Annotated in this window: 52 protein-coding genes and 6 pseudogenes (2 of these 58 running past the window's edge); 30 read left to right on the top strand and 28 right to left on the bottom strand. The window is 69.3% G+C overall.

What is annotated here, in order from left to right; all coding sequences use genetic code 11:
- The 4 genes from ACPPVO_RS24570 to ACPPVO_RS24555 form a co-directional block, all read left to right on the top strand.
- Positions 1-619, top strand: partial view of a hypothetical protein gene (locus ACPPVO_RS24570; RefSeq protein ID WP_426513499.1) — the 3' portion only. Its footprint begins 425 nt before the window's first position; 619 of the gene's 1,044 nt are visible here — the last part of the coding sequence; its start codon lies beyond the left edge, outside the window; its stop codon occupies positions 617-619.
- Between the two features lie 229 nt (positions 620-848).
- Entirely contained in the window at positions 849-2,948 is a 2,100-nt protein-coding gene (locus tag ACPPVO_RS24565; RefSeq protein WP_426513498.1) for an Hsp70 family protein, read from the top strand.
- 1,516 nt (positions 2,949-4,464) lie between these two features.
- Positions 4,465-5,397: a hypothetical protein gene (locus tag ACPPVO_RS24560; RefSeq protein ID WP_426513497.1), complete on the top strand. Its 933-nt coding sequence runs from the start codon at positions 4,465-4,467 to the stop codon at positions 5,395-5,397.
- Between the two features lie 391 nt (positions 5,398-5,788).
- Complete coding sequence (locus tag ACPPVO_RS24555) at positions 5,789-6,097, top strand: MFS transporter (protein WP_426513496.1); 309 nt, start codon at positions 5,789-5,791, stop codon at positions 6,095-6,097.
- 605 nt (positions 6,098-6,702) lie between these two features.
- On the opposite strand, the gene ACPPVO_RS24550 is transcribed toward ACPPVO_RS24555, so the two are convergent.
- Positions 6,703-7,386 (bottom strand): helix-turn-helix domain-containing protein, encoded by a 684-nt coding sequence (locus tag ACPPVO_RS24550; protein ID WP_426513495.1) that lies wholly within the window; start codon positions 7,384-7,386, stop codon positions 6,703-6,705.
- Between the two features lie 894 nt (positions 7,387-8,280).
- Between ACPPVO_RS24550 and ACPPVO_RS24545 the strand changes: the two genes are divergently transcribed.
- Complete coding sequence (locus ACPPVO_RS24545; protein ID WP_426513494.1) at positions 8,281-9,903, top strand: cytochrome b; 1,623 nt, start codon at positions 8,281-8,283, stop codon at positions 9,901-9,903.
- A 33-nt stretch (positions 9,904-9,936) separates the two neighbouring features.
- Here ACPPVO_RS24545 and ACPPVO_RS24540 read toward each other — a convergent pair whose 3' ends face one another.
- The 3 genes and pseudogenes from ACPPVO_RS24540 to ACPPVO_RS24530 all read right to left on the bottom strand — a co-directional run.
- The gene (locus ACPPVO_RS24540; RefSeq protein WP_426513493.1) at positions 9,937-10,230 is read right to left on the bottom strand and encodes a sensor histidine kinase; all 294 of its coding nucleotides are present in this window, start codon (positions 10,228-10,230) and stop codon (positions 9,937-9,939) included.
- 74 nt (positions 10,231-10,304) lie between these two features.
- The gene (locus ACPPVO_RS24535; protein ID WP_426513492.1) at positions 10,305-10,445 is read right to left on the bottom strand and encodes a hypothetical protein; all 141 of its coding nucleotides are present in this window, start codon (positions 10,443-10,445) and stop codon (positions 10,305-10,307) included.
- A gap of 190 nt (positions 10,446-10,635) precedes the next feature.
- A pseudogene (locus ACPPVO_RS24530) lies at positions 10,636-11,022 on the bottom strand (GAF domain-containing protein); the annotation flags it as partial.
- A gap of 28 nt (positions 11,023-11,050) precedes the next feature.
- On the opposite strand from ACPPVO_RS24530, the gene ACPPVO_RS24525 reads away from it, so the two are divergent.
- Positions 11,051-11,293 (top strand): hypothetical protein, encoded by a 243-nt coding sequence (locus ACPPVO_RS24525; protein ID WP_426513491.1) that lies wholly within the window; start codon positions 11,051-11,053, stop codon positions 11,291-11,293.
- A 54-nt stretch (positions 11,294-11,347) separates the two neighbouring features.
- Here the strand turns inward: ACPPVO_RS24525 and ACPPVO_RS24520 are convergent, their stop codons facing one another.
- On the bottom strand, positions 11,348-12,412 hold the full coding sequence (locus tag ACPPVO_RS24520) for a LacI family DNA-binding transcriptional regulator (RefSeq protein WP_426513490.1): 1,065 nt from the start codon (positions 12,410-12,412) through the stop codon (positions 11,348-11,350).
- 394 nt (positions 12,413-12,806) lie between these two features.
- Here ACPPVO_RS24520 and ACPPVO_RS24515 point away from each other — a divergent pair, with 394 nt between their 5' ends.
- From ACPPVO_RS24515 to ACPPVO_RS24500, 4 genes are all read left to right on the top strand, one after another.
- Positions 12,807-13,874: a substrate-binding domain-containing protein gene (locus ACPPVO_RS24515; RefSeq protein ID WP_426513489.1), complete on the top strand. Its 1,068-nt coding sequence runs from the start codon at positions 12,807-12,809 to the stop codon at positions 13,872-13,874.
- 98 nt (positions 13,875-13,972) lie between these two features.
- A complete protein-coding gene (locus ACPPVO_RS24510) occupies positions 13,973-15,004 on the top strand; it encodes an ABC transporter permease (protein ID WP_426513488.1) in 1,032 nt (343 codons plus the stop codon).
- Positions 15,001-15,840 carry an ATP-binding cassette domain-containing protein gene (locus ACPPVO_RS24505; RefSeq protein ID WP_426513487.1) on the top strand — a complete coding sequence of 280 codons (840 nt, stop codon included), beginning with the start codon at positions 15,001-15,003 and terminating at the stop codon, positions 15,838-15,840. The genes ACPPVO_RS24510 and ACPPVO_RS24505 overlap by 4 nt, the downstream gene beginning before the upstream one ends.
- 90 nt (positions 15,841-15,930) lie before the next feature.
- Positions 15,931-16,827 carry a carbohydrate kinase family protein gene (locus ACPPVO_RS24500; protein ID WP_426513486.1) on the top strand — a complete coding sequence of 299 codons (897 nt, stop codon included), beginning with the start codon at positions 15,931-15,933 and terminating at the stop codon, positions 16,825-16,827.
- 302 nt (positions 16,828-17,129) lie between these two features.
- On the opposite strand, the gene ACPPVO_RS24495 is transcribed toward ACPPVO_RS24500, so the two are convergent.
- Genes ACPPVO_RS24495 through ACPPVO_RS24485 form a run of 3 tightly spaced genes read right to left on the bottom strand, consistent with a single transcriptional unit; the run spans position 17,130 to position 18,576 of the window.
- Entirely contained in the window at positions 17,130-17,591 is a 462-nt protein-coding gene (locus tag ACPPVO_RS24495; RefSeq protein ID WP_426513485.1) for a DUF6924 domain-containing protein, read from the bottom strand.
- The gene (locus ACPPVO_RS24490; RefSeq protein ID WP_426513484.1) at positions 17,588-17,935 is read right to left on the bottom strand and encodes a hypothetical protein; all 348 of its coding nucleotides are present in this window, start codon (positions 17,933-17,935) and stop codon (positions 17,588-17,590) included. Before ACPPVO_RS24490 ends, ACPPVO_RS24495 begins: the two co-directional genes overlap by 4 nt.
- Positions 17,936-17,949: 14 nt before the next feature.
- Positions 17,950-18,576, bottom strand: coding sequence for a tyrosine-type recombinase/integrase (locus ACPPVO_RS24485; RefSeq protein ID WP_426513483.1), 627 nt, complete (start codon positions 18,574-18,576; stop codon positions 17,950-17,952).
- Between the two features lie 20 nt (positions 18,577-18,596).
- On the opposite strand from ACPPVO_RS24485, the pseudogene ACPPVO_RS24480 reads away from it, so the two are divergent.
- From ACPPVO_RS24480 to ACPPVO_RS24470, 3 genes and pseudogenes are all read left to right on the top strand, one after another.
- Positions 18,597-18,930: pseudogene (locus ACPPVO_RS24480) on the top strand (IS6 family transposase); the annotation flags it as partial.
- Positions 18,824-20,581 carry a rhomboid-like protein gene (locus ACPPVO_RS24475; RefSeq protein ID WP_426513482.1) on the top strand — a complete coding sequence of 586 codons (1,758 nt, stop codon included), beginning with the start codon at positions 18,824-18,826 and terminating at the stop codon, positions 20,579-20,581. The pseudogene ACPPVO_RS24480 and the gene ACPPVO_RS24475, both read left to right, overlap by 107 nt.
- Positions 20,541-20,903, top strand: a pseudogene (locus tag ACPPVO_RS24470) (STAS domain-containing protein); the annotation flags it as partial. The gene ACPPVO_RS24475 and the pseudogene ACPPVO_RS24470, both read left to right, overlap by 41 nt.
- Positions 20,904-21,008: 105 nt before the next feature.
- On the opposite strand, the gene ACPPVO_RS24465 reads toward ACPPVO_RS24470, so the two are convergent.
- From ACPPVO_RS24465 to ACPPVO_RS24455, 3 genes are all read right to left on the bottom strand, one after another.
- Positions 21,009-22,667: an APC family permease gene (locus ACPPVO_RS24465; RefSeq protein ID WP_426513481.1), complete on the bottom strand. Its 1,659-nt coding sequence runs from the start codon at positions 22,665-22,667 to the stop codon at positions 21,009-21,011.
- A 119-nt stretch (positions 22,668-22,786) separates the two neighbouring features.
- The gene (locus tag ACPPVO_RS24460) at positions 22,787-25,087 is read right to left on the bottom strand and encodes a phosphatidylglycerol lysyltransferase domain-containing protein (RefSeq protein WP_426513480.1); all 2,301 of its coding nucleotides are present in this window, start codon (positions 25,085-25,087) and stop codon (positions 22,787-22,789) included.
- Entirely contained in the window at positions 25,084-26,136 is a 1,053-nt protein-coding gene (locus ACPPVO_RS24455; protein ID WP_426513479.1) for a lysylphosphatidylglycerol synthase transmembrane domain-containing protein, read from the bottom strand. Before ACPPVO_RS24455 ends, ACPPVO_RS24460 begins: the two co-directional genes overlap by 4 nt.
- A 697-nt stretch (positions 26,137-26,833) precedes the next feature.
- Between ACPPVO_RS24455 and ACPPVO_RS24450 the strand changes: the two genes are divergently transcribed.
- Positions 26,834-27,337 carry a hypothetical protein gene (locus ACPPVO_RS24450; protein ID WP_426513478.1) on the top strand — a complete coding sequence of 168 codons (504 nt, stop codon included), beginning with the start codon at positions 26,834-26,836 and terminating at the stop codon, positions 27,335-27,337.
- 31 nt (positions 27,338-27,368) lie between these two features.
- Here ACPPVO_RS24450 and ACPPVO_RS24445 read toward each other — a convergent pair whose 3' ends face one another.
- The 4 genes from ACPPVO_RS24445 to ACPPVO_RS24430 all read right to left on the bottom strand — a co-directional run bounded on the left by ACPPVO_RS24445 (position 27,369) and on the right by ACPPVO_RS24430 (position 29,666).
- Complete coding sequence (locus tag ACPPVO_RS24445; RefSeq protein ID WP_426513477.1) at positions 27,369-27,902, bottom strand: hypothetical protein; 534 nt, start codon at positions 27,900-27,902, stop codon at positions 27,369-27,371.
- 38 nt (positions 27,903-27,940) lie between these two features.
- A complete protein-coding gene (locus ACPPVO_RS24440; protein WP_426513476.1) occupies positions 27,941-28,381 on the bottom strand; it encodes a hypothetical protein in 441 nt (146 codons plus the stop codon).
- A 159-nt stretch (positions 28,382-28,540) separates the two neighbouring features.
- Positions 28,541-28,879 carry a hypothetical protein gene (locus ACPPVO_RS24435; RefSeq protein ID WP_426513475.1) on the bottom strand — a complete coding sequence of 113 codons (339 nt, stop codon included), beginning with the start codon at positions 28,877-28,879 and terminating at the stop codon, positions 28,541-28,543.
- 103 nt (positions 28,880-28,982) lie between these two features.
- On the bottom strand, positions 28,983-29,666 hold the full coding sequence (locus tag ACPPVO_RS24430; RefSeq protein WP_426513474.1) for a GNAT family N-acetyltransferase: 684 nt from the start codon (positions 29,664-29,666) through the stop codon (positions 28,983-28,985).
- Positions 29,667-30,062: 396 nt separating this feature from the next.
- Between ACPPVO_RS24430 and ACPPVO_RS24425 the strand changes: the two genes are divergently transcribed.
- Positions 30,063-30,821, top strand: coding sequence for a hypothetical protein (locus tag ACPPVO_RS24425; protein WP_426513473.1), 759 nt, complete (start codon positions 30,063-30,065; stop codon positions 30,819-30,821).
- Between the two features lie 281 nt (positions 30,822-31,102).
- Here the strand turns inward: ACPPVO_RS24425 and ACPPVO_RS24420 are convergent, their stop codons facing one another.
- On the bottom strand, positions 31,103-31,621 hold the full coding sequence (locus tag ACPPVO_RS24420) for a hypothetical protein (protein WP_426513472.1): 519 nt from the start codon (positions 31,619-31,621) through the stop codon (positions 31,103-31,105).
- Positions 31,622-32,185: 564 nt separating this feature from the next.
- Positions 32,186-32,812 (bottom strand): hypothetical protein, encoded by a 627-nt coding sequence (locus ACPPVO_RS24415; protein ID WP_426513471.1) that lies wholly within the window; start codon positions 32,810-32,812, stop codon positions 32,186-32,188.
- 293 nt (positions 32,813-33,105) lie between these two features.
- Between ACPPVO_RS24415 and ACPPVO_RS24410 the strand changes: the two genes are divergently transcribed.
- The 3 genes from ACPPVO_RS24410 (at position 33,106) to ACPPVO_RS24400 (ending at position 36,694) form a co-directional block, all read left to right on the top strand.
- Positions 33,106-34,002 (top strand): hypothetical protein, encoded by an 897-nt coding sequence (locus ACPPVO_RS24410; RefSeq protein ID WP_426513470.1) that lies wholly within the window; start codon positions 33,106-33,108, stop codon positions 34,000-34,002.
- A gap of 200 nt (positions 34,003-34,202) precedes the next feature.
- Entirely contained in the window at positions 34,203-36,053 is a 1,851-nt protein-coding gene (locus tag ACPPVO_RS24405) for a sensor histidine kinase (RefSeq protein WP_426514687.1), read from the top strand.
- Positions 36,050-36,694 carry a response regulator transcription factor gene (locus tag ACPPVO_RS24400; protein ID WP_426513469.1) on the top strand — a complete coding sequence of 215 codons (645 nt, stop codon included), beginning with the start codon at positions 36,050-36,052 and terminating at the stop codon, positions 36,692-36,694. The genes ACPPVO_RS24405 and ACPPVO_RS24400 overlap by 4 nt, the downstream gene beginning before the upstream one ends.
- Positions 36,695-36,870: 176 nt before the next feature.
- On the opposite strand, the gene ACPPVO_RS24395 is transcribed toward ACPPVO_RS24400, so the two are convergent.
- The 4 genes from ACPPVO_RS24395 to ACPPVO_RS24380 form a co-directional block, all read right to left on the bottom strand.
- Positions 36,871-37,209, bottom strand: coding sequence for a hypothetical protein (locus ACPPVO_RS24395; RefSeq protein ID WP_426513468.1), 339 nt, complete (start codon positions 37,207-37,209; stop codon positions 36,871-36,873).
- A gap of 27 nt (positions 37,210-37,236) precedes the next feature.
- Positions 37,237-37,572: a hypothetical protein gene (locus tag ACPPVO_RS24390; protein ID WP_426513467.1), complete on the bottom strand. Its 336-nt coding sequence runs from the start codon at positions 37,570-37,572 to the stop codon at positions 37,237-37,239.
- 76 nt (positions 37,573-37,648) lie between these two features.
- Positions 37,649-38,146 (bottom strand): hypothetical protein, encoded by a 498-nt coding sequence (locus tag ACPPVO_RS24385; protein WP_426513466.1) that lies wholly within the window; start codon positions 38,144-38,146, stop codon positions 37,649-37,651.
- Positions 38,147-38,466: 320 nt separating this feature from the next.
- Positions 38,467-40,098 carry an alkaline phosphatase PhoX gene (locus tag ACPPVO_RS24380; protein ID WP_426513465.1) on the bottom strand — a complete coding sequence of 544 codons (1,632 nt, stop codon included), beginning with the start codon at positions 40,096-40,098 and terminating at the stop codon, positions 38,467-38,469.
- Between the two features lie 666 nt (positions 40,099-40,764).
- On the opposite strand from ACPPVO_RS24380, the gene ACPPVO_RS24375 reads away from it, so the two are divergent.
- Both ACPPVO_RS24375 and ACPPVO_RS24370 read left to right on the top strand, forming a co-directional pair.
- Positions 40,765-41,103, top strand: a complete 339-nt coding sequence (locus ACPPVO_RS24375) for a reverse transcriptase domain-containing protein (RefSeq protein ID WP_426513464.1) — start codon at positions 40,765-40,767, stop codon at positions 41,101-41,103.
- An 831-nt stretch (positions 41,104-41,934) separates the two neighbouring features.
- Entirely contained in the window at positions 41,935-42,390 is a 456-nt protein-coding gene (locus tag ACPPVO_RS24370) for an IS110 family transposase (protein ID WP_426513463.1), read from the top strand.
- Here the strand turns inward: ACPPVO_RS24370 and ACPPVO_RS24365 are convergent.
- The gene (locus tag ACPPVO_RS24365; protein ID WP_426514686.1) at positions 42,312-42,917 is read right to left on the bottom strand and encodes a hypothetical protein; all 606 of its coding nucleotides are present in this window, start codon (positions 42,915-42,917) and stop codon (positions 42,312-42,314) included. The two genes, ACPPVO_RS24370 and ACPPVO_RS24365, sit on opposite strands and share 79 nt — an antisense overlap.
- 223 nt (positions 42,918-43,140) lie before the next feature.
- Between ACPPVO_RS24365 and ACPPVO_RS24360 the strand changes: the two genes are divergently transcribed.
- From ACPPVO_RS24360 to ACPPVO_RS24350, 3 genes and pseudogenes are all read left to right on the top strand, one after another.
- On the top strand, positions 43,141-43,689 hold the full coding sequence (locus ACPPVO_RS24360) for a hypothetical protein (protein ID WP_426513462.1): 549 nt from the start codon (positions 43,141-43,143) through the stop codon (positions 43,687-43,689).
- 397 nt (positions 43,690-44,086) lie between these two features.
- Positions 44,087-44,329 (top strand): annotated as a pseudogene (locus tag ACPPVO_RS24355) (serine hydrolase); the annotation flags it as partial.
- A 40-nt stretch (positions 44,330-44,369) separates the two neighbouring features.
- Positions 44,370-44,963, top strand: coding sequence for a serine hydrolase domain-containing protein (locus ACPPVO_RS24350; protein WP_426513461.1), 594 nt, complete (start codon positions 44,370-44,372; stop codon positions 44,961-44,963).
- A 272-nt stretch (positions 44,964-45,235) separates the two neighbouring features.
- On the opposite strand, the gene ACPPVO_RS24345 is transcribed toward ACPPVO_RS24350, so the two are convergent.
- Both ACPPVO_RS24345 and ACPPVO_RS24340 read right to left on the bottom strand, forming a co-directional pair.
- The gene (locus ACPPVO_RS24345) at positions 45,236-45,907 is read right to left on the bottom strand and encodes a DUF1254 domain-containing protein (RefSeq protein ID WP_426513460.1); all 672 of its coding nucleotides are present in this window, start codon (positions 45,905-45,907) and stop codon (positions 45,236-45,238) included.
- The gene (locus ACPPVO_RS24340) at positions 45,904-46,545 is read right to left on the bottom strand and encodes a DUF1214 domain-containing protein (RefSeq protein ID WP_426513459.1); all 642 of its coding nucleotides are present in this window, start codon (positions 46,543-46,545) and stop codon (positions 45,904-45,906) included. Before ACPPVO_RS24340 ends, ACPPVO_RS24345 begins: the two co-directional genes overlap by 4 nt.
- Positions 46,546-46,606: 61 nt before the next feature.
- Between ACPPVO_RS24340 and ACPPVO_RS24335 the strand changes: the two genes are divergently transcribed.
- The 4 genes and pseudogenes from ACPPVO_RS24335 (at position 46,607) to ACPPVO_RS24320 (ending at position 48,303) form a co-directional block, all read left to right on the top strand.
- Entirely contained in the window at positions 46,607-46,957 is a 351-nt protein-coding gene (locus ACPPVO_RS24335) for a GntR family transcriptional regulator (RefSeq protein ID WP_426513458.1), read from the top strand.
- Positions 46,954-47,937 (top strand): hypothetical protein, encoded by a 984-nt coding sequence (locus ACPPVO_RS24330; protein WP_426513457.1) that lies wholly within the window; start codon positions 46,954-46,956, stop codon positions 47,935-47,937. Before ACPPVO_RS24335 ends, ACPPVO_RS24330 begins: the two co-directional genes overlap by 4 nt.
- Before the next feature lie 30 nt (positions 47,938-47,967).
- Positions 47,968-48,093 (top strand): annotated as a pseudogene (locus ACPPVO_RS24325) (DUF4240 domain-containing protein); the annotation flags it as partial.
- A gap of 30 nt (positions 48,094-48,123) precedes the next feature.
- A complete protein-coding gene (locus ACPPVO_RS24320; RefSeq protein WP_426513456.1) occupies positions 48,124-48,303 on the top strand; it encodes a hypothetical protein in 180 nt (59 codons plus the stop codon).
- Positions 48,304-48,346: 43 nt separating this feature from the next.
- Here ACPPVO_RS24320 and ACPPVO_RS24315 read toward each other — a convergent pair.
- A pseudogene (locus ACPPVO_RS24315) lies at positions 48,347-48,784 on the bottom strand (transposase); the annotation flags it as partial.
- Between ACPPVO_RS24315 and ACPPVO_RS24310 the strand changes: the two are divergent.
- Positions 48,728-49,123 carry an AbfB domain-containing protein gene (locus ACPPVO_RS24310; RefSeq protein ID WP_426513455.1) on the top strand — a complete coding sequence of 132 codons (396 nt, stop codon included), beginning with the start codon at positions 48,728-48,730 and terminating at the stop codon, positions 49,121-49,123. The pseudogene ACPPVO_RS24315 and the gene ACPPVO_RS24310 overlap by 57 nt on opposite strands.
- Positions 49,124-49,196: 73 nt before the next feature.
- Here the strand turns inward: ACPPVO_RS24310 and ACPPVO_RS24305 are convergent, their stop codons facing one another.
- A complete protein-coding gene (locus ACPPVO_RS24305) occupies positions 49,197-49,481 on the bottom strand; it encodes a helix-turn-helix domain-containing protein (RefSeq protein WP_426513454.1) in 285 nt (94 codons plus the stop codon).
- A gap of 527 nt (positions 49,482-50,008) precedes the next feature.
- Here ACPPVO_RS24305 and ACPPVO_RS24300 point away from each other — a divergent pair.
- Positions 50,009-52,777: an ATP-binding protein gene (locus ACPPVO_RS24300; protein WP_426513453.1), complete on the top strand. Its 2,769-nt coding sequence runs from the start codon at positions 50,009-50,011 to the stop codon at positions 52,775-52,777.
- Between the two features lie 135 nt (positions 52,778-52,912).
- On the top strand, positions 52,913-54,490 hold the full coding sequence (locus tag ACPPVO_RS24295; RefSeq protein WP_426513452.1) for a hypothetical protein: 1,578 nt from the start codon (positions 52,913-52,915) through the stop codon (positions 54,488-54,490).
- A gap of 725 nt (positions 54,491-55,215) precedes the next feature.
- Here ACPPVO_RS24295 and ACPPVO_RS24290 read toward each other — a convergent pair.
- Positions 55,216-56,070: a hypothetical protein gene (locus ACPPVO_RS24290; protein ID WP_426513451.1), complete on the bottom strand. Its 855-nt coding sequence runs from the start codon at positions 56,068-56,070 to the stop codon at positions 55,216-55,218.
- A protein-coding gene (locus ACPPVO_RS24285; protein WP_426513450.1) for an RNA polymerase sigma factor crosses the window boundary here: on the bottom strand, positions 56,063-56,476 show its 3' portion. 111 nt of this gene lie beyond the right edge of the window; 414 of the gene's 525 nt are visible here — the last part of the coding sequence; its start codon lies off the right edge, out of view; it ends in the stop codon at positions 56,063-56,065. The genes ACPPVO_RS24290 and ACPPVO_RS24285 overlap by 8 nt, the downstream gene beginning before the upstream one ends.

Raw genomic sequence — 56,476 nt, 5'->3', positions numbered from 1 at the left:
CGGTATCGTCAACAACACCACCTCGGATTGGCAGCACGCCCGATTCCTGTCCGCGGGTGAAGACGTCACCGAGTTCCTGACATCGCCATGCGCGACGACCTCGACCGGCTCGGGCCCGACGCCGACAAGGCCCGCGACCTGCTCCTCCCCCTCGCGTACGCGCACGGCGCCGGCCTGCCCTGGGAAGACCTCTGGCCACCCTCGCCACCGCCCTGGCCGGCCGCCGGTATACCGACCTCGACCTCGAGTGGCTCATCGACACCGCTGGCTACTACATCACCGAATCCACCAGGCGCTCCGGCAACACCACGGGAACGTATTCGCGGTCCTCGACCGGATTAGCACGATCCTGCGCGGCTCCGGCCGCCCGTGCCGGCCGCTGCTGCCACCCGGTCACCGCCTGACGCTGCACGTCGCCGCACCACACCGCGGCAACATCGAACTCACCGTCGGGGCCGCCGACTGCCGTGTCACGATCCGCCCGCAGCTGGACACCGACGGCCGCCAGACGCTCGGCATCGCCGTCGACGCTCACGGCGACACCGACGTCCGAATCGCGGTCGACGGCATCCCCGCGACCGGCCGGATCGAGCCGCCAGACGGTGGTGAACGGCCATGACGCGCTCGCTGCGGCTGCCGCTGCCGCACCCGTACGGGCCGTTGACGGTCCTCGAGACGATCGACCCGGCGACCGGGGCGGTGCGCTACCTTGGGTCTGCCGGTGCTGCGCCGTAAACTCCCGTCGTAGGGCACCACCCAGGGACTGATCCAGGGTTCCGGCGCGGTAGTTTGGCGCGGTGGCGGTAGGCGGGGTACGGCTTGGCATCGACTTCGGTACATCGAACACGGTGGCGGTGTTGCTGGCGCCGGATGGCCGGACCCGGCCGTTGCTGTTCGACGGGTCGCCCTTGCTGGCGTCGGCGGTCTTCGCGGAGCCGGGCTCCGACCTGCTGGTGGGCGCGGACGCGGTCCGAGCCGCGGTCGGGTTCCCCGCCGGTTTCGAACCGAACCCGAAACGTCGCATCGACGACGGCACAGTGTGGCTCGGCGAGGCGGAGTACCCCGTTGTCGAACTGATCGCGGCGGTGCTGGGCCGGGTCCGTGCGGAGGCATCGCGCGTGACGGGCCGGGCGGTGGACGAGGTGGTCATGACCCATCCGGCATCCTGGGGCCGGGTCCGGCTCGGTGTGCTGGCTGATGCCGCCGGCCGCGCGGGGCTGGGTTCGGTCCGGTTGGTGGCCGAGCCGGTCGCGGCTGCCGTGTACTTCGCCACGGCGCTGGAGCAGCGAACCTCGGCGAACCGGGCCATTGTGGTGTATGACCTTGGCGGCGGCACGTTCGACGTCAGTGTGGTCCGCCCGTCGCCGGACGGGTTCGAGGTGGTTGCCGCCGACGGGCTCGGCGACGTCGGCGGTGTGGACTTCGACGCCGTCGTGGTCGATCACGTCCGCAGCCTGACGGCCGGCGCGACAGGAGCTTGGCAACGGCTGGACTGGCCGCAGACCTCGGCCGACCAGCAATCCCGGCAAACGCTGTGGCATGCCGCCCGGGCGGTGAAGGAGCGGCTGTCGCGGCACGCTGCGGGCAATCTGCAGGTTCCGCTGGTCGACCAGCAGGTGCAGCTGACCCGCGAGGAGTTCGAGAAGGCCGCCCGCCCCCGTCTGGAGGAGACGGCCAAGCTGACGCTGTCCGTGCTGCGTAGCTCGAATATCCCACCTGAGCACATCTCCGGCGTGTTCCTGGTCGGGGGCTCCTCGCGGATCCCACTGGTCGCCACGCTGCTGCACCGCACGCTAAGAATCGCCCCGACCGTGATCGACCAGCCCGAACTCGTCGTCGCTGAAGGCGCCGTCCACCATCGCGCCACCACCAGTGCAGCTGCGGGCGCCGGACCGGCCACGCCGACCCCGCCGGCCACGATCCCGAGGGCTGGCGAGCCATCACCGGTACTGCCGGTACGTCCGGACGCCCCGGCAGGACTTCACGAGACCCGAGCAGCAAGACCGGCGTCGCCCACGGCAAATCGATCGCCACACCAGGACATCCCGCAGCGTTGCGTGCGAATTCTCAACGGGCAAGGAGGTTCGACCGCCCCCAAGCCCGTCTCCTCGGTGGCGTTGAGCCCGGACGGGCTCCGGCTTGCCAGCGCCGGCGGCGACAAGTCACTGCGACTGTGGGACCTGGCCAGCGGACGATCCGTCGTCCAGTCCCTCACCGGCCACACCGACTGGGTGCGGTCGGTGGCGTTCAGCCCGGACGGGCACCGGCTCGCCAGCGCGGGCTACCGGGCGCGGTTGTGGAACCCGGGCAACGCACAACCCATCGGCCATCCCTTCGGCAGCCTGATCTCGAGGTCGGTGGCGTTCAGCCCCGACGGACGCCTGCTCGCCAGCGCCGGCAGCGACGACGCCATACGGCTGTGGAACCCGGTCGGTGGGCGACCGGTCGGCCGACCGCTCACCGGCCACACCGACCGGGTGTACTCGGTGGCGTTCAGCCCGGACGGGTACCTGCTCGCCAGCGCCGCCAGCGACAAATCGGTGCGGCTGTGGGATCCGGCCAGCGGGCGACCGGTCGGCGAACCGCTCACCGGCCACACCGGCTCGGTGTACTCGGTGGCGTTCAGCCCGGACGGGTACCTGCTCGCCAGCGCCGCCAGCGACAAATCGGTGCGGCTGTGGGATCCGGCCAGCGGGCGACCGGTCGGCGAACCGCTCACCGGCCACACCGACCGGGTGTACTCGGTGGCGTTCAGCCCGGACGGGCATCTCCTCGCCAGCGCTGGCGGCGACGGCACCATCCGGCTGTGGGACCCGGCCACCGGGCAACCCGTCGGCGAACCGCTCACCGGCCACACCGGGCCGGTGAATTCGGTGGCGTTCAGTCCCGACGGGCACCTCCTCGCCAGCGCCGGCAGCGACGGCACCATCCGACTCTGGGGTTCGTAATACGCGATCGGTCTGCGCTACGCGAGCAGCGTTGTGTCAGCGGTCAACGTGTCGCAACCGCGCGTTCGGTTCCGGCTTGGAGCAAGTCGTCAGGGACGAGACTGCCAGATCCGCATGAATGTGGGGCGATGAATTGCCAGCCGTACGACTCCAGGACTTCGACCCACTCTGTCAGCGCCGGGTTCGGCGGGCGAGGCAGGCGCGTACCTGGAGACGGAGTTCACTAACCCCGACCAGATTCTCAAAGGGCCGGGGGAAGCCGCCGGGGGAAGCCGCCGGACGCCGGACCGAGTAAGCGCAGGGCCGAAGTAGGTAATTTTTGGTCGTACCCAACCGTCACCATTGATGGTTATGACGACCGTTGCCCGGCCGCGTTCGTCGCCGCGATCCGCGCTGGCTGTGGCTGCGGAACCGCTCCGGTCACTCGATGCCGGGTGGTCGCGTGGCCCAAGCACCGCGGCGGTGTCGCTGTCCGGGTTGGTTGTTCATTCGCCTGCCCACCATAGTTGTCCATTTGTGGACCGATGAGTTGCGGACGCGCCTGTCGTCTCAATCGAGGCCAGTTCCCTATCTCAAGCTCCCGACTGTGACGTCTTGGAAGGCAGGTCGATGGTTGGATCGACACCACCGGATCCGCGTCGTTGGTGGATCCTGCCCGTTTGCTGCCGCTGCATGCTTGTGCTGGTTATCCATACGTCGGTGCTCAACGTTGCCAGTCCCACGTTGATTCGCGGCCCGGGCGCGAGCGGTTCGGGCGTCCAGTGGATCCTCGATCCATCCGTCCTCGTGTTCGCCGGTCTCCTGCTCACCGCAGGTGCCCTGGCCGCGCCACGGCCGCCGTCGTGGTCCTCGTCATCGGTCTGGTGCTCTTCGGGATCGCCTGCCTGGCCGCATCGTTCGCCACCGCTCCAGGCCAGTTCATGGCCGCGTTGGGCGGGAATCGGCGTCGGAGGCACTCCGCATGCCGGGCACCCTGGCGAGCCTCACCGCGGTGTTGGACCCGGTCGGGACCCTGCTGTCGATCATCGGGTTGACCGCCCCGGTCCGGGACTCATCGCCGTGGCCAGGGACGGCTGGTCGTCGGTCGTGGTACTGACGAGGTTCGGGATCGTCCAGCGGATCGGCCTGACACGTCCACCGGTGCCAGCCCTGCTGCCCGGCAGTCGTCCGGCGACGCGCTCGCCCTCGCTGCCGACCACCGGCGACGCCGACCTTACCCACCCACCCGTCCAGCAGGCGTTCGTTCAGGCCATGTCAGTGGCAGCCCGTGTCGGGACCATCGCCGCGACGATCGCCGCAGCAGCAGCGGTCGTGCTGCTGCGACCGGGCACGATCGAGTCGGTCAATACCCTGTATCCGCTGCGGCGTGCGCGCCGGTGGCCTGCTGTCCCGCGAGGTGGACGGGCCACGGCGACGCGCAGCCGGGCCACGTTCGCTGCCGCCCCACCCCGAGATGAGGTAACCCGTCATGCAGTCGCCAATCGAACGTTCCAGGAGCGCGCCTCGGCGTCGCCGTATGGCTCTGACCTGGGTAATGGCCGCCATAGCCGGGCTTGCCGCCGGCCCCGTGCTGCTCGTCCCCACGCCGGCCGTCGCCGAAGTACCGGTGGCGGCTGCGGGATCGGACACCCGGTCGGACTCGTCGTCGATCTCCGGCTCCCTGCTGTGTGTCGCGATCCTCGCCACCGCGGGGCTGTGGGCCCTCGCCAAGCGCAGGAAGGCACTACGCGATGCGGCGGTGCCGCGACCCGCTGCCGCTACGCCCGATGAGACCGGCACCGGGAGTGACCCGAGCCCCATTCCGGAAGGCTCGGGGACTGGCCCTGCCCAGCGGCCCGCCGACCCCGACCAGTACCCGGCCACGCCGCTGGACACCACACTGGGCTCCAAGCGGCTGCGGGCGGACAGCAACCGGATCGAGTTGGGCGGCCGGCGGTTGGCGTGGGGCCAGGTCGAGTCGGTCGCCTACTGGGTCACCCGGCGGCACACGGCCCACGGCGTGTTCACCAGCGGCAACGGCAGCCAGTGGGTGTTTGCCGTGCGCGGCTCCGGCGAGGAAGTCGTGGTGCGACTGGACCGCTGGAAGACGAAGGCGGCCGACGATCCCGTGTGGTCACCGCTCGTCGGCCTGTCCCGGCGGTACCTAGAGCCACGACTGATCGCGGACATCGCCGGGCGGGTGAGTGCCGGAGAAGCGGTGGCGGTGACAGGTGGCGAAAGCGGCTGGCTCACTGTCCACCCTGGTGGCCTGCGGGGCAAGGGCGGCCACCCACTCAGCCCGGTCGAACTGAGTTGGCCGCAGTTCGGCGGCGTCTCCTCGTCGGGTGGCTGGCTGTGGGTGTTCCGCGCAGGCGTGGACCAGCCGGTCATGCAGATCCCGGTTCAGCAGCCCAACGCGGTGCTGGCGCCCGCGCTGCTCACCGCGCTGTACCGGCAGATCGGCCGGTGACGCCGGCCACCCGACGGCGCCCGGCCCTGGTCGAGTGGCCGAAGGTTCTGCTCGCCGACGAGCCCACCGTCAAGCTCGACGAGCACACCCGCACCGAGGTTTCTCGCGCTGGTGGAAGAACTGCGGCACCAACGACACCCGATCCTGGGGCTGGTCATGAGCAACGGTCACCCTGTCCATCCACCGGAGCCGCGTCGAGGAGGGAGACCGGCCCCTTGGACGCATCCATTGTTCGCCCGCGTCGGGAAGTGTCCGGCCGATGAGGTTTTCCCGGCCTTGCCGTCTCAACGACGTGCGGCCGCCCGACCGGCGGTGGCCGTCTCAACGAGGAGTCCTGGCCGTGGTAACCGAGACACCGCCTGCAGCGGGCCGGAGGGCATGGGCTGGCCTGGTGGTGCTGGCCCTGCCCACCCTAGTGGCATCCATGGACATCAGCGTGCTGTTCCTGGCGCTACCGAACCTGAGCAAGTCCCTTGAAGCCACCGGTGTAAAGCAGCTGTGGATCATGGATGTGTACGGGTTTGTGTTGTCGGGCTTCCTGGTCACGATGGGCACCTTGAGCGACCGCATCGGCAGCCGCAAGCTACTGCTGGCCGGCGCGGCCGCGTTCGGCTCGCTGTCGGTCGTCGCCGCATTCTCCACCAGCCCCGAGATGCTTGTCGCCTGCCGGGCGTTACTGGGCGTCCCGGTGCCATGCTGATGCCCTCCGGGCTGGCGTTGATCCGGCATATGTTTCTGAACAACCGGCAACGGTCTGTGGCCTTCGCTGTCTTCATCACCTGCGTCATGGGTGGCGGGACGGCGGTCTGGTGATCGGCGACGCCATGCTGGATCGTTTCTGGTGGGGCTCCTGCTTCCTCGTCGGCGTGCTGCCGCTCATCATCGCCAGCCTTCGCATCGCCCCGGTGCAGTGCCTGTCGTGCGTGTGATTCGCAGGCGATAGTCTCGGGGCGGTCCAACCTCCAGCCGCAGGGTCGGGGAACGCTCGGCCGCAGTTCCACTTCGGACTCGGCTGGGCTCCCGGTCACGGTGTTGCTTCGGACGCGACGGACGACGGCGGATCGGATGACTGCGCCCCGACACGACGCACGCGCCCGGTCGTTCCATTGGCTGGGAATGGCGGCCGTGAGCTCTGGCGAACGAGCCGCAGCAGCGGCTTCCCAGCGGGTGGTTCGTTCGCCGGTGCGGCTACCCCGATCCCGCGTCGGCAGGCGGGGCAGCGAATCCCGCTGCCGCCGCCGAGGCCGTGGGCGCATCGGTCGCCTGCGGCATCTGCTGCCGCCGGATCGGCGGCGTCGGGCGTACTCACCGCGACGTCCGTACGAACAGCATCAGCGGTGGAATGGTCGGGGGTGTGGTTCGGTCCGTGGACGGTGGGTGGTGACGGCGTGGGGTGCAGGTGCCTGTCACCGTGGGGTGCAGGTGCCTGTCACCGTGGGGTGCAGGTGGCACCGAGGGTCCGCCGCCGTGTGGTCCAGGCCTGTATGACGGGGAATGACCTGCGCCCCACGCGCCGGTGTGCAGGTCACATCGGCCGTCGTGGTCTGCACCCCATGCCGTGGGTGGCAGCGGCTGTGCCGGTTCGGCCGGCCGGGAAGGTGCTGCAGGCCGGTACCGGCCGCGGCGCCGTGCCGCGAGCTCCGATGCGGTGCCGGCGTGCTGGCCGGGCGTGAGTACGTCGATCCGGTCGAGCACGTCAGCGGCGAGGATGAGCCGGTACTCGTCGGCCTGGCCTGGTCGCGACGCCTTGCGCACGACGTCGATCAGACCGGCCTGCCGCAGCCGCTGCAGCGCGGTCTGGACGACGTTGTAGGTCAGCTCGCAGTCCACGGCGAGCCGCGCGACGCCGGGGAAGACATGGCGGCCGTCGTTGTCGGCGTAGGTGGCCAGCATCAGCGCGACCGCTTTCGGGGTCCGTCCGAGCCGGGCGCGGCGCACGACGTCGACCCATTGGCGCAACGTGACGGATCCGTCGGCGTGCTCGAGCATGTAGCGGTCCTCGTGCTTCCATGCGGTTGGGCAGGGTCCGATGCGGGACGGTGCGATCGTGCTGCCGTCCCGTGGGCGCTCTTCGGTTGTGCAGGCGCTGTCTCCCACGCCGCAGCGTGCGCTGGGCATGTCCGGTGACGCCTCCAGCGCCAGCGCGTTCGCCGGCAGTTACCCAGGTGATCGGACGGGCCGCGACACCGTGTCAGATCGGGGCCGCAACCTGCCGGGCCGGCTGCGGCGCCGGTCGCCGTCAGAGGTCCGCGGCAACGGTCTCCCGTTCGCCGGCCGCGCCGTGGAGCCACGGCACGGTCATCTCGACCATCACGTCCTCCTCACGGGGCTCGGCGACCGAACCGCGGCTCTGGGCAGGGTCAGGCTGACGGTGAGCCCACCGCCAGGGGTCTCACGGCAGTCCAGCCTGCCGCCCATGGCCTCGGGTGAGCGCCGGAGGGCCGACCGGCGTCGGCCGGCCTTCCCACGCGCCACCTCCACAGAGCGCTGTCGGCAACCAGCGACCGCCTCAGGTGTGACGCGGCGACCGGTTCCCTGACGCTACAAACCTTCCACGGCGACGGCCCAAAGAGGGTCGTGGCGCCGGAGCAGATCGCCGAGCCACGCGACCGAACGGCGGTTCGTGCGCCTGCCAGGCCGGGTCATCGGCGAGGTCGTCAGCGAGGAGCGGGGCGACGGCCCACCTCGTACAATGTATGGATACGGCAGTTGCACTTACGGCGTTGTGGCTGCTCGAGCAGTCCGGCGTCTTCGGGGTTCCAGGCCGGCGTTACCGTCTGCGGCCATGCTCAGGCGAGGCTCACGTCCCAGTCTGCTGGAGCGTTCCCGGACCCCGAACGGGACCAGAAAAGTTGCGGTCAGACCAGCCCTCGGGGAGCGGTCATGACACGGCGCAAGACCAACATGCGCGCTGTCCCGGCCAACTCGGCCATGGCGTTCGACGAGCGGTTCCAGGCGGCGACGCCGTTGCGGCGGATGCTGAACAAGGTCTTCCCGGACCATTGGGCGTTCCTGCTCGGTGAGATCGCGCTCTACGCGTTCATCGTGCTGCTGCTCAGCGGTACTTTCCTCACGCTGTTCTTCGACCCGTCGATGCGCGAAACGGTCTACAACGGCAGCTACCCGCCGATGCGCGGTGTGGACATGTCGCAGGCCTACAACAGCACGCTGCAGATCTCGTTCGACGTGCGTGGCGGCCTGTTCGTCCGGCAGATGCACCACTGGGCCGCGCTGCTGTTCGTGGCCGCGATCGTGGTGCACATGTTCCGGGTGTTCTTCACCGGCGCGTTCCGCAAGCCGCGCGAGGCCAACTGGATCGTCGGCATACTGCTGTTCTGGTTGGCCTTTCTGGAGGGCTTTGCCGGCTACTCGCTGCCCGACGACGCGCTGTCCGGCACCGGCCTGCGCATCGCCCAGGGGATCATGCTGTCGATCCCGGTCGTCGGTACCTGGGTGACCACCATGCTGTTCGGGGGCGAGTTCCCGGGCGAGATCATCCTCGACCGGCTCTACATCGCGCACGTGCTGCTGATCCCGGGCGCGCTGCTCGCGCTCATCAGCGTCCACATGGGCCTGCTGGTGAAGCAGAAGCACACCCAGTGGCCCGGGCCCGGCCGGACCAACGACAACGTGGTCGGCGTGCGCATGTTCCCGGGCTTCGCGGCCAAGTCCGGCGGCTTCTTCATGATCGTGTTCGCCATGACGGCCGGGCTGGCCGGCCTCGTCCAGATCAACCCGATCTGGCTGTTCGGCCCTTACCGGGCCGCGGTCGTCTCGACGGCGAGCCAGCCCGACTGGTACGTCATGTTCCTCGACGGCGCGGCCCGCCTCTTCCCGGCGTGGGAGATCCGGTTCCACGTGTTCGGCAACGGCTACACCCTCCCGCCGATCTTCTGGCCCACGGTCGTGCTGCCCGGCATCATGGCGATGTTGCCGATGCTCTATCCGTTCATCGAGCAGCGGTTCTCGAAGGACACGACTGTCCACAACCTGCTGCAGCGCCCACGGGACAACCCGTTCCGCACCGCGCTCGGCGCGATGGCGATCTCGTTCTACGTCGTGCTGCTGATCGCCGGCGGCAACGACGTGCTGGCGGCCAAGTTCCACATCAGCCTCAACGCGATGACGTGGGCGGGCCGCATCGGCATCCTGATCCTGCCGCCACTGGCCTACTACGTGGCCTACCGCATCGCGCTGGGCCTCCAGCAGCACGATCGCGAGGTGGTTGCCCACGGCATCGAGACCGGCATCATCCGGCGCCTGCCGGACGGCCGCTTCGTCGAGGTCCACCAGCCGCTCCCGTTGGCCGGCAACGGCTGGGGCGCTGGGGAGAAGCATGTCCCGGAGTACTCGGGCTGGGTGGTCCCGAAGAAGTTGAACCGCATCGGCGGGCTCGCCCCGACCGTGAGGGGCTTCTTCTTCCCGATCGAGAAGTCCGCCCCGCGGCCGGCCTGGCGCGAGCCGGAAGAGCGTGAGCAGATCACCACCGGCCACAAGGTCAAGTAGACGGCTGCGCGGGCTCACTCGCGGCCGGCTCCGTCAGGGGAGTCCCGCGCGCAGGCTGGTGCCCGCCCCGCGCGGGCTTTGCCGGACGATTCGACCGCCGAGTGCCGCCGCGCGGTCCTTGAGGCCGACCAGGCCGGTGCACCGGGCGAAATCGGCGCCGACGGCGCCGTCGTCGCAGACCGCGACGCGCAGGACGGCGTCGCGGGCGTCGACTTCGACCGTGACCGTGGCGGCCGAGGCCCGCGCGTGTTTGGCCGGGTTGGTCAGCGCCTCGGCGACGATGTAGTACGCGCTGCCCTCGACATGCTCTGGCAGCCGCGCCGCCACCCGCAGGTCGAGGTCGACCGGGATCGGCGGGCGGCGGGCGAGCGCGCGCAGCGCCGGGCGGAGGCCACCCTCGGTCAGGATGCCGGGTGGATGCCGCGTGAGATCTCGCGGAGCTCATCGAGCGTGCCGGCGGCCCCGGCCACGGTGTCGTCGAGCTGCGTGCGGAGCGCGTCGAGCTCGGGCGGCAGCGCCGCCTGCGCCGTGCGCAGCTGCAACGCCAGCGCGACGAGACGCGGTCGGGCACCGTCGTGCAGGTCCCGCTCGATCCGCCAGCGGGTCTGGTCGGCGTTGGCGACGATCCGCGCCCATGAGGTGGTGAGCTCCGGCCCGGCTTTCGGCGATGGCGATGGCGGTCGCGACGAGCTCGGTGAAGCCGGCCAGCCGTTGCTCGGTGTCCCGGTGGAGCCGTTGGCGCCGCGAGGTGACGGTCATGGCGCCCCAGACCCGGTCCTCGACCAGGATCGGGCTGGCGACCGCGGAGCGGGCTGTCCCGGTCTGGCCGGCCTGATCCGGGTCGTCGACGTCGCGGCGAGCCGCGCGGCCGGTGGCCTGGACCGACGCTCCGGCCGAGTCGGGGTCGGGCCTGCTGGGCGAACCTGGCTGAGCTTGCTCGAACCCGTAGCGTCCCATCAAGGTGGCCTCGCCGTCCGGTTCGAACCCTACGATCGCCGTGCCGTCGGCGCCGAGGAGCGTGCCGACCTCTCCGGCCACCCTGGCGAACACCAGGTCTGGACCCACGCCGCGGGCGACCAGGGTCGCCACCCGCCGCAACGCCGCCTGCTCGTCGGCCATCCGCCGGACATCGGCGTACAGATGGGCGTTGTCCAGCGGCGGCAAGCTGGCTGGCGATGGGCTTGACACCGTCGAGCCATTCGGTGGTCGACAGACCCTTGCCCGGGCGATTGCGGCACTCATCGCCGCCTGCCTGCTGTTCACCGCCTGGTCCGGCGCCGCCCCGAAGCCAGTCGCGGCGCTCGACCCGTTCACCGGCTGCCTCATGGCGTACTTCACCGGCGAGTCCGCCACCGCTCAGCGCATCTACTTCGTGCTGCGCACGAAGTAGATGCGCTGCAGTGGGTGATCCGGAGCAGGGTCGCTGGCCCGTCGCGGTCCGGGCTTACGGGCCGTCGGCGTATGGACCCGGAATCTCACCCGAACCGCGGGTGATGAGTTGGGTCTCGACGAAGTGCGTAGTGGGCTGCCAGCTCTCGCCGTCGAGTCGGCGGAAGATCAGGGATGCGGCGACTCGGCCCATGGTAAACGGGTCCTGGGCCACCACGGTGACGGCCGGTTGGAGCAGCTCGGCGAGGGGGAAGTCGTCGAAGCCCACCAATGCAACCTGTTGGTGACGGTTTAGCTGGCGCAGGGCGCGGATGGCGCCGATGGTGACGAGATTCTGCGAAGCGAAGCACGCCGTCGGAGGCGAGTCGCCGGTGAACAGGCGTAGGGCGGCCTGCTCGGCGGCCTGTTCGGTGTGCAGATCGTGCACGATGTGCTCGGTTGCCGGCCGGATGCCGTGGTCGCTGAGCGCCTCCTTGTAGCCCTGGAATCGCTGCCGGGCCGTGACGATGGTCTGCAGATCACCGAGGTATGCGATATCGCGGTGACCGTGCGCAACGAGATGGTGCACCGCCGCGGCGGCGCCGGCCTGGTTGTCGGCCAGGACGGCGTCGACGTGCAGCCCGATCGGGGGTCGATCGACGAAGACGACCGGCGTTCCGGCGATGATCTCGCGACTCAGGTACGCCTGGTCCCCGCTGGCGGGAACGATCACCAGGGCGTCGGCCTGCCGCATGGTGAAGGCCTGGATGAGGGCACGTTCGCGATCGGGATCTTCGTCGATGCTTCCCGCGATGATCAGGACGTCGCGTTCGCGCGCGACGTCCTCGAGCGCGCGGTGCAGTGCGGAGGAGAACGGGTTGGCGACGTCCTCCAGGACGGCGGCGATCGCGGCGGTCCGGCCGTTGGACCGGCGAAGGCTGCTGGCCGTGAAGTTGGGCCGGTAATCCAGTTGCGTGATCGCTCGCTGCACCGCTTTGGCTTTCGCCGGACTGACGCCTGACTCGCCGTTGACGACCCGGGAGGCGGTCTTCGAGCTCACTCCGGCGAGCAGCGCGACGTCGCGCAGCGTGGGCCGCGGTTTCGCGATGCCGGAGGGGCTGGGTTCGTTGACGCGGTGCACGCTGCTCCTCGCGGGCGGGCGGTTCGGCTGATCGACACAACTGGTCGGGGACGACGTCAGCTGGATGGTCGCGGCCTGCGGAAGATCGACTCGAGAGTATCGCGGCACCGGTGCTCCACGAGGCTCAGGACCGATGGCGGACAGTCGCGCATACACCCTCCGTCGGGAGGCCGGCGGCCGACCGCCGGCGACGACTCGTGATGGCTGGCATCGTGAGCCTCAGCCGACAACGTTGTCAAGACCGCGCCGTCGTTGCAAGGACGTTATCTACATTGGCCTGCCAAGCGCATTGACAGGATGAGCGGCTTGAGCCGAGACTGCGCTGACATCGTTGTCAAATCTGCCGTTCGTGCTGCGGCGTAGGTTTCTCGAAGGAGTGAACATGATCCAGCGCATGAGCAGAGCCGCCACGCTGCTCGCTGTCGCGGCTGCCGCGAGCGTGCTCGTCGCGGCCTGCGGTTCAGACGACGCCTCCGGCGGCGGCGGTGACAAGAAGGTCGCGGTTGCACTGATCACCAAGAACTCGACCAATCCGTTCTTCGTGACCATGCAGGACGGTGCGAAGAAGGCCGCCGACGCTGAGGGCGTGAAGCTCACGATCGCCGCGGGCAAGGCGGACGGCGACGAGGCCGGCCAGGTGCAGGCGATCGAGGACGCCATCGCCCGCGGCGACGCCGGCATCCTGATCACGCCGAACGGCCCGGGGGTGAACCCGGCCATCAAGAAGGCCCGCGACGCCGGGCTCTACGTCATCGCCCTGGACACGCCACCGGACCCGGCGAACACGGTCGACATCACGTTCGCCACGGACAACTTCAAGGCCGGCCAACTGATCGGCAAGTGGACCGCCGCGCAGCTAGCCGGCAAGCCGGCCACGATCGCCCTGCTCGACCTGTTCAACGACAAGATCGTGTCCGTCGACTACAACCGGGACCAGGGCTTCCTCACCGGGATGGGGATCGACACCAAGGACAAGAAGAAGAACGGCGACGAGGACAAGACCGGCAACTACTCCGGCGGCACGTACACCATCGTGTGCAACGAGCCGACGAATGGCGCCGAGGACGGCGGCCGCACGGCGATGGAGCGGTGCCTGACCAAGAACCCCGCGATCAACGTCGTCTACACCATCAACGAGCCGGCCGCGGTCGGCGCGCAGAAGGCCCTCAAGGCCGCCGGGACCCAGGGCGCGCTCGTCGTGTCCATCGACGGCGGGTGCAACGGTGTCCAGCAGGTCAAGGACGGACTGATCAACGCCACCTCCCAGCAGTACCCGGTGAAGATGGCCGAACTCGGCGTCAGGGCGATCAAGACCATCGCCACGGGCGGGCAGAAGCCGCAGGTGACCAGCGGACTCGACTTCTTCGACACCGGCGTGGCCCTGGTGACCGACAAGCCGGCTACCGGCGTCGAGAGCATCACCAGCACAGAGGGCGCGAACCTGTGCTGGGGCAAGGCCTGACACAGCAGAGCGGCCGATGCGCCAGCGCGTGACATGACGCGATGGCGCATCGGCTCAACCACCCGAAGCCCATCACCACCAACGGCAGGGGAGCCGTCGTGACCACCACTGCACCACCGGCCGGCACCGCCGCCGAGCAGTTCGCCTTGCGCCGCCAGTCGCCGCTGCAGCGCATTCAGCACCTGCTGCACTCCCGCCCCGCGATCAGTCCGTTCCTCGTTCTGATCATCTCCTTCGTCGTCTTCGCCACGATCAACCCACGATTCGCCTCGCCCAACTCTCTTTCCCTGGTACTGCAACAGGTCGCCGTGATCGGGGCCCTTGCCGTCGGGCAAACCCTCGTCATTCTGACCGCCGGCATCGACCTGTCGGTCGGCGCGATCACGATCCTGTCCATGATGGTCGCGGCGAAGCTGGCCGAAGGCCACGGCGTCCCCGGCGTCGTCGCGGTGCTGATCGGCATCGGCCTCGGGCTCGCCGGAGGTGCCCTCAACGGCGCGCTGGTCACCCGCATCGGGCTGCCGCCGTTCATCGTCACGCTCGGCACCCTCAGCGTCTTCACCGCCGTCGGTCTGCTCTACACCCGAGGTCAGAGCGTCCAGGCGGCCAACCTGCCGGACCTGCTCAACTGGACCGGCGAGTCGTTCGCGGTGGGACGCTTCCACATCACCGTCGGCGTGGTCCTCGTCGCCGTCCTGTACCTCCTGGTCGGATTCGCCCTGGCGAACACCGCCTGGGGACGCCACGTCTATGCCGTCGGCGACGACAAGGAAGCCGCGAGGCTGGCCGGCATCCGGGTCGATCGGGTCCTGCTCAGCGTGTACGCCATCGCCGGAGGCATCTACGGGCTCACCGCGTGGATCCTCATCGGCCGGGCCGGCGCCGCCAGCCCCAACGCGATCACCGACGCCAACCTGGAGAGCATCACGGCGGTCGTCATCGGTGGCACCAGCCTGTTCGGCGGCCGGGGCGCCGTCCTGGGAACGCTGCTCGGCGCGCTCATCGTCGGCTTCTTCCGCAGCGGGCTGTCGTTGGCCGGCGTCGATGATCAGTACCGGGTGCTTGCCGTTGGCCTGCTGGTGCTGGTCGCCGTCGCGGTCGACCAGTGGATTCGGAAGGTGAAGGCATGACCACCACACGCGTCCCGTCCGCCGGAGGCGATGCCCCGCAGACGAAGGGACAACGGCAGCCGGTGCTGTCCGGGCGGGGCCTGGTCAAGACCTTCGGCCGGGTGGTCGGTCTCGACGGCGTCGACATCGACCTCTACCCGGGCGAGGTACTGGGCGTCATCGGCGACAACGGCGCCGGCAAGTCGACCCTCATCAAATGCCTCACCGGCGCCCTCGTACCCGACGCCGGCGAACTGTTGCTCGACGGGCGGACGGTACACTTCAAACGGCCGCAGGACGCCCGGGAAGCCGGCATTGAGACGGTGTACCAGACGCTCGCGGTCGCACCCGCCCTTGACATCGCCAGCAATCTCTACCTCGGCCGGGAACGCCGCCGCCCCGGGCCCCTCGGCTCGCTGCTGCGCATGCTCGACAAGAAGGGCATGCGCGACGACGCCGGCAAGGCCCTGTCCGATCTGGGCATCGGCACCCTGCAGAACATGGCCCAACCCGTCGAGACCCTCTCCGGTGGTCAACGACAGGCGGTCGCCGTCGCCCGCGCCGCCGCGTTCGGCAGCAAGGTGATCGTCCTGGACGAGCCCACCGCCGCCCTCGGCGTGAAGGAGTCCAACCAGGTGTTGAAGATGATCGGCGAGGTTCGCGCCCGTGGGCTGCCCGTCATCCTGATCAGCCACAACATGCCGCACATGTTCGAGGTCGCCGACCGCATCCACATCCAGCGACTCGGTCGATGCGCCGGTGTCATCACCCCAGACTCACACACGATGTCGGAGGCGGTCGCCATCATGACCGGCGCCACCACACTCGCCGAAACCCCAGGCCGCACGGCCACCTGACCCAACCGTTTCCGACCTGACTGTACGCAGGCCGCAGACCGACCAGACCCGGAAAGGCAACGCGTGATTTCGGTTGTCGGCGAAGCCCTGGTGGACCTCATCGAGCGTCCACCAGGGACACTCGTTGCGCATCCCGGCGGCAGCCCGGCCAACGTCGCGGTCGCGCTCGGCCGGCTGGGCCGGTCCACGAGCCTGTTGACCCAGGTGGGCACCGACCCCTACGGCCAACTCCTGATCGAGCACTTCCGGGACAACGGCGTGCGACTCGCCCCAGGTTCCCTGCTCGACTGCCCCCGCACCAGCGTCGCTCGCACCAGCCTGAGTCCGGACGGCCATGCCGAGTACACATTCGACATCGCCTGGCAAGCGTTCGCCCCACCAGCCGTGCGCCAGGTGGAACCGGACGCGACGTGCCTGCACATAGGCTCCATCGCCGCCATCCTCGAACCCGGCTCGCTCAGCATCGACGCCCTGATCAACACGGCCTCCCGGACCGCGACGATCACCTACGACCCAAACTGCCGACCGTCGCTGATGGGCGACCGCGCGCGAGTTCGCCGGCGGGTCGAGGGCCTCGTCACCATCAGCGACATCGTCAAGGTAAGCCTCGACGACCTAGCGTGGCTGTATCCCGGACAGCAGCACAGCGAGGTGGCCATGGCGTGGCTCGAGCGTGGCGCCCGCCTGGTGGTGGTCACTCTGGGCGCGGACGGCGCCTGGGGCTACACCCGGCACCGCGCGACGCGGGTCGACGCGGTGGCGGTCGAGGTGATCGACACCGTCGGCGCCGGCGACGCCTTCATGGCGGGCCTGCTCTACGCGTGCGGCGAAGCGAACCTGCTCGGGACAGACAAGCGGGCCGAGCTGGCCGCCATCGACGACGCCGCGCTCATCGACGTCCTGCAGTTCGCGTCCCGCATCGCCGCGGTCACCTGCGGCCGCCGGGGCGCCGATCCGCCGACGTTGGCCGAACTCGTTGCGCGTTGACCGGCATGTGCTTTCCGGCGCACCCTGCCCGGGCGCCAGTCGCAGGAACGGCTCCCGTCCGCTCAGCGCACCGGTGCGTGGCTCGACGGTAAACCGGTCGACCCATCCGCGGGGATGCCGGCCAGGTACATCGTCGTGCCGGCGGCGTCGAACGCTGGACCGTTCGCGACGGTGAGCCCGGTGACCGCGGGGACCGGCGCCGCACCCGGCTCGCCTCAGCCCGGCCGGACGATGATGCGGACAGGCTCGCAGTACGCGATGTGTCCGTACGCGCAGATCTTCGGCTGGGCGGGTCTGCAGGTCTAGTCGAAGCCGCGGAGAATTCCGTCGTCATCGACGCTGTCCGCGAATTCTTCCCAGTCCATGTTCGCTAGCGACAGGTTGTTCTGTACGGACCACATCTCGGACGGGACGACCCGAAACGTAGCACCGTACTGTGGCCCTTTGCCCTGATCTTCGATCCCCTCCACCCAGTCGTAGAGGTTCACCACGAGGATCGGCCGGTCGCGATGGGTCAGCGTCTGCGTGTCGACAATGAACGCGAACGAGTGACCCGTGTCGGCCGGCACGATCTCCAGCAGCCGTGCCGCGGTGAGTCCTTCATACGCCTTGTCGTCTACGAATTCGACGTTGGCGGTGAACTCGTCCTCGGTCTGCGGTTCGACGATGGCTACCTGAATCTGTGTCCACTCATCCTCATGGGCAAAATCAGCACGAATCACTAGAGACACATCGGAGTTCCCTCGCCACGTCATGTCGCTCATACGCGGAGGATAAGCCAACCGCCGCCGCCCGCAGTGCCGACCGCACTCTCATCGGCATTACGCAGGTAATCCTTGTCAAGGGTCTGGTGAGGTTGATCCCGGTGTGGGGCTGGCCATCGGGTCGGCGGTGGCTGGAAGAGTTGACCGTCGGTGTCGCCGCCGAGCAGGAAAGATGAACCTGGCGAGGTCGGCTTGGAGCCGGTTGACGTCGTAGCTGGGTGGCCGACGTAGCTGATCAGGGATGCGTTGAGGTGGTGGTGGTCGATGGTGAGCCAGGCGTTGAGGGACTCGAGGAGTTCGGTGAGTTCGGCTGCGTGGCGGGGGGCGAGGTTGATGCCGGTCATGCCCTTTCGGTGGGTCAGGATGCTTGGTCGTCGAGGTGGTTGAGGAGGTGGTTGAACAGGTCGGCGCGGTGGGGTTGGTGGTGTTCGGTGGCGTGGTTGCGTTGGCGGATCAGGGTGGGTCGGAACTCGATGCTGGTCTGGAAGAAGGTGCAGGTTTCGCAGATGGCTTCGAAGGCGCAGTCGAGTTCGGGTGGTCGGGTGCAGTAGCCGTTGCCGAGGAGGCGGTGGTGTTCGCGGCGCAGTCGTGCCATGTGGGGGCCGATGGTGTCGGCGGGGAGTGGTTTTCCTTGCTGGTAGAGGGATTCGACCTTTTCGGTGACGGCGAAGTATTCGTCGGCGACGGTGCGGTTGGCGATTTTGGCGTAGCGCAGGGTCATGTCCATGCTGCGATGTCCGAGCAGCGCGGCGATGGCTTCGAGACTCATGCCGCGGTTGATGGCTTGGGTGGCGAGGGTGTGCCGGAGTTGGTGGGGATGGATGTGCGGCAGGCCGGCGGCGGCGCCGGCTTTGTTGATCAGGCGGGTGACGGTGTGCCGGTCCAGTTCCCGGCCGTTCTCGCGGGGTAGCAGCAGCGGGCCGCCTCGGGGTCCTGTTGCATTGAGCGTTGGCAAGATCGTGGCAGGCTTGAGCAGCGAAGTCACCGACACGTCCTGGCCCTTGGCTGCCTCCGAAGTCGGCGTTCGCCGGGTTCCGGTTCCCGCCCGAGGTGATCGTGGTCGCGATCCGGTGGTCTCTGCGCGACAACCTGTCCTACCGCAACGTCGAGGAACTGCTCGTCGAGCGCGGTGTCGAGGTCGACCACGTCACCGTGTTCCGCTGGGTGCAGCGCTTCACGCCGCTGCGGACCGACGCCGCCCGGTTCACGCGTCACACCCTGCTGACAGGTGTATGTCGACGAGACGTACGTCAATGTCAACGGCGTGTGGCGGTACGTGTACCGCGCCATCGACCAGCACGGACAGGTTATCGACGTACTCGTCTCGATCCGCCGGGATGACCTGGACGGTCCGTCCGAGCTGCGCCAGCCCGACGACCACGTCGATAGTGGCGTTGTGCGACCACGATCGGCGCGGTGGCGAGGCGCTCGTCGAACCCGACGAGGAGCGGCGGGACCCATCGCTCGGCTTGTGCCCGCAGGACGAAGCGCTCGGACTCGGCGACGCGATCGCACGCGCGGCGGTCCGCTCACCACCGGATTGCCGGGTGCAGCCGGCCCCTGCCGCGACGAACAGGACAACGACAGCGGCGGTGACCCGCGGCCCGGGGCGGATGATCATGTCAGCCGTATACCAGGACGCACGTCATTGGACCTGCCCTCGGCGTCGGAGTTCATGGGGCACGAGTTGCGGCCGACGTCGGTGTCAGGGCATGGCCTCATCCGGCGGCAGTACACTCGACGGGGAGATCATCTTTGATGGGTGGCATCTCATGGGCGTGCGGAGCCGGTGCCGGTTGTACCGGGATCTGCCTGGCCTTGTAGCGGCCTCCTACCTGCCTGGCGGCGACCTCGCCGACGCTCTTCTCGGCGCGGAGGGCCGGTCGGCCAAGACGAAGATCTGCCTGTCGTTCCTCGCGCGGGTGCGGCTGGCCCCGCTGTACGTGCTGATCGTCATTGGCGTCGATGTCATCCTGAACCACGCCGTCAGTGCGGAGGTCCGGACTCAGATCGTCCTCGCTAACTCCACCAACGTGGTCAACCTGCAGGACCACCGGATCTGGACGTTGGTCACCAGCGCCTTCGTGCTCGACGAACGGGCTGGCGCGGGTGCGATGATCCCGCTGCTGCTGCTCCTGTCGGTGGCCGAGGTGCTGTGGGGGTGGCGGCGGCTGCTCGTGGTGTTCTTCGTGTCCAACGCGGTGACGAGCTGCCTCGTGTACGGGCTGTTGCTGACCGGCGTCCGCGGCGGCTGGTTGGGCGGCGCGATCACCATGGCCAGTGATGTGGGCACGAGCTACGGCTCGCACGCCGTCGGCGGCGCGCTCGCGCTCACCCTGCCCGTGCGTGCACGGCGGTACCTGGTGCCGTTGGCAATTGCGGTCGTGGTCGTGCCGTTACTGAACGGCGGCACCTTCACCGACGTCGGGCACCTGCTCGCGGTCCTCCTGGGCTTCCTGGCCGGTTGGCAAATGCGGCGGCGTCCGCTGGCCGGGCGTCTGCGCCGCCCGGCCCTGCTGCGCGCGGACCAGACCATGGCCTACTCGTTCGACGACGTGACGGGGGCTCGCGCAGCACTGATCACCGCGCTGCGCCAGCACCGTCCGGTGCGCCTCGACGACGCCGCGGTCGCCTGGTCCGACCAGGCGGGCGGGATACACGTGCAGGAGACCCGGGACATGGACGCGATCGACGGCACCCTCGCCGGCGGCGCCTGGGGGGTGGTGCTGGGCACGTTCGTCGGCCTCCCGATAACCGGTCTGGTCATCGGCGCGGGTGCGGTCGCGGTGGTGGCGCGCCGGCACGACGCCGGCCTCAGCGACACCACTGTCGAGCGGACGATGCAGGCCCTGCCAACGGGGCGGAGCGCACTGCTGCTTCTGACCGATCCGGCCGGCCAGCCGGCACTGACCTGCGCGCTCACCCGGACCGGTGGCACCCCGGTGCCCGATGTCGCCCAGGACGGGGTGCCGGGTAGGGAGCGGAAATGATGGCCCACCGGCTCCTTTCCGGCATCAGCACTGTCTGTGTGGCTACTACGATCTTCGTCGCGCTTGTGCGACGCTCGCGGACGCGGCGCTCTCGTTCGAGGTGCAGCGCCGAGGCGCCGGGCAGGTCATGCTGACGCTGTCCGGTGAACTCGACCAGGACACCGCCAGTTCCTTCCACCAGGCGCTGGCAACGGCACTGACTGCGCTGCCCTGCGACCTGTTGCTCGACTTGAGCATGGTCACCGCGATCGGTGCCGGTGGCATCGGCATGCTCCTGGCCGTGCGCCGAGCCGCCGATCTCCTGCGCTACCGGGTGGCCTTGCACGCGGCCAGCGCCACCGTCCGCCGCCAGATGCACGCCCGTGGGCTGGCCAACGACCTCACCCGTCTCCCAGCAACAGTCCTAACCAGCGGCGGGACCCGATCGTCACGGTGCGTCACGCTCCAGCGGGGCGGCGAGTTCGGGCCGTTCCCGGTCGACCGCGGCACGTACCCGTTCGCTGTCCACGGCCACGCTGACGGCGTAGGCGAAGATCACGAGGCTGAAGGCGATCACCACGAGCAGGTCGATCCAGCCGGGCAACCACAGGCGTGCGCCGCGCCCGTACCGGCCGAGGAACCCGATGAGGGTGAGCCCGATGAGCCAGGGCCAGATCCACGACGACGCACGCCAGTCGATGGCGGGCCGTGCCCGGTCGGGGGTGTGCGCCACGGTGATCGCGAAGACTGCCAGCCCTGCGCCGATCGCCAGCAGGAGCTTCCAGGTCGCCTCGAAGCCGCCCCAGTAGATCACCAGGTTCGCCGCGACGAAGGCCGCGGGTGCGGCGACCCCGGCGGCGGGCACCCGGTAGGGGCGGTGGTGCTGGGGATCACGTCGGCGCAGCGCGGTCAGCGACACCGGCGCGAACGCGTACATGATCGCGGTCGCCGACGTGACGAGCCCGACGAGCGACTGCCAGCTGGGGTACGGCAGGAAGGCCAGCTCTCCTGCGGCGAACGCCAGCGCGATCGAGTACAGCGGCACGCCGCGGCGGCTGACGTAGCTCAGCGCCGGCGGCAGGGTGCCCTGCCGGGCCAGCGCGTAGGAGAGCCGAGCCGAGGCGCCGACATAGACCAGTCCCGTCCCCGCGGGTGAGACGAACGCGTCGGCGTACAGCAGCACGGCCAGCCAGCCGGCGCCCGCCGCGGCGGCGATGGTCGCGTACGGGCCGAAGTCCCCGGCGCCCACCGGATGCGTCCACCCATCGGCGAGGTTGCGCGGGTCCAGGCCGCCGATGAAGACGATCTGCAGCAGGATGTACAGCACTGTTCCGATCAGCATGGCCAGGATCACGGCGCGGGACAGGTCGCGTTGCGGGTTGCGCGCCTCCCCGCCCAGCTGGATCGCCTGTTCGAAGCCCTGCAGGGAGAAGACGACACCGGCGGGCAGCGCGGCGAAGATGCCGTGGGCACCGTACGGGCTGAATCCGCCGCCTGCGGTGAAGTTGGACGGATGGAAGGTCAGCGCGGCCACGACGATGACGGTGAGCACCGGTACCGCGACCTTCCAGAGCACGACGGTGGCGTTGCTCCTGGTGAGCCGCCGCACCCCCAGCACGTTGATCACGGTGAACAGCAACATGAGCACGGTGGCGAAGCCCAGCCCGGCCGGTGACAGCGTGCCGTCGGCGTGCAGGAGGCCGAGGTGGCTACGCACCCATGCGATGTTGTTGAGGTACTGCAGGCTTGCCTCCACCTCGATCGGCGCGATCGTCACGGCCTGCAGCCAGGCGGCCCAGCCCGCGGTGAGTCCTGCGAGCGCGCCGAACGCGAACCCGGGGAACCGCGCGGTGCCGCCGGCGACCGGGTAGGAGGTGCCGAGCTCCGCGTGGACCAGGGCAAGCAGCGCGAGCATCCCACCGGCCAGCAGCCAGGAGATCAGCGACGCGGGCCCGGCGGCCTGCGCCGCGGTCAGCGCGCCGAGCAGCCAGCCGGAGCCGATGATCGAGCCCAGCGACACGAAGGTCAGGCCCCACAGCCCCACTTCGCGCCGCAGGGAGCCGGAGCCTGCGGGCATCCGGCCGGCCGTGCCGCCCGTATCCTGCACGGCACACCTCACCAGGTCGGCGGCGTGCTGACACCGCGTCAGCAGAGGGCGTCAGCCGGCCCGTTCCGGGCCAGATACCGCGGTTCCATCCACCCGAAACCCAGGCCTGGCGGGAACTTCTACGGTGATCGCCCGATCCACCGGCGGGCGGCCGCGACCGCGCGTCCGGCCCGCGCCCGGCGCCATACCGGCAGAAGGGCACAGGCGCCGAACGTGACGAGCGCCGCGACCAGGTGCTGGACGTCGAAGAGCCGGCGGTGGGTCGCCACCGCAACGCCCAGCGTCGCGAGGACTCCGGCGACGGCGAGCAGCCGTGCCCTGCCGGTGAGGCTCCAGGCCACCGCGGCGGCCAGTGCCCAACTGCCGGCCGAGGAGCCGGCGTCGCGTTCGGCGATGAGCCGCGCCGCGCCGGTGGACCCGGCGGCAGCCGCCAGCCGCAGGGCGAGCAGGACCGACAGCGTCGCGACGGCGTCCGCGGCGAAGAAGATCAGCACGGTCCGGCGGGAGCCGAGGCGCCACTCGGCCAGCGGCAGGAACGCGAGCAGCAGCCACACCACCGACCAGACCCAGCCGGGTTCGGTCTGGATGAGCGGGGCCGACACCAGGCGCCACAGCTGGCCGCCCTGCAGATCGCGCCAGGCGAGGCCGAAGTGGCGGATCAGTTGCCCGTGGGTGTCCGGGTCGAGCGCGGTCGCCGTCATGATCCACGCTTGGAGCACGAGGAACGCCGTGGTCACCGGCATGCGCCGCAGCAGCCGCGTCAGCCGGCCGATCGGCGAGCGGGGGTCGGGCAGCTCTCCGGCGCGCACGAGTGCTGCGGCGCTGACGAGCAGCCGCGCGTCGGAGCGGTAGGCGAGGTACCGCGGCTCCCACCGTGGATGCCACTTGGCCTTGAACGCGCGCAGACCGGCGAAGTTGAACGCCGCGCCGGCGTACGTATAGATCAGCTGGAGGACCCGGTCGGGCAGCGACGGATTGGAACCCGCGCCGGACAGCGGCGCCAGCCCCAGGTTCATGCCCGCGTACCCGGCCGCCCGGAACCGCTCGATGAGCGCCACGAACAGCTGCTCGACGACCCCGTTGACCGCATCGGGCCGGCGGCGCATCAGGTCGAAGGTGGCATCGCGTGACCGGTAGGTGGGCACGATGTTCGCGAACGCCTGGATGCGCCCGCCGGCGTCGAGCACCGCCACGATCGAGGTCGTCCGGAGATACTCGCGGTCGAAACGCCCGAGCGTGAAGGTCCGTTCGCGGTGACCGCCGGAGGCCAGCCAGGCGTCGGACACCTGGCGCAGTTCGGCCAGCGTCGCGTCATCGACCGGGTACGGCAGGTCGACCACGTGATACCCGGCACGTTCGCAGCGACGCACCGACGACCGGATCCCCTTGTACTCCGGGCGCCGCAGGTCGAACGTCGCCAGGTCGACGATCGCCTCCTCGCCGATCTTGAGGGTCTTCCAGCCAGTGGCGGCCAGTACAGGCAGGCCCTCGCCGGTCACCTGATGGAACACCGGGTTCCAGCCGTTGAGCGTGCACAGCTCGGCGAAGTCGCGAGCCGCCGACAGCACCGAGTCGCTGTGGCCGACCGGCTCGCCCAGCGCCACCGCCGTGGTGCCGACCACCTTGTAGCCGACGAACGCCCGGCCGTCGGCGGTGAACACCCACGCCTTGTCGTCGAGCAGGTGGAAGTGGGCGAGCGCGGTGCCGGCGTAGCGGTCCAGCAGCTGCCGCACCCGCCTGCGCTCCCGGTCGTGCCCGGGCCGGCCGATCACTGTCGCAACCAGCCAGGTCAGCCCCAGCACCGCCACGCTCAGGGCCGCCGTGCGCGCCGACTCCATGAACCATCGCCCGTGTCCGGTGACCGGTTCGACGCTCACCGGCAGGAGGAACAGCAGCCGCAGCGCGTCGACGATCGCCGACCCGACCGTCTCGCGGTCACGGAAGTCGGGGTTCAGCCGGGACAGGCCGAGCACCGCGTACGCGAACACCGCGATCTCGCCGACCACCAGGACCGCCAGCCCACGGCGCAGGAGCGCGGGATCGGACCGGGCGACGAAGGCCTCCCGGCAGATCAGCAACAGCAGCAGCAGGCCGGCGGTGGTCATCAGCCGTGGCCACTGCCCCGGCCCGGCGTGGTGGCCGGGCAGCGACACCGCCGCGGCGAGCAGCGCGACCCACCACGCCGCCCGCTTGCCGCGCAGCAGCGCCCACACCACCAGCAGCAGGCAGACCCCGGAGGCCAGCAGGAGGTAGCGCGCACCGAACAGCGCGGCGACCGGGTACGACACCGGGCGGTGCGGCACGGCTGCGGGGGGTACCACCACGGCCGCCGACATCAGGTCGATGAGCGCGAGCAGCAGTGCGGCCGCGGCGCACCCGCGGCGCGCCCACCGGCCAGCGAGGCTCAACGCGTCGTTCACCCGAACGCCTCATCCGCGGAGAGTCCCGACCCGCCCGACCCGCCCGACCCGCCCGCCCGGTCCGCGGGTCCCGGCCGGCGCCGGTTCAGCCACCACACCGCCACCGCGCCGACGGCCAGGGGCAGCCAGAACTCCCACAGCCGGAATACGACGGCCGCCGCGGCGGCGACCCCGACCGGCACACCGAACGAGACCATCACGGCCGCCGAGCCGACCTCGACGAAACCGAGCCCGCCGGGCAGGAACCCGACCATGCCGAACACCGCGGAGATCGCATACGCGACCAGCGCCACGAGCGGCCGGTTGCCGCCGCCGACCGCGGCCAGCGCGGTCCACAGCATCGCCACCCCGAGTGCGTCAACGCCGAGGGCGAACCCGAACGGCGGCAGCCCGGTCGACGGCCGGGCCCGCAGCACCGTTACCGCGTCGTAGACCTCGTTCGGCTTCGCAGGGTCACACCCCGTGGCCGGACGCCGCAGCAGCCGGTCACGCCAGCGGGCGGGGACGCCCCACATCCGGACGAACGCCTCCCGGCTGCGGATCACCGCCAGCAGCAGACCGGCGCGCGCGACCAGGAACGCCAGGAAGACCGTCACGGCGGCGGCTTCGGTACGGGTGAGCCGCGCCGACGCCCACACCACCGAAATCCCGGCCACCAGCGTCACGAAGAACGCCCCCTCCGCCAGGACGGCGCCGAGCACGTACGCGCTGCCGACCCGGCTGGGTGCCAGCCGCCGCCGGTGCCCGTCGTCCAGGAACAGCGCGAGCCCGGCCAGCCCGCCGGACTTCACCACCAGGTTGGCCGCGACGGCACCCACCACCACCGGAACCAGCCACCGGAACTCCCGGTAGCCGCCCGCCCGGGTGATCCGGCGGCACGACAGGTACAGCAGAGCCCAGGCCGACCACCAGATGGTCAGCGTCAACAGCCCACCCGCCAGCCACCTCGGGTCGGCGCCACGCAGAGCCCGGACCGCTGCTGGCAGGTCCGCTCGGTTGACCCAGACGACAAGGAGCAGGGCGACGACCGTCGCCCCGGCCACCAACATACGAGCCCACCGGCGCCGCACCGGTCTCCCCTTCCCCCACACCGCGTCGACGGTTCAGCCGCGGGAACACGGTCTCCACCAGCGGCAGGCGGTACAGCAACCGGCGGGATCCGCGGCAGGTCGGCGAGGAAGAACATGGTCAGGACGAGCACGGTCAGGCTCGACGCGGTCGCGCCGAGCACCCTCCGTCCGGGACCCAGGAGCCCGCCGAACAGGACGCCGCCGGACCCAACACCAGACAGCTGACGGCAACTCCCGCCCCAGCGACGTGTCGGCGACGGTCAGATCCTCAGCGAGTGGCCGGGGCGAAGGGCATCCCTCCAACGCTCGTGCTCCCCCGGCACGGCAGTCTCCCCACTGCCCTGCGGCAGCCGCCGCAAACACGGCTTGACCTGACCGCCGCACACGGCGCACCTGCAAAGGCGTACTTCGTGGACGTCGTAGCCCTCCGCGCCCTCCGCCATCGCATACGCCGCGAGATCATCGATGCTCTCGCCCACCGGCCACCCGTGCGAACGTTTGGTCAGCTGCGCGCTCCATGCAGCCGCCTTGATCGGCTGCGCACATCTGCCGCTGGGCGCGCGTCACTCGTCGTGCCGGTGCCCGACTCGCGGCGAAGCGGTCGTCACTCATCTAGACGTACGTGATCTTGCTGGTCGCACATCTTCAGCTTGACCGATGTAACTACTGTTCAGCCGTGCATCCCGTGGTGGCTACCGCGACCGAGATCATGCAAGGTTGGGGCTCAGTCCTGAGCACGTTGTTCTCGGCTTTCGCCACTCTTATCACCCTGCTGCTTTACCGGCACGAAGTGCGGTCTCACCGCCTTGAGCGCAGAGATGCGGAAGCGGCGCAGGCCCGGATGATCGTCCTACAAGTGGAGTCGGAGCTCGTCGAGCAAGGGCAGATGACCGTCCTCAAAGGCAGCTGCGTGAACTTCAGCAGCATGCCGATCACTGACGTATGCCTGACAGCCCTCCGAACAGGCGAAGCCCTGAGTACGACCCAACCCCGCCGACGAGCGATGATCGGCCCGTCTGAGCACTGGCACGAGATTTGGAATGTGGGTGACGTTGCCTGGCGTCCCACTGAAACGCTGCTCGAGTTGGTGAACGCACAACTCCGCTTGGAGTTCGTCGATGCGGCCGGCCGTCGGTGGTTGCGAGTCGGCAACGACCATCCCCAAAGGATCTTCTCGTAGCATCCGCACATGCCGCTGTCCGGGTGCGCATTCAGGCGCCGGCGCCGTCGGTGGTAGGTGGTGCCGGGCGGGTGACTGCTGCGGTCGGTCGCGACAGCCCCAACTCGGCGAGGTGTGCCTGAAGTTCGGATTCTTGCGCGGTGCTCAACGGTGCCCGGGGTAGATCGAACATGACCGGATCGGCCTGCCAGAACAGGTACGCCTCCGGCCGTTGCTCGACGCGCTGAACCCGTGCCCATTTCCACCGCTGCGAGCTGAGATGTGTGTGGGATTCGAGTGCGTCCTCGGTAATTACCCAGGTGCGGGGACCGTGCCACTGCGCCGGGACGGTGACGGCATCGACGAACCGGTGACGCGCCCTGAGTGCCAGCAGGATCGCCACGACGAGTGCGACGACCCCGAGGGCGGCGAGGCGAGGGTCTGCGTCGCTGGATGCCGTGAATGCACCGCCGACGGCCAGCGTCGCCGCCAGCAGCAGCGTCGAACCAACTCCACGCCACGCGCCGGCCCGGAGCTGCGCTCGGAAGTACTCCCGGCTACGGCTGTGGGTGAACTCGATCCGCACGCGGCGATGGTATGGCATCCGCAAGATCGCGTGCGCGTTCACGCCGCCGTTGGTGCACATGGCAGGCGAGTGCGCGTCACCGACGGTGAGCCGCGAGGCGGGGCCGCGCCTTCGTGTCGTGCCGATGACGAGCGTTTCAGTCGATGTCCACGAAGTCTCTCCGCGCGATCCGAGCGACTGCCGTTTCGATCGCTACCTTTGTCACTGCAGGTACCACCACGACGCAAGTCTCGGCGAAAGTAGCCGGAACGGTCCACGGCGCTCTGAACCTCCTGGGCGAACCGGATCGGATCGTAGAAGGTGATCGTCTTCTGCATGCCGGCCCAGCGGAGCGTCGCCTCGATCCAACCTTTGGCCTCGGTGATAGACCAGTCGCCGTCGTCCATCACAGCCGGGTAGACGATCTGGATCGGGGGATCATGGTCATGGCTTGCCGCAGCAACCGCCTCCGGGTCATCGTCTGGTCGGTTCTCATACACGGTGCCCAGTCTGCCTGTGCATGCGCGGATCTGCCGCGATCCGCGCGCTTCAGACCGTGATGGCCCAGCTGGCGGCTCGGCGCGCGGATCTGCCGAAAGTCGCGCGTTTGTCTTCATAACGGCCACCTACCCGCTGGCGTGCACCGCACGTCTACGACATCAGGCCAGGTCTGCCGGTCTGCCGCAGTACGAGATCTCGTGGCCTAGGTCCATCTCCTCAGCGATGTGGGTGCGCCAGTGGTCCTGGTCATCAGGTAAGGGCTGCCGAGCGAACGACAGCAGGGATTCATAGAAGTACGGCGTGTCGGCCGCTTCGCGTAGCGTCGCGCAGATCCGGGCCTCGACCGGTTGCCCGCCGAGGGAAAACTGCCGGGCGTGACGCAACACCAGCGCACAAACCGGCCCTGGATCCACCGGGTCCTGGATCCGGCCCCACGTGAGGAAGTAGCGCTCGCCACCATCGGCAAGCGTCACCTTGACCGCGATTACATCGTCCACGAAGGGCAGCATGCCTTCAGTGCGCCGTTGTCGTCGGACGTTGGATTGCGCGCTTGCTTGGGCGACGACGCGAGCGTGGGTCGGCCGAGGCTATCTGTGCCGTTCAGGACGGGTACGTGTTGCCGGGCGTCGTTGCGATCAGTACGGCGGCCACCGGCCGCCAGCCGAGCGTCATGTACAGACGTTGACCGTCCTCGCTGGCGATGAGAATGCCGTGTTCGACGCCTTCTTCGAGCGCGGAACGGGCTAGTACACCCATGACCGCGCTGGCTAGGCCCTTGCGGCGATGAGCCGGCATGGTTTCGATTCGGTCTGCGACCGCATCCGTACCGGCCAGTCCCATTGTCCCGCGCGCACCGACCTCTCCCGACTCGTGCCGTACCATGGCCGTGACCACGCTGTCGCCTCGGCGCGACTCGACCTGGGTCAGGATCCGGTACGGTGCCACGGGCATGTTCTGCGGATGCCCGCGAAGATCGGCTGTCATCAGCAGTTCCGAGTGCTTAAGCACGATCAGGCCGGCGGCCGCCAGAGCCGAGGCCGCCCTCGCCGGGTCGGTAGTGGGCACGGTCAGCCATGTGACGGCGTCCTCGCCAGCGACCAGCTCAGCCAGCGTGGTGAGCGACTCGAGGTCCTCGCCGACATCGAGCGCGACATACTCGATGTCGCGGCCGGGCTGCATGCACCGGACCCGCAACGCGCCGCCTACGTCTTCGGCGACGGGCAGCGCGCGAGCCACCCCCCAGCCGCGCTGCCAGCGGACGATGAGATCTCGCAGGTTGCTCACCCACCGAGTAGATCACTTGCACGTGAGCGACCCGCACGCCCTGGGACGCAATGCGCCCGAGATCACGTGCGCGGATCTGCCGCTGCGGTCGCGCTACTGCTGTTCATGGCGGCGCCCGCCATGCCGCTGGCCGCGCCACGGAGTGCCGATCGACGATTAACCACTCGACATACCCGTTCATGGCGATGCACGCTGCTCGCCGTGTGCTGGGCCTGGTTGTCCTTGCCGCCGGGCCGGCGCGAACGGCAGGCGTCGAATCGCTGTTCGCCGGTAAGCCGGTGCTTGCGTGCGTGCGTGGGTCGAGGTGGGGAGGGGTGAGGGTTGGCCGGCCTGAGTATCGTCGTGTGCCTTCCGCCGGATGCGGCGGCGGACGTCGTCGCGGCGCTCGACAGGGTGATGGCGCCGTTCGAGGCGTACCGGGACTTCGCCTCGGAGCGGGACCAATGGGAACGGTGGTCCATCCAGGGCGGCTCCGACGGCTTCGGGTTCCGGGCCCTACCGGGTATGCAGGACGATCCGCGCCTCATCCACGATCAGCCCCACGGGGAGCAGGGACCCCGGCCGAGCCTGGCCGGTATGTGTGCGGGCGGCCCGAGAGGACTGCTCGACCTGGCCGGCCCTGTCACCGAAGCGAAGATCGCGGCCGGGCGGCTCTGGGACCTGTTCCACCAGCTCCGCGACCTAATGCCGGCCGTCCTGCCGCTGGAACACTTCAGGACGCTGCCGGAAAACCATGTTCGGTACATGCCCGTCGGCGCAGACCCCGAGGACTACCCTCTGGTGCCAAACAGCAACTTGACGCCCGCGCTGGAGCAGTACCGAGCACAACCACTGATCCAACGACTCCGCGCCACACCCTTCTTCACCGCGGGCGTGGTCCGCGAACTGCCGGACATGCTGCCGTGGTTCGCACTGACCCGCGAGGAGTACGTGGCCCAGCAGGCCGAGGACGCACTGCGCAGGTCCGAACTGCTCACCCTCGACGGCTGGTGGATCGAGCGGGACCACCTACCCGTACACGGCGCCTGCGAAAGCCTCGACACGTGTCCGCACCGCACCGACCGCAGCGAACCATGGACGCGAGCGGAGAAGGCCGCCTACTTGGAGCACCTGCCCGACGACGTCATCATCGTCCGGCTGCACTGCAAGGTCTGAACAGCATCGACGGCGATCATGACACACGCTCATGCCGCTGGTGTTGCGCGGCGGCAGGACACCGCTGGTAACAGCGAGTGACAGGCTCGGCGGCGGCCGCGGCTTCCTGTCCTGCCAATGAGCGCTCACCTGATCATGCAGAGATATAGGGGCGCCGTTGTCCGTTGCCCTGGCCACGCCTGATACTCGGCCGTGGACGACTCGCCGCCGGGCGGAGATAGCGGAGGAAAGCCTCTTTCTACCAATTGGCATCTCAGGCGTCGGGAAGTCCGGGGAAGTTCTCAGTTCTGGTAGGTCCGGCGATGCCACCAGGGCAGTGGTTCACCATTCCACCTTGCCTTGGGACTGGAATCGGGCAAGGTACGGCGTCGAAAGTCGTGGTCGAGGCGAGTCAGCAACCGGCGCATTTCGGCGCGTGCCGGTGATGGCAGGAGGCGGGTGACGGCCTCCAGTGCGTCTCTCACCAGCGCCGCGTCGACGTACTGGCAGCCGGGGCAGGAGGGGCACTCCGAGGCTTCAAGCCGCAGCTTTCGGCCGGGTTGGCCTAGGAAGTCCCGGTACTTGCGAAGAAAAGCCGCGGTACGTCCGGGACGGGCGTGTTCGTGGAACGGGTCGGGGTCGTAGAACGCCCAGTCCTGCGCGCCCCGGTCGAGGTGGCCACTGTGCTCGACCGCGCGGACGACGGCGGTCGTGGCGGGAGACAGCCGGTCGATAGGGCCGCCTTCATGCGCCCACTGGCGGATAGCGTGACCGGCAGCCCGGTGTGCGGCGCGGATCGCGCCCGGCCGCTTACGCGGCATGGTCCTTTCGGTCGAACGTCATGTCGCAATGCTTGCATCACGGTGACGGTCGTGCAACGTGTTCGCCTTCGGCTGCCCGCGGCGGCACTCTGATCGCGATCGAGCCTTGACCGCGGGCACGCGCCTACGGCTTCACCGGGTTACAACACTCGGCGATGGAACCGACGACATCAAGGTCAAGGGTCAACATGAGTACTCCGGCGACCCCGTCTTCGTCTGGGAAGCATCTGGGTGCCTGAGCGCGCGCTGACTGCCAGAACGCGAAGAAGGAACCGATCGCAAGTCCGTGTGTGAGCACTCCCGCGATGAGCCGCCGAGGATGGAACCGGTGGACATGCGGGCAGTGCCGGCTGGCTTGCCGCCGGCCTGCTCGGACGTTCGACTGCGCACCGGAAGGTTGTAGCAGGTTCGAGAGCTGTCGAGATGCTCACCGCAGCACATCGCGACTCCACCTCGACCGAAAACTGGCCATGATCTGGGAATCCGCAACTCCCGCGATCCGCGCCGTGAGGCGGTCGGGTGTTGCGTGATGCGTCGTCGTCAGCGGCTGACAATCTGCGCTCGCTACAACGCCGGTAGGCGGTCGTCGACGATCGGGCCATGACCGGTCTCCAGGAAGCGGATGTAGCAGCGTAGATCGTCGGCGAGTCCACTGTCGAGGTAGGTCAGGTAATCGGTGAGGCCGGCCCCGACGTGCTCGTCGGATGGAAGTCCCTCGCTGCCCCACTCCTGCTGTTTGCGGACGATCCACTCGCGCAGGCGGCTGCGGTCGTGCCACCATGCACGCACCAGGTCGGGCGTCCAATGTGCGTCACCGTCGCATGCCCAACCGGCCCAAGGGTCGTGGCGCATGCCGGCGAGCACGTCGCGCAACTCGGTTACTGTGCGCGGCTGCCGGTACAGAAACTCCGACTCGTACTCGGTGTCGTCGCCGTACAGGATGTGCCTGGGCGCCGTCTGTCGGCCGACCCAGCAGTCGTCCGTCATCGCCCCATAGAACGGGCCGGGCACGTTGCGCCAGTTCCGCTCCTCCCACTTGCCGCGGAACACATGTTCCAGTCTGGGCCGCAGATCATGCGCCGGCAGCGAGGCAAACACGGCATCGATGTGCGGGAACCGGATTCCAGTACGCCGGACCGCCGGGTGGATCTTGCATCCGTCGATCGTAGCGGCAATCGGACGCCGTTCCACACCTCAACGTCGACCTGACCCGCCGTCGGACCGCCGGCAACTACATGATCGCGCTTCCGCTCATTGCGAGTCGGATCGCTACACAGCGTCACCGCACACACGGGGCCGGTTCCGCGCTCATGTCGATAAGGTGACATGCATTGGCCTCGGTAGCTGTGGGTCGTAGGACTATCGAGTTCGCCCGTGTAGGTCGGTGCCGGATGTTGACGCGGCTCGGCAGGCCCCGTCGAAGATGAGCTCGTGCCGCCCGATGAGATCAGGTCGCCGGGGGTCCTGAGCTCGACAGACACGTGGTGAACCTGGTGATGTCAGGGTTTGCTGCGATGCTTAGGTCGGCCCGTTCCTGGTTGTTCGCGCCGGTTTCACGCTCAGTACGGGGTCGAGGACGAACTGTCGGTGGTTTCCCGATGGTGGCGGGACACGCACCTCTGCCGCCCGGGACGCCGGGCCGCCGATGGTTGGGGTGTCCGACCGAGCATCGAAAACAGGAGTACACCGTGGACATCCGTACCGTTTCCCGGACCGCAGCCGTGGTCACGCTCTCGATCAGCGGCGTGGCGGCCGCCATCCCGCTGGTCGTCACTCAGAACGACGAGGCGCCGGCCGCGGACCAGTTCCGCGACTACGTCGCGCACTCGGGGGTAGCCACCGCGTCGAATGTGATGCTTCTGGCGTTGATCTGCCTGGTACCCGCGATGATCTACGCCGCGCGGCTGGCCCGCCGGGGCGCGCCGAAACTCGCCTTCCTCGGCGGTGGACTGTCCGCGCTGGCCTGGCTGGCCGGGTTGATCAGTCTCGGCGGTGTGCAACTCGCGCTGTACGAAGGCTCGAAGCTGCCCGACCGGGCGGGTGCCGCGGCGCTCGTCGACGCGATCATGACCGATCCCATCTTCAACGTCCTGGTGCTCACCTTCGTCCTGGGCCACATCGTCGGCATGACCATCCTGGGCATCGCGTTGTGGCGGTCGCATGCCGCCGCGTGGTGGGTCGGCGCGCTCTACATCCTGTACGTCGTCCTGCACACGGTCGGCCACGCGGTCAGCCCGGCCGTCGACTACGCCTCCGGGGTTGTGATCGGCATCGGTTCGCTGGCCGTGGCGTACCGGATCGCCCGTACCCCGAACGACGCGTGGGACCTGCCGACCGGCGCCGCCGCCCCAGCGCCGCAGCCGGTCGCCGTCAGCGCATGAACACTATCGGCAACGCTCGTGACCAGGCCGACCGTGGCCTGGTCGCGGGCGCTTCCCAGCCGGCGGGCCGCAACGCACAATCATCGGTGATGACCCCGAATCGACGCCCCGTCAGCGTGGCCGCCATCACCGTGGCCGTGCTGTTCACCGTGCTGGGACTCGCCCTCATCGGCACCGGCCAGCTGACCTGGCTGTCGGTCATGCTGTCGGTCATCGCCGCGATCTACCTGTCGGTCGCGTTCGTCGGCGCGGCGATCCTGCGCACCCGGCCGCGCAGCAGCACCGGCTGGCTCTTCCTGATCTCCGGCACCGCCACACCGGTCGCGTCCGGGCTGGGTGCGGCGTCCGACGTCGCGGTGCACCTCGGGCGCTTACAGCTGGCTTCCTGGCTGTACCTCGTGAACATGCCCTTCGCACTGGTCGGGGTGCCGCTGGTCGCCACCTTCGGCATCCTGCTGTTCCCCGATCGGCGGCTGGACACGCGGCGGCGGCGGGTGCTCGGCCGGGTCTACGCGATCGAACTCGCCGTCCTGTTCGTATGGGCGGCACTGTCCACCGACTCCCTCGACGTTCCCGGCGTGTACAACCCGATCGGCGTACCCGCGGCGAACGTCCTGGTAATCAGTATCCTGGTGCTGGGACCGCTGAGCCTGTTCGCGTGCGTCTCGCTGTGGCGGTTCGCCCGGCGCGACACCGGACCGTACGCGACCGCTCTGCGAACCGCCGCATGGGTTTCGTTCGTGGTGCCCGCCGCGTACGTGACCTGTGTCGTCGCGGGCGTCACCACCGGCAACACCGCGTCGGTCGCGATCCTCGAGAACTGCGCGGCGATCGCCCTCGGCCTCGCGGCGTGGGTCGGGATCGTCCGGCACGGCCTCTTCGATACCCGCGCGGTGCTAAGCCGCACGCTCGTCTACGGTTTCCTGAGCGTCGTGCTGGTCGCGGTGTACGTTCTGGTCGTCGTCTCGCTGGGGTTGTTCGTCGACGGGCTGGTCGCGCAGGTCGTCGCCGCCGGCGCCGCCGCGCTGGCCGTGCTCCCGCTGCGCGACCTGGCGCAACGGCGGATCAACCAACTCGTGTACGGGCTACGCGACGACCCCGCAGCCGCGTTCGCCAGGCTCGGCGACCGGCTCGATGCGGCCGGCGTGCCCGAGAACATCCTTCCGGCCGCGGCCCGCACCGTCGCCGAAGCGCTCCGGCTCAGGTACGTCGTGATCGAGGCGGGCGGCGAGATCCTCGGCACGTACGGGCGCGCGGTACCCGGTAGCACCGAGCGACTGCCGTTGCCGTTCGCGGGCGAGACGATCGGGCACCTCGTGCTCCAGACCCGCACCGACAGCGACCTGCTGCCGGACGAGCGGCGGCTGCTGTCCGGCCTGGCCAGGCAGGTCGCGGTGGCGGCCCGGGCGGTCGTGCTGACCCAGGCCCTGCAGGCCTCCCGGCAACGCCTGGTCGCGGCGCGCGAGGAGGAACGGCGACGGCTACGGCGCGACCTGCACGACGGTCTCGGCCCCACCCTCGCCGGGATCGCGCTCGGCATCGACACCGCCCGGCGGGCCACGAGCACCGACGAGGCGACCGCGCAACTGCTCGCCACGCTCCGCCACGCCACCGAGGCGGCGGTCGACGACATCCGGCGCATCGTCTACGATCTGCGCCCACCGATCCTCGACGAGCTCGGGCTCGCCGGCGCCGTACGCGAGCAGGCGATGCGGCTCGGCGCCGCCGACATCGACGTCCCCGACCAGCTGCCGGCATTGCCCGCCGCGGTCGAGGTCGCCGCGTACCGGATCGCGGTCGAGGCGCTGACCAACGCCGCCCGGCACGCCCCCGGATCACCGGTCTCCGTCCAACTCGCCGTCAACGGCCGGCTCGAACTGTCCATTGCGGACGGTGGCACCGGCCTGCCCGACGGGTACCGCGCCGGGATCGGGCTGAGCTCAATGCGCGAGCGGGCCGCCGAACTCGGCGGCCGGTGTGTCGTGAGTCGCCGGGAACCGTCCGGCACCCTCGTACACGCCGAATTCCCGCTGCCGGAGGCCGCGCCGTGACCGTCCGCGTGGTGGTCGCCGACGACCACCCGCTGTTCCGCGAGGGCCTACGCTCGCTGATCAGCGACTCCCCGGACACCGAACTGGTCGGCCTGGCCGCCGATGGCGACGAAGCGGTCTCCATCACGCTGGCGCAACGGCCCGACGTCGTGGTCATGGACCTGCGGATGCCGGGCGTCAACGGGGTAGACGCCACTCGACAGATCGTCTCGGCGGTACCCGATGTCGCCGTCCTGGTGCTGACCATGGTGGAAGAGGACGCATCCATCTTCGCCGCCATGCGCGCCGGCGCCCGCGGGTACGTGCTCAAGGGCGCTGAACCCGAGACCATCCTGCGCTCAATCCTGGTTGTGGCGTCCGGCGAGGCGATCTTCGGTGCGGCCGTCGCGGCCCGGTTGACCCAGTTCTTCGCCGGCGGCGCCGAGCACACCCCGATTCCGTTTCCCGATCTGACCAGCCGCGAACGCGACATCCTCGCCCTCATGGCCACCGGCGCGAACAACGCGACGATCGCCTACCGCCTCGGGCTCACCGAGAAGACGGTACGCAACAACGTATCGAACGTGTTCGCCAAACTCCGGGTCGCGGACCGGGCCGCGGCCGTGGCCCGCGCCCGCGACGCCGGCCTGGGCTCGCCGTAACGGCCGACACTGGACCAGTCACACCCGGACGCGACTGCCCCTTCGCCGCGCCGGAGCCAACTTTGGTCCGGGTACGAATAGCATCACGGCCAGCCACGATCAACTTCGCCGGACCCTTGACAAGGATTACCTGCATAACCCCGCGATGCGGATCGGTGCCGAGCGTCGGTCCGCGCTTACAGCGAGGGCAGCCGGTCACCGATGGCCGGACCGATGTGGTTGTCCAGAAAGTGGTAGGCCTGGTAGTCGACCAGGCCGCTGGCTGCTTCTCGCTCGTCGGCGCGGTCCGAGTCGCTCCAGCGCCGATTCGTGGTCGTGATCCACTTCCGGAGGCGTGCGCGGTCGCGCCACCACTGGCAGACCAGAGCCGGCGTCCAGTGCACGTCGCCGTCGCCGGCCCAGCCGGCCCAGGGATCCTCCTGGGTGGCGGCGATGACGGCGCGGAGCTCCTCAATGTTGCGCGGCTGTCGGCAGAGGAACTCCTGCTCGAAGTCGATATCATCGCCGTACAGCACATGACGCGGCGCGTGCAGTCGGCCGACTCAGCAATTGTCGGTCATGGCGCCGTAGAACGGGCCGGGCGCGTTGCGCCAGTTGCGCTCCGCCCACTTGCCCTGGAACGTCGCGTCAGAGCCTGTCCACAGGCCGTCACGCGGTTGCGCGGCGAATACTGCGCTGACGTACTGCATCGGATCCCAGTACAGCGGCGCTTGGTTCCCGGTCACGAACGCATCGTAGAACCGCCTGATCAGCTGCGCGCACATACCGCCGTCGGTGTGCGCTGGTTGACCGTCCACGCAGCCGGCTGAAGCGGGATTGTCCGTCAATGGGTGTGCGGCGTTGCGGCTGAAAACGCGTTCGGCTGCGATACCCGCCACATGTTCGGCTGTCCTGGTGGCAGTACCGGGGCGACGACCTCGAACACTCTCTCGGCCGCGGTCCAGTCGTACTTCTCTATACTCGCAGTGGCCTGGCACCAGAAGCCGCCCGCGTCGAGGTGTTCGACCTCGACGAATGCGCCGCTGGAACGCAGCGCGTCGAGGCCGCCGAGGCGCTGGCCGATCTCCTCGGCAGGATGGTGAGCCAGGAGTAGCCGCGCAGCGTCTGCCGGGCGTACGGGAGAGTCTGCTCCGGCCTCGTGCTGGTCGCGAGCTCGAAGACACTCTCCTGCCGTTGGTTGCCCCAGGCGATCTCGCCGTGCACCGGGTTGCCGACGTTCGCGACGCCACGTACGAAGGCGAGCAGCGGCGCCATCCCGTCCGTCTTCGTGAAGGGTGTCCTCAGCGTCAACAGGCGCAGTAGCAGCCATGGACCGGCGTCGCTGTCGATCCGATCCAGATCGCGCAGCAGCGACGAGTCCCAGTTCGAACTGCCGTCGGCGTCGTTGGCGGCAAACGAGACGTGAGCGCCGATCGGCACGTCGGCCAACGACTCGACCAGTACGTCGAACAACACCGGAGAGTAGGCGGGAAACAGGTAGTCGTCCGCGAACCAGGCCGCTCGCGCCCGCGACAGCCAGCCCGCGCCGTGGCGGTCTGATCCCGGCCCCGCTGGCCTGGTGGGGCGCGGCCGGCTCCGCCCTGCTGGCGCTCGGCAGCGCCGCGGAGCTCGCCGGCCTGCACATCGGCCTGGCGCTGTCGATTCCGGGTGGCCAGTTCGAGGTGCCCCAGGGGCATCTATCTGCTGGCACGCGGGTTTCGCGAGTCCTGAGTCCGCATGGCGTGGCGGCCGGCAGGGGGGTTCCCCGCCGGCCGCCGGTCCGTTCGCGTCACTCAGTCGTTGCCGTTGTCCGTGATCTCCCACAGCACGTTCTGGCCGTGCTGCTGGGTCCAGAAGATGCGCCAGCCGTCCTTGAACGGCTTCGGGTCCCGGGCGCCGAGGAGGCCGTCCGTGCCCGGGTCGCCGTTGGAGACGTGGATGCCGGTGATCTCGTTGTCGTCCTCGTTGGTGAAACCCGGTGAGCCGATGAGCAGGGCGTCCAGCGTGGCGGCCTCGTCGCGGCCCTCGGCCAGGAAACGCACCGGCTCGCTGCCGGACCGGCTGTAGTCTGCCTTCACGTCGAAGAGGTACGCCGAGTCCAGTGCGTTGCGCTGGGTGTGCAGGGTGGAGCCGGCGTCCTCGACCGAGGCCACGTGGTCGCGGTCGACGAACGCGATGTTGTCCAGGCCGGTGTGCGTCTGCTCGCCGGCGAAGAACAGCTGCAGCTGGCCGTGGTCGGAGCGCGGGTCGCTCTGGTTGAGCCGGAACAGGCCGCCCCAGCCGCCGAAGCCGGCGTTGGCGGCGCTGGTCACGTTGGTGTCGCCGGTCGCGGTGAAGAAGAACTCCCGGAAGTCCGTGCCCGGGCGGAAGACACCGTTCTCCGGGCGCTTGAACGGCGTGGCCTGGGCCGCCTTCGCCAGGGTGTTCGCGTCGAAGGGCTGCCCCGACGGGTCGGTCGCGGTGTCGTGGACTGTCACCCAGTTGGTCTGGAAGGTGTTGCCGTACGAGCTGAGGTCCTTCTGGTCGTCTGTGAAGATGCCGCCCGTCGGGTGGGCGGCGTCGATCGCCTGGAAGGCGATCGGGGCGTGGCTGCGGTTCGAGATGACCTGCAGGGCCTCCAGCCGGCCGCCCTTCTTCAGGTTGTTGCGGTCGTTGGGCACGAATCGGTAGATGAAGCTGTTCGGGTTCTTCGCCTTGCTGCCCGACGGCGACGCGCCGCCGCTGTCCTCGACGAGCCAGACGTTGCCGGCTGAGTCGTTCTGGATGCCTTCGTATCCGGCGCGGCCGAGGACCGAGGAGATGTCCTCGACCGTCGAGTTGACGTCCGCCGTCGCCTGCAGGACGGCGCCCTTGTTGCCGTTCTCGACGGTGAACAGCAGCCGCCGGGCCCACGGGTCCCAGGTCGAGCCGTCGATGGCCGGGATCGGCGAGCCGTCCGCGAGCGTCGTGGCCAGCAGCGTCACGCGGTGGGCCGGGTCGGCGTCGAGGTTGACCCGGGTGATGTAGCCGGCCTTGCCACCCTCGTGTCCCTGGAAGACGAAGTTACGGCCGTAGTTGTAGTGCGGGTCGGCGCCGTGCTGGTTGGACAGGCGCAGGTAGGTGTTCTTGTCCGGCTCGGTCTTGCTCGCCTCGGCGTAGCCGTTGGCCGGGTCCGGCATGAGGGTGCCGTCGTTGAGGTACCCGAAGTACTTCACCAGAGCCGTCGGGTTCTCCACAGCGTTCGACCCCTGCGCCGCGATGTACTCCCGTAGCTGGGGTGACAACCCGTTGGGCGCGGCAACACCCCGGGCGTCGGCGTTGGCGGGAATGGACGACCAGTCGAGCCTGTCCTTCGCATCGGCGGTGCCGCCGCTGAGCGCACCGATACTCGCCGCCGTGATGGCGACGGCCGCCCCGCTGGCAATCCAGCGCTTCCGAAGCGTCATGAATGCTGCTCCTTTTCTGGTCGGGAACAGCACCATCAAGACTCCGTCGGCCCCAACGAATGGGCTCGGTCAGTACAACGGCGAGCATATCCTCGCTGAAATTTGTTTCCGTACAGCGACGGTGTTCACATCTCGGTCCAAATGGGCCTACCTTTTGTAGGAGGCTTCAAACCTGCCGGTTGTTCGGCATGAGCGCCGTGCCGCAGCGGGTGCAGGGGACCTTCTGGCTGCTCGACGCCTCCGACCGCCTGGCCGTGCGGAGCCGCCGCGGGCCGGACGGCGTCGTCGGCCACGACGGCCGGCCGGAGATTCACAAGGCGCCGATCGCCGCCTGTCAGGATCCGGCCTTCGCCCAGGAGCCCGCGACCTGCGCGCGGCCACGTTCATCGCGCACATCCGGTACGCCTCCACCGGCGGTCTCACGCCCGCCAACACCCAACCTGTTCGGCCAGGATGGTCGGCTGCTGGCCCACTCCGCGTCCAGCCCGACACCAGTGCAGGCACAGTCGCGATCGCAGCCGACATCCGATCATCCAGGGCCGGCACAATGCCAACCCACGTGATCAGAATCGTGGGCGCATTATGCGCAGCGCTCGACCCCGACACCGCCCTCACCAGGCCCACAGTCCAGCACTGCGCATAACCCAGCACTGTTCATTAGGTGGGGTGATTTCGCCCCTACTGCTGAATGTCGCGCTGCACGGGCTGGAGGAAGCGGCCGGAGTCCGTTACGAGGCGAGCGATCCGGCTCGCACGAAACGAGGCTGCCCGGCCCTGGTGGTCTACGCCGATGACATGGTCGCCCTGTGCCACACCCGGCAACAGGCCGAACAGGTCAAGGCCCGCATGGCCGAATGGCTGGCGCCGCGGGGACTGTCTTTCAACGAGGACAAGACCCGCATCGTGACACTCGATGAAGGCTTCGACTTCCTCGGGTTCACGATCCGCCGGCACGCCGGCAAACTGATCACCAGACCCGAGCAAGGCCGCCAGCAAGCGGGTTAAACACCGCTGGGCCATCGAGATGCGCACCCTGCGAGGCGCGAACGCGGCGGAGTGCTCGCCCTGCGCCATCGCGCGCCGCTTCTCGTGTCACCCAACGGGTGTAGAGGCGCAGGCGGCTCAGCCTCGGAGTGGCATGGCCCGGCGTCGCATACAGCCGTCGCTGTGATCGCGATGCGGCTGGCCCGTTCGAGAATCGGGTTGATGACCGTGCAGCGCGCTGCCGAGCGGACGTGGTCGGGCAGCACTGCCCACCTGTGGACAGTCTCGATCGCAGCCAGGACGCCGAGACCTGCGGGATGGGCGTAGATGATGGCGTCGTCCACCGTCTCGGCCGACCGCCCGGTCGCGATGGGCGACGACAAGAAGCGCCTACCTGCCGCCGATGGCCCAGTCACGCGGCGTCCTCTACCGCCAGGATTGCGTGATCACGTTTCCGCACAAGTAGCCGCTGGTCGCTCGCCGGGCGGCTCCGGCGTTGGCATCCGTGGTCGACGTCGGCCGTCAGCGCCTGTTGGAGCGGCGTACCAGCAGCTCCTCGTTCCTACACTGTGGACGATCGGCGAGGAGGGCAACGCTACTTCGAGCTGGGCAAACCCCTGACTTGTCTACTGGAGTCAGACGCTTGGGTCCGCAGCCCGTAGCGTCAGGGCGCCGGTTGGCACTGGCTCGCATACCCCTTGCCGCTTCGGGCTGGCTCATCCAGAGCGTGCCACCGCTGACCGGCGCCCGGCCGTGGTGTGGCTCAACAGAGGCGTGCGCAACGAATTCCCCAAGTCAGGCTGCCCGCCACGGCGATCCCCATCCTGATTGGCGGAAGGAACCCAACGCGCTGTGATCACCATCGGCATCGACCCGCACAAGTCCTCCCTGACCGCCGTCGCCCTCGACCAGACCGGCCGCACGCTGGCGACCCGCCAGATCGCTATCAACACCGCCGCCTACACGACGCTGACCGGCTGGACCGCTCGCTGGCCCGAGCGCCGCTTCGCGGTCGAAGGCGCCGCCGGCCTCGGCCGCGGCATCGCCCAGCTCCTCGCCGACGAGGACGTCGTCGACGTCCCGGCCACGCTCGCGGCTCGCGCTCGGCTGCTGGACACCGGCGGCACCCGCAAGACCGACGCCGCGGACGCCGCCAGCGTCGCCCATGCCGCCATGCGGCACAAGAAGCTGCGTCCCGTCGTCGCGTTGAGGATGCCTCGCCTCCGCCGTCATGCCGTGGCGTGCTGCAGCCACGCGTCGGCGCCCGCCAGGGCCGACTCGATCAGGCCGTGGGGTGCCCCGCTGTGACGTAGCGAGGTTCGCGCGCAATCGGCCAGTTGCGCGGCGGTGAGGCCGAGGTGATCCCGCACACGGGCGTACTCGGTGAGCAGATCCGTGTCGAACAGCAGCGGGTCGTCGGCGTTGATGCTGCAGGGCACGCCCCGGGCGAGCAGGGCCGGAAGGGGATGCCGGGTGATCGAGGGGACGACGGAGAGCATAACGTTGCTGGTGGGGCAGACGTCCAGCGCGACGTTGCCGGCCGCCAGGCGGTCAAGCAGCCCCGGGTCGGCGACCGCCGCAACACCGTGCATGATCCGGTCGGCGCCGAGCACCTCGAGCGCGTCACGGACCGACTGCGCACCGGTCAGTTCACCGGCGTGCGGCACGGCGAGGAGGCCACCGTTGCGGGCGATGGCGAACGCCTCCGCGAACAGGGGATCGGGTGCCGCAGGGGTTCGCCGGCCACCTCCGAACGTCGCAACGGCGGCCTGATCTACGAACCGGGTGCGCTCTCGTAGGCGATGAGCGCGCATCCGATCATGGTCGCGCGCCATCACGTGCGCTGACCCCCGGAGATCGCCCCAGCTTCTCGGATCACCGGCTCACCACAAAATCGCGGACGGTTCCTGGCACGGGCAACGCTGTGGATGGGTCGCCGCAGCAGCATGGTTGGGAGGAGCCATCTCACGGCCCTGGGGCTGGAGGCCATCTCATACCGAACGCACGGGGGCCTGCGCCGACGTCTTAAGCCTGGCAGGCTTGCCGCGGAGGTACCCGATGAGCGACCACATCCAGCACTTGATCGACCTATCAACGAACGTCGAGGCGGCCGGTAGCGCCGCAGGCGCGCTACGGCAATGGCTGCTCGCCACGGAGGTGGTCGGCGACAGCCCGGACAGGCAGGGCCATTACGTTCCCGGCCCGCGCTGGGCAACCGCGGTGAGCGCTCCCGACGAGAACGCACCCTTCGGTACGGTGGAGATTCACGTCGGCCGGCAGCGGTACGACGCCGGGGAGGCATGGCAACCACTCGAGTGCGCAAGCTGCGGCCACAGTCCCAGCATCGACAGCGTCGAAGACATAGAAGCGGTGCTGGAGCAACTGTTCGAATTCGGCGAGGCATGGGGGGAGACCGGCGAGCCTACCGTGGCCTGCGAGGCCTGCGGGAAGGCGCGACCACTCGGTGACTGGCGCGGGGCGTCAACAGCGGTCGGAAATCTCGCGGTCAGCTTCGTGAACTGGCCCGGTCCGCTCACCGACGAGTTCGTTGACACCGTTCGTGCTCGGCTTGGTGTGCGGATGCTGGTAATAGACGAGCGGCTCTAGATCCACCGATGGAGTGTCCCTCCCGCCTCCACCAGCACCGGCGTCGAGGTTCCACAGTGAAACCCATTGCCAAGATCACGTGAGCTGATCTGCCGCGATCTCGCGCGGTGGCCAACCCGGAGGTCGTCACGCTCCGTGGCCGCGGCTCGGCACCGCCGGCGCACACTCGTGCCGAATACAGCGCACGCAATCTCACGATCTTCGTGGAGTCGTACCTCTTGGATACGTTGACTGGATGAGCGACATCCCGCCGCAGCCCGACGGAACCGAGCTGGTGCGGATTGACGTCATCGAAGGGACCGGTTTGTACTTTTTTTAATCCGGTCTCTGCCACCCACTGTCGCCGCGGACACGAGTACATCCACGGTGGCGGTCGGAAGCGGCTGTACTGGGTCGAATGCGGCTGCGACACCGCACGGTATGGCGGTCACCAGGTTTACGAATGCCTGATCGATGGGGACGGCCAACCGTGCGGCGACGAGCGGTGGCTGCCGGTGTGCTCGGACCGCTGTCCAAGCAGATGGCGGCGGCGTGCGCAGCGCTGGTGGTCCAACGCGGTGTGCTGGACCTCGACGGGCCCCTGTCCCGTTGGTTACCCGACCTGCCCGCGTGGGCGGATACCGTGCGGCTGCGCCACCTCGTGCACCACACCGCGGGGCTACCGCTGGATACCCAGCTGGATGCGGTCATGGCCGAGGCCGGCGGCACCGACCACACCGGTCATCGGGTGCTCGACGCGCCCGCCCGGCACCGGGTACACCTACTCCAACGCCGGATGCGCCTGCCTCGCCACGGTCGTGCAAAGGGCGGCCGGACAGCCGCTGCCGCGTTTCGCCCGCGACCACCTGTTCGACCCGCTGGGGATGTACCAGACCTGCTTCTGGACCGGGCCCGAACCGGCACCGCCCGGCGCGGCGCCGCTGGCCAGCCCCCGTCCGGCCCCGCTGTCCTGCGGGGACGGCGGAGCCTGGAGCACACCGGCGGACCTGCTGCGCTGGGCCGAGGCGCTCAACACCGACCGGCTCGGCATCTCCGAACTGATGCAGACGCCCGGAACGCTCGACGACGGCACACCGGTGGACTACGCCTGGGGAATGGGTGTGCGGACACACGCTGGGCGGCTGGTCTACCGTCACGGTGGCGGCTGGCCGAGCCTGCGAGCGCAGCTGGCCCGAATGCCCGAACCCGGCCTGAGCCTGGTCATCGTCGCACTGGCCGACGATACCGAACGCCGGATCCCCCTCGCCGACGACCTCCTCAATCTGCTGGCCTGACCAGGCATTCGACTGCCAGACGAAGGCAATCGAATCCGCACTGGAGTGCGCGGCGGCCGCGCGTGGTCATGCCGCGACCGGAGCACCGCGGCGTGCCTGCGATCGTCACGCTCCGCGCACTACCCTGGCGGGTCGGCTTGCGGCTCGGCCCGCGCTCGTGCCGAAGAGCGGATGTCTCGCGTGCAAGTTGCGCGTCGCGGGCGCGCCGGTAGCAAGCGTTTCCGGCGCGTTCTTTCGGCGATGAAGCGGCTCGTCGTGTTGATCGGCCCGCGCTACCGCTCACGCTGGGGTTTCAGTGGTGTGAGCTGGATCTGCTTCGCGAGCGAGTATGCCGTGCGTCGGTCGTTTTCGTCGGCGGCGAACACCCGGCCGATGAGCAGGGCAGCGTGATGCGGCACGTTGATCCGGGTCATGCCGTGTGGCGTAGCGCCGCTCCACCCGGCTTCGCAGAGGAGGAAGTCGCGGGTGGCGGTTCCGGTGGTCCGTTTGCCGACATAGGCGAAGTTGGCACCGCTGCTCGGCTCGGTGAACTGCACGCTGTAGTAGCGGCCGTTCATTTCGGGCACGTGCAGCACCCGTGGTCCGGCTTTCAGGTCAAGCCAGCCGCCGAGGTAGAGGACGTCATCGGTGCCGGTCGCCATGACGCTGCTGGTGGATGCGGAGTGCGACGGGCTGTCCGGCACGGCGTAAAGCGTGTTCACCGGGATCGGGCCGCCGCCCAGCCCATGTTTGACGAGGATTCGGCGGAAGCCGTTGACCGTGATCCACGGCCAGAAGTAGATGAAGACGAACACTCCGAGCACCCAGACGGACAGAGCCGTCACGGCGAGCAGGATGGTCGCGTCCACGCCCCCGCCGGCGATCCTTGTGTAGATCACCCACGCGAAAATCGCGAGGATGACGAACGTGACGGGGATGCCATGTTTGAGGATCAGGCGATTCATGACCGCACCTCGACCAGCGGCGGAACCTCGTAGTTGCCATCCAGGATGGCGGCTCCGGGCAGGTAGGCGCGGAGCATGAGCTTGAAATGGCCCGGCGGCGTCGCCAGCCAGTTCTGTGCCCCACCGGGCGGCTCATGCGACTGCAGCAGAATGTCGACCGAGCCGTCGGCGTTCTTCACGAGACCGGAGTGGTCGTCCACGCTCGACCGGCCGGTCGGGCTGCTGACCATGTAGCCGACGGCGTCCGTCGCAGTGAGCGACCAGAAGGCGTCGCCAGGTGGAAGCTGACCGGCCGGGAAGTGCAGACGATAGGCGCGCTCGCCACTGAGACGCTTTCCCGCACCATCCTTGCTCGCCGTCCAGTAGGCAGCCTCTTCGAACACGTTGACAACCGGCAGGGCCTTCTGCAGTGCGGCACGCACCAGCACTCCGTTTCCGGGCTGACCGACCTTACGGATCGCACTCCAGCCGTGGACGGTCCTCGTCTCGGCCTTCGCCACGACATCCAAAATCAGGACCGTCGTCAGAAACGCCAACGTGGCACCGATGATCAGCCCCTGCACGATGCCGGAACCCGCCACCCAGGCGAGAACGCCGCTCACGATGACAACCCCATCAGCACCCCACTCCTGAGCCATGCGACAACGACAACCACGCACCTTTATAGCAGAGTAGTTCTATCTGAACTAGCATAAGTCTATGTTCGTGCTTATCGACCCGACGGCGACGACTCCCGTGTTCGCCCAGATCGAAGCGTCGATCACCACCCAGATCGCGACGGGGACGATCGCGACCGGGGCGCGACTACCGGCGGCAAGGGAACTCGCGGAATCGCTCGGGGTGAACGTCCACACGGTGCTGCGCGCCTATCAGGGACTCCGTGACGGGGGCCAGATCGAACTACGTCGGGGTCGTGGCGCCGTCGTCGTCGGCACGCCGACCGCCGGCCGGGTTCGCGACGCGGTCGCGCGGGCCGCTGCGGAGGCGAAGAGCGCGGGAATCCCGATCGGCACCCTGCTGGCCCTCGTCCGAGAGGAATACGAATCATGACCGGTCGCATCGTCGACCACGCCACCGCGCGGCGGGCCGGGCTCGTCGCGGCGATCGCGATGCCGCTCGCGATCGTCATCGCGTCCGAAGCGGTGATCATCGGCGTCGGCGCCACGGGCAGCCCGCGGCTCATCGTCCATTGGGGCGCCGGCCCCGACCGGACCGGACCATGGTGGACCTACGCGGTCATGGTCGCCGCGATCGGATTCCCGGTTATCGCGTTCATCGGCTTCTTCATCGTCCGCGCGACGCGGATGATAGGGATGAACCCCTGGATGCCGGCGATCGCGATGGGGATCACCGTCTTCCACGCCCTCGGCATGGGTGTCGGCTCGGTCGTGTTCAACGCCTCACGGCTCGCACCGGCCCTGCCGCTCGGCGTCGGGGGCGTCCTCGCGATCGCCGCTGCGTTTTCCACCTGGTGGCTGCTGCCGCGCGAGGCGCCGGCGAGCACCGGCGTCGAGGCTGCCAACAGGCTGCCGATCCGACCGGGCGAAGTCGCGGGATGGACCGGGAAGGTCGATCTCCCCGCCTGGTTCGTCTCCCTCATCGCCGGCGTGGCCGCGGCGCTCATCGTGTTCGGAGTGCTCCTGCTTCTTACCGTCGGCGGGAAGGTCTGGCCGATCTTTCTCTCGCCGGCACTGCTGCTGGTGGTGCTCCTGGTCACGGCGCAGTTCGTCGTCACCGCGGGACCGCGCGGATTCATCGTCCGATCGGCGCTCGGCTGGCCGCGGCTCAGCATCCCCGCCGGATCTCTGGCGAAGGCGGGAGTCGTCCAGATCGACCCCATGGCCGACTTCGGCGGCTGGGGAATCCGATGGGCGATCGGCCCGAACCGTAAGGGACGGTGGGGCATCGTCACCCACCGCGGACCTGGCCTCGAGGTCGTACGCAGCGACGGCCGCTCGATCGTCGTCACCGTCGACGACGCCGGGATGGCCGCCGCGGTCCTCGAGACCTACATCATGCAACGGACATGACTCACCAACGCCCAGGCGGCTGGCGCGCGGATCTGCCGCGATCGGTGCTTCGACTACTTCCGCGGCCGGCTCATCGCCCAGGGACGCATCACATACGAGCAGGCCCTCGCATCACCGGACAGTCTCGCCGGCCATCCCGCGGTCATTCACGCCGCGGCCACCGGCGACGCTCTCTGGGGCGACGACATGATCAGCGTCGTCTGGCACACCTACGAGACGGTCACCGGCAACGCACTACCCGACGACGCCTACACCGGCACCTACCCGGACCTCGACCCGGGTTGGGACTTCGATTTCGACGATGCCACCGAGATGCGCCACCGCCTGCCCCGGCTCGCCGCCCTCTTCCTTAGCAACCAGACCTGAACAGCGACGGCGGTACACCGTTAAGGCCTGTTTCATAAGCTGGTCAGAGCCACTCGCTGATGATCGTGATGGTTAGGACGGCTTGGAAGCGGACGGCTAACTTGTCGTAGCGGGTGGCGACACCGCGGTGCCGTTTGAGGCGGGCGATGCCGTTCTCCACGGCGTGTCGTAGCCGGTAGAGCTGCGGGTCGAACTTCGGTGGACGCCCGCCGCGGGCGCCTTTGGTCTTGCGGTGGGCGTCCTGATCGCTTTTGCTGGGGATGCAAGCCTTGATCCCGTGTGAGCGCAGGTATCCGCGGTTGCCGCGGCTGGTGTAGGCCTTGTCAGCCAGCACCAGCGCCGGACGTGACCGGGGCCGACCGGCGCCAAGTCTGCCGACGCGGATACGGCGTAGGACCGGAATGAACTGTGGGCTGTCCCCGCGATGCTCGGCCGTGACGATCAGGGACAACACCTTGTGGCCCTGCTCACAGGCAAGGCCGACGCGACGTGGATCGTCCGGGCCGGCCTGGCCGACAGCGCCTGCATCTCGTTCGAGTCGGCCAACGCGGCCGGCAAGTACCTCCGGCACTACGCGTTCGAGCTGTACCTGAAGCCGAACGACGGCACCGCGCAGTTCGCCGCCGACGCCACCTTCTGCCTGCGGCCCGGCAACAGCGGCACCGGCTACTCGTTCCAGTCGGTCAACTACCCGACCAAGTACATCCGCCACTACCGCTTCACCGCCTACATCGCCAGCAACGGGGGCTCGAACGCCTGGGACGCCACGTCGTCGTGGGCCCAGGACACGAGCTGGCTCGCCGCCGCTCCCCTGAGCTGACCCACCCCTGCACGCAATGTGCCCGCCCGTCCGGGCGCTCGCCCCGATGGGCGGGCGCCCGGACGACGGCATGTCAGCGCAGCGCGCTGACGACGGCGTGCAGCTCCGCACGGGACACGACGCCGAGTTTCGGGAAGATGCGGTACAGGTGCGAGCTGACGGTGCGGTGCGACAGATACAGCCGCTGGCCGATCTCGCGGTTGGTCAGCCCCTCGGCGGCCAGCTGGACGATCTGCAGCTCCTGGGGCGTGAGCTGGTCGCGGGCGTCCGGGTTCCGGCGGCGGCTGGTCTCGCCGGCCGCACGGAGCTCGCGGCGGGCCCGCTCGCTCCAGGGGATGCAGCCGAGCGCGTCGAACATGTCGCGGGCGGCGCGAAGATGGTCCCTTGACTCGGCGTTGCCGCGCTGCCGGCGCAGCCACTCCCCGTAGGCCTGCTCACAGCCTTGATCGGCTCCGTTCAGCTGGTCCGACGGTTACCTCGTTCCTCGGGGACGAGTTTGCGCGTGTCCGCCGGGCGAGGCGCGCGTCGACGAGAGCGTGCCGGGCGTGGGCCAGCAGCCGGTCGAGGCGCCGGCCCTCGTGGGCGAACCAGGCCAGTTCGCGAAGTCCGTCGAGCGGCCGGCCGCGCTCGACCCCGGTCGATGTCTTTATCGGCGAGGGAGCTCCATGCCCGTGCTGAGCGTCAAAGACGATGCTGCGACGCCTGGCTGACGCGGCGGGGCAACGGCCGGGCCGCAACGCTGGTCCCAGCCGCGCTCGGCGGGCTAGGCTGACGCCGCTGCTACCTTCACTCACCGGACTGGATGTTCAGGGCGGAATGGCAGACGGGGCGACATACGGCAGGCTGATCGGCCGCGACGCTGAGCGCAGCCTGCTGGCGAATGCCGTGTCGAGCGCGGCGGACGGGGCGCTGCGGGCCGTGGTGGTGCGTGGCGATCCGGGGATGGGCAAGACCCGTCTGCTCGCCGAGCTGGCCGATCTGGCCCGGGTCCGGGGCTTCGCCGTCCATCACGGGCAGGCGACCGAGTTCGAGCGTGACGTACCGTTCGGCGTCTATCTCGCCGCGTTCGAACCCCAGCCGGGTGATCCGGACCGGGACGCGCAGGGTGCGCTGACCGAGCTGCTGGTGGACGCCACCGGGCCGTCCGAGGCCCGGCGGGCGGGGCTCGACCGCTACCGGCTCTTCCAACGCGCGCGCCGGCTCATCGAGGACCAAGGGGCCGCCGGCCCGGTCGCCATCGTGCTCGACGACCTGCACTGGGCCGACCAGTCCTCTGTGGAGCTTACCGAGTACCTGCTGCGGCGCCCGCCGCGGGCGGCGTTGCTGATCGCCACCGCGTACCGTGCGGCGCAGGTGCCCGCGGGCATTGCCCGGGCCGTCGCCGAGCTCGGCGACGCGACCGTGCACATCAGCCTCGCGCCGCTGGGCGAGACCGACGTGGCGGCGCTGCTGCCGGAGGCGGACCGCGGCCGGCGGCAACTGCTGTACCGCACCACCCATGGGAACCCGCTCTACCTGCAGGCGCTTGCCGACGCCAGCGAGGCGACGCTCACCGCGCTCGCGGAGGCCGGGGAGGCGGCGACCGGCGCACCCGAGCGGGCGCTGCTGGACGTGCTCAGCACCGAGCTGACCGTCCTGACGCCGGACGTCCGGCAGGTGGCCAGCGCGGCGGCGGTGGCCGGCGAACCGATCTCGTTGGACCTCGTCGCGTCCATCACCGAACTGCCCGGTGCCGCCTTCGACCACGCCATCGACCACCTGGTCGGCGCGGGCCTGGTGGTTGAGGCAGACGCCGCGTTCCGGTTCCGCCACCCCCTGGTCCGGGCCGCGGCGTACTGGATGGCCGGCGCGGCCTGGCGATCGCGCGCACACGACCGGGCGGCGGAGTACCTGCGCGCCAAGGGCGGCCCGCTACAGCTGCTGGCCCACCACACCGCACAGTCGGCGCAGCACGGCGACCTGCAGGCGGTGCGGACGCTGGAGGCGGCGGCCGCGGCGGCGCTGGACGCCGCGCCGTCCACCGCCGTCCGGCTGCTGCGGACCGCGATCCGGCTGCTGCCGGACGAGGTGGACCGGGCCCTGTGGCGGGTCCGGCTGCAATGGGCGCTGGGCCGCGCGCTGGGGGTGACCGGCGATCTGGCGGCCAGCCGGCAGATCCTCCAGGAGGTGATGCGTGCGTCGGCGCCGCTGCGGATCGCGGCGGCGGGCTTCTCCTCGATGATCTATCGGCTGCTCGGCGACTTCGACGAGGCGAAAGCACTGGTCACCACCGAGCTGACCCGGCCGCAGGCGCGCGAGCGGTCGACCAGCCTGGCTCAGGTCGGGCTGGCCGCGGTCGAGCTGATGGGGCGGGAGCCGGGCAAGGCCCGGCTGGCGGCGGCCGTCGCGCTGCGGTCTCTGAAGGACGCGGACGACGAGCCGCTGGAGTCGGCCGCCCGGGCCATCCACGCGCTGGCCAGCCTGCGCGACGGCGACGTCGCGGCGAGCCGGAGCGAGGCCGACCGGGCGGCGTGGCTGACGGACGCCATGACCGACGACGCGCTCGCGCCGCACCTCGAGCTGATCGCGCCGCTGGCCTGGGTCGAGCTGCACCTGCGGCGCTACGACGACGCGTCGCGACACCTGCGCCGCGGGCTGGACATCGCGTACCGCGCCGGGCGCAGCCACAGCGTGCCGTACCTGCTGATCGTCGTGTCTGCGCTGAACGAGCGGCAGGGCCGGCTGCCCGAGGCGGTGACCGCAGCCGAGGAGGCCCGCGAGGCGTCCCGGCTGATCCACAGCCGGGAGACCCTGGCCATGTCCAGCATCCTGTTGCTGCGTCCGCTGTTGTGGCGGGACGGACCGCGGGCCGCCCTGGAACTGGCCGAACGGATCTCCGGGACCCGGCCCCGGTCGGGCTGGTGGTCCGGGCTGGCGCGGCTCGACCTTGCGCTGGTCTACGCCGAGGCCGGGCAGCCGGACCGTGCTCTGGCCGCGCTGACCGCGGAGGACCCGGCCGACGAGCCGACCAGGACGTACTGCCTGGCCCTCCAGGCGATGGCCACCGCCACCGCCGGTGCCCGGTCGGAGGCCGGCTCGCTCGCCGAACGGGCCCTGTCCCGGGCGACGGAGTCGGGCCTGGCGCATCAGTTGGGCTTCGCGCACCGGGCGCAGGCGAAGGTGCTCATGCTGTGCGGGCGGTCGAAGGACGCGGCCGGGTACGCGGAACAGGCCGCCGACCACTTCGCCGCGGCCGGTGCGCCGGTCGAGGAGGGACTCACGCGGCAGCTCGCCGCCGAGCTGTATGCCGCGCTGGGCTCGGTCGGGCAGGTCCGCGACGAGATAGGCCGGGCCAAATCCCTGTTCGCCGCGGCCGGGGCGGCCTGGCTCTCCGCCGCGTTGGCGCGCGACGAGCGTCGGCTGGCCGCCCGAGCGCCCCGGGGGCAGCGGCGACCGGCCGGCCCGCTCGAAGCGCTCACCACCCGGGAACGGCAGATCGCCGACCTCGTCGTGGGCGGGCTGACGAACCAGCAGATCGCGGAGCGGCTGCACCTGAGCCCCAAGACGGTGGAGGCGCACCTCTCCCACACCTTCGCGAAGCTCGGCGTGCAATCGCGCGTCACGCTCGCTCAGCTCCTGGCCGCGGACGCTGGTCGATTCAGGGGGGTGGGGTAGGGAACCGCCCGATGCTAGCGACGGCCGCCGTGCAGCATGCTGCTGCGGCAAAGCCACCGCAACCATCGAGGGATGTACCACATGCCACGCACCCCTGTCCCAAGACGTACCCAGCTACGCCTCGTCCTGACGGCGTTGTTCGCCGCGCTGGGGCTGCTCCTGCCGGCCGCTATGGCGGGCGCCGATCCGATACCGCTGCCGCCTCGACCGCCGTTCCCGTCGGTGCTGCCGTGCCCGCCGACCTGTGTCGACCTGCCCGGAGCGGACCCGTACGACGCCGTCGTCTACGGCGACAGCTACACGAGTGGTGAGGGCGCGAGCCATGACCACATGTACCTGCCGAAGGCCGATGGCACGGAGGACTTCCGTCACCAGTCCGGTCTCGCGCCCTTCGTCGTGGCCTGGACAGCCCTGGAACTGGGTCGGTTCCCGTTTCGGCGGATGACCCTCACCTCGAACACGATGACGACGACCTTCTCACGCGACCGGCTCTTCTTCAAAGCCTCGTCCGGGGCGTTGATCAAGCACCTCAACGAGCCGCAGCCGGACTGCGACGGCTGCACGGCCATCCGCAACGAGCGCCAGGCTGTGGACGTCCCGACCGGTGCCAAGATTGTCTACTTCGGGCTCGGTGGCAACGACGCCGGTTTCGCCAGCCTGGTCGGCACGGCGGTGAAGGCGTATCTGAACCCGGTCAGCGGCATCTTCACGGTGGGAGGATGGCAGCAGGTCCAGGAGCAGGCGGTGGCCGCGGAGGTGGGTCGGTTGCAGCCGCAGATCGACGGTCTCAAGGACAAGGTCGCGAACGGGCTGAGGGACGTCCGGGAAACGCATCCGACGACCGAGATCGTGGTGCAGCTCTACCCGGTGCCGGTCAAGCCATCGGGCAACACCGGCATCCGAGAGCTCACCGGCCGGAGCATGGACCTGATGTATCCGTTCGCGGTCAAGGTGAACCAGGCCATCCGGGACGGGGTGGCGCAATTCCAGTCCACGTTTCCGGCGACGAAGGTCCACATCTTCGACCCGAACACCGCCGGTCCGAACGGGACCAGCCTGATCGCCGGACACGAGCTCGGTCAGCCCGACTCGTACATCCAGGGTCTCGTCCGCCGCCCGGGCATCTTCTGGCAAGGAGACTACTTCAAGTCGTACCAGGAGAGCTTCCACCCGAACGAGCTCGGCTCGGTGGTCGTGGGCAGGGCGCTCGCGACCTTCCTGGCCGGGACGTTCCCGTCGCTCTTTCCGAAGGGGCCGAACTTCGCCGCGCTGACCATCAATCCGCAGCCGTTGGCCACGTCGGACGAGGATATCCAGGCGTTTGACCAATACGCGGCGGCCAACCTATCGCAGCTCTGCGAGGGGACCGATGTCGACAGCATGTGCCGGGCCATCACCCCGACCGGCATCGTCATCCAGCACGACCTCTGGTTCAACCCGAACTGGCATTCACCGGTCGGCGGGGACCCGACTCCGGGCGGCTCCGACACGGGTTCACCCGGCGGCGGTGGCGGTGGCGGTTCGACCTGGAATCCGGTCGACTACATTCCCAAGGACCCGTGCGACATCTTCAAGCCGGTCGGCGACGTCTGGTTCTTCGGGGACATGCAGATCCAGGGTGGGCAGGTCCAGACCCGGACACCGATCAAAAACCTGATGTTGTTCAACCCGCCCAAGTGCATCCCGGGCATCGGACTGGTCTATTACGACTGACACTCGCTCGGCACGCCAACCGCCGCCGCCCCGACCGCTTGCGTCGGGGCGGCGGCGCCGTGATCAGCGGCGTGCGGCTCAGGCCGGCCCGGCCGGTCAGAAGTCGAAGTCGCCGCCGCCGTCGTCGAAGCCGGCGTCCATGCCCTGGTCGTCGAGTGCGTTGGCGGCCTGGTCCTCGACGTCGGGCTCGAAGGCGTCGCTGATCATGTCGGTGCCGACGTCAGCACGTGTGGTCGGTTGGTGTCAACCGGTCGCTGCCTGGTGGTGGGCTGGGTGGTCCGGGACGGGCCGCGGCGCCGGGGCCCGTCTGATTACACGGGCCCCGAACGGCCCAGCGGTGAGCCGATCACCGCATGTTCGTGAACCGGACGATCGAGTTACCGTAACGCTCTGCAGCGAGCCGATCGCGGCAGAGCCATCCTGCATCCGCAGGCTGACAAGAACCTATGAGATCCGGGTGCTGTGCGCCGCACCTAGTCTTCGACGCTACGCGGTTCGCGCACGCCGCCAGCCTCGCGTCGTCCGGCATCGGTTCGACCGGGGCCTCCGGCAGCAGTTCACCGGCATCGCCAGGCGCGGACTCACGCGGATCGAGCGGTGGGTACTGTTCCGAGTCGAGATCCGGTTGCGTCGTCGGTGGAGTATTCGTCCCGGCCATTGCTGCCGTTCGTCAGGCCGCGGCAGTTGCCTGGGGGCCGGCCGGATAGTCCGGCCCCCGGGATGTGTCAGTTGCCTTCGCCGGCCCCGCCGCGCTGACTGGGGTTGGGGTTGGTGGGCGGGGTGGGTGCGGTGCCGTCCGGGGACACCCAGATGACGATGCTGTTGTCCGTGCCGTAGGCGGCGCTGTAGACCTTCCACGAGCCTGGGACCTGGTCGGCTGGGGCGTCCAGCGACTGCCAGCCAACGCGGTACAGGATGGTCTTGCCCTGTGTGGCGACGATCTTGCGGACCTCGGTGACGGTCTTGCCACGCAGCGCGTCGGTCTTGGTGTCGCCGCCGGACGTGGTGCCGACCTCGTCCTCTTCGTCCGGCAGCGGGGCCCGGCCGAACGTGATCCGGGCGTACGACTTGAAGTCGAGCGGAACCTTGACGCCGACGGTGCAGGAGCCGTTGGACGTGCAGTGGCCGGGGTCTTCGATGTAGGACAGCCTCCCGGACTCGCCGACCTCGTCGAAGACGACCTTGCCGACTTCCTCCGGCCGGGCCGGAGCAAGGTTGATCTTGATGTCCAGGCCGCGACGCTTGAGCTCGGCCTCGTACCGGGCCGGGTCCGCGGCCGGATCCTTGATCGTGATGACCAGGTAACCGGCGTCCTCGGTGATCGACAACGCGTTGGCCGGCGCCGGTCCGCCGATGGGCGAGGAGATCGGCAACGCGGCGAAGACGGCGAACGTGGCCGCGGCGAGCCCGGCGACGACCGAAACGGCGATCAGCCCACGCCGTCGGGTGCGGACCCGCGCGGGCCGGTCCGCGGTGGCCATGATGCCGTACATGAGGGTCTCGTCGGGGCTCGTCCGGAGGTGAACGGTCGGGGCGAGCAGACGGATCAGGCCGTCCTGCTCCTCGTCGATGTCATGCATCGGAACTCCTGAGTGGCGTGGTGACAGAGGTCTGTGTGAGCGCGTCGGCGAGACGCTTGCGGGCTCGGTGCAACCGGATACGTGCAGCGTTGACGGAGCAGTCCAGCGTGACGGCGAGGTCCTCGGCGCTCAGCCCTTCCCAGGCAACGAGTCGCAACACCTCCTGATCAGCCTCGGTCAGGGTGGCGAATGCCACCCCGAGCGACGCGGGAACGTCCGGCTGCACCACCGTCGCCTGCGACAGCTCCTGCCGCAGCCGCTCGGCCAGGTCGGCCCTCCGCCGGTTCGCCCGATGCTGGTTGGCCATTACGTTGCGAGCCACCCCGAACAGCCACGGGCGAGCCCGATCAAGGGGTACTTCGTCGATCCGCCGCCACGCCACGAGAAACGTGTCGGCGACAACATC

It is taken from the genome of Dactylosporangium sp. McL0621, from assembly GCF_049995355.1.
In the GTDB taxonomy this organism is placed as follows: domain Bacteria; phylum Actinomycetota; class Actinomycetes; order Mycobacteriales; family Micromonosporaceae; genus Dactylosporangium.
The sequence above is the reverse complement of the archived record's forward strand: the minus strand, read 5'-3'. Positions and strand labels throughout refer to the sequence as shown.

Excerpts from the sequence above, each read along its gene's own strand:
- ACPPVO_RS24455 (WP_426513479.1), bottom strand. The coding sequence starts at position 26,136 with ATGTTGGTGGCCGGGGCGACGGTCGTCGCCCTGCTCCTTGTCGTCTGG.
- ACPPVO_RS24350 (WP_426513461.1), top strand. The coding sequence starts at position 44,370 with ATGCGGTCATGGCCGAGGCCGGCGGCACCGACCACACCGGTCATCGGG.
- ACPPVO_RS24490 (WP_426513484.1), bottom strand. The coding sequence starts at position 17,935 with ATGACCGGCATCAACCTCGCCCCCCGCCACGCAGCCGAACTCACCGAA.
- ACPPVO_RS24360 (WP_426513462.1), top strand. The coding sequence starts at position 43,141 with ATGAGCGACCACATCCAGCACTTGATCGACCTATCAACGAACGTCGAG.
- ACPPVO_RS24310 (WP_426513455.1), top strand. The coding sequence starts at position 48,728 with ATGCTCGGCCGTGACGATCAGGGACAACACCTTGTGGCCCTGCTCACA.
- ACPPVO_RS24290 (WP_426513451.1), bottom strand. The coding sequence starts at position 56,070 with ATGCATGACATCGACGAGGAGCAGGACGGCCTGATCCGTCTGCTCGCC.
- ACPPVO_RS24365 (WP_426514686.1), bottom strand. The coding sequence starts at position 42,917 with ATGGCGCGCGACCATGATCGGATGCGCGCTCATCGCCTACGAGAGCGC.
- ACPPVO_RS24340 (WP_426513459.1), bottom strand. The coding sequence starts at position 46,545 with ATGGCTCAGGAGTGGGGTGCTGATGGGGTTGTCATCGTGAGCGGCGTT.
- ACPPVO_RS24420 (WP_426513472.1), bottom strand. The coding sequence starts at position 31,621 with ATGCCGCGTAAGCGGCCGGGCGCGATCCGCGCCGCACACCGGGCTGCC.
- ACPPVO_RS24320 (WP_426513456.1), top strand. The coding sequence starts at position 48,124 with ATGATCAGCGTCGTCTGGCACACCTACGAGACGGTCACCGGCAACGCA.
- ACPPVO_RS24560 (WP_426513497.1), top strand. The coding sequence starts at position 4,465 with ATGGCTCTGACCTGGGTAATGGCCGCCATAGCCGGGCTTGCCGCCGGC.
- ACPPVO_RS24405 (WP_426514687.1), top strand. The coding sequence starts at position 34,203 with ATGCTGTCGGTCATCGCCGCGATCTACCTGTCGGTCGCGTTCGTCGGC.
- ACPPVO_RS24345 (WP_426513460.1), bottom strand. The coding sequence starts at position 45,907 with ATGAATCGCCTGATCCTCAAACATGGCATCCCCGTCACGTTCGTCATC.
- ACPPVO_RS24330 (WP_426513457.1), top strand. The coding sequence starts at position 46,954 with ATGACCGGTCGCATCGTCGACCACGCCACCGCGCGGCGGGCCGGGCTC.
- ACPPVO_RS24550 (WP_426513495.1), bottom strand. The coding sequence starts at position 7,386 with ATGCTCGAGCACGCCGACGGATCCGTCACGTTGCGCCAATGGGTCGAC.
- ACPPVO_RS24335 (WP_426513458.1), top strand. The coding sequence starts at position 46,607 with ATGTTCGTGCTTATCGACCCGACGGCGACGACTCCCGTGTTCGCCCAG.
- ACPPVO_RS24545 (WP_426513494.1), top strand. The coding sequence starts at position 8,281 with ATGACACGGCGCAAGACCAACATGCGCGCTGTCCCGGCCAACTCGGCC.
- ACPPVO_RS24425 (WP_426513473.1), top strand. The coding sequence starts at position 30,063 with ATGGCGCCGTTCGAGGCGTACCGGGACTTCGCCTCGGAGCGGGACCAA.
- ACPPVO_RS24475 (WP_426513482.1), top strand. The coding sequence starts at position 18,824 with ATGTCGACGAGACGTACGTCAATGTCAACGGCGTGTGGCGGTACGTGT.
- ACPPVO_RS24495 (WP_426513485.1), bottom strand. The coding sequence starts at position 17,591 with ATGAGCGACATGACGTGGCGAGGGAACTCCGATGTGTCTCTAGTGATT.
- ACPPVO_RS24515 (WP_426513489.1), top strand. The coding sequence starts at position 12,807 with ATGAGCAGAGCCGCCACGCTGCTCGCTGTCGCGGCTGCCGCGAGCGTG.
- ACPPVO_RS24380 (WP_426513465.1), bottom strand. The coding sequence starts at position 40,098 with ATGACGCTTCGGAAGCGCTGGATTGCCAGCGGGGCGGCCGTCGCCATC.
- ACPPVO_RS24505 (WP_426513487.1), top strand. The coding sequence starts at position 15,001 with ATGACCACCACACGCGTCCCGTCCGCCGGAGGCGATGCCCCGCAGACG.
- ACPPVO_RS24305 (WP_426513454.1), bottom strand. The coding sequence starts at position 49,481 with ATGTTCGACGCGCTCGGCTGCATCCCCTGGAGCGAGCGGGCCCGCCGC.